We start from the raw sequence: 51,565 nt of genomic DNA on the forward strand, positions 1-51,565 counted from the left end.
CACCGCACATGATTCGCCAACCCCCGGTGCGACACCTGCACACCCTTCGGCCGCCCCGTCGACCCCGACGTGAAAATCACATACGCCAACTCGTCGAGATCCGTGGCGCGGGCCGGCAGCGGTGCGTCCGTCTCGGCGATCTCCTCGACGCGCACCACCTGCACCCCGACCGGGGCGAACCGGTCGGCGTACCGCTGCGAGGTGACCGCGACCCGGGCACCCGCGTCGGCGAGCATCGCCGCGATGCGACCCGGCGGATACGACGGATCCACCGGCACGAACGCCGCCCCCGCCTTCCACACCCCCAACATCGACGCCACCAACTCCACACCCCGGTCCAACAGCACACCCACCACCGCACCGGCACCCACACCCCGGGCGGCCAGCCAGCGGGCGACCTGCCCGGCCCGGGCGTCCAGGCCCACGAAGTCGATCCCCGCGCCGCCCGGCACCGACACCGCCTCCGCCGACGGCACCTCCGCCACCCGCGCCTCGAACTCGTCCAGCACCGAACGCGACACCGGCGCCACCACCGACACCCCGTCGGCCAGCAGCACCGACACCTCACCCGCCGGCAGACACACCACCGACGCGTCACCATCCACATCGGCCACCATCGCCTCCAACACCGCCCGGTACATGCCACCGAGGCGGGCGACCTGCGGCACGCCGAGGTGGCGAAGGTTGGCCTCCAGCGTGAGGAAGCCGAGCCGGCTGATCACGCCGAGCGGGAACTCGTTGGGGCTGTCGTCGATCGAGTCGGCGTAGTCGATCTCATCGGTGTCGATCTGGTGGAAGTCGTGGAAGCTGAACCGGACGTCGAGCATCCGGCCGCCGTCGCCGACCTCGCGCTGGAGCACCGGGAGCGGGTACCGGCGGTGCGGCCACGCCTCCAGTTCCCCGGCGAACGTCCGTGCGATCAGCTCCCGCCAGGTCCGCGCGCCCGTGTCGTGCACGAACGGCACCGTGTTCAGGTGCATGCCGTAGACGCGGTCGGCCCCGGCGACCTCGGGGCGGATGTTGCACACCAGTCCGGTGAAGAACGACTCCGCGTCGGTCAGCTGGCTCATCACCTTCAGGTGCGCGGCCAGCATCACCGACTTGAACGGCACGCCGGTCTGGCGGGCCAGCGCCCGCAGGCCCGGCTCCAGGTCGTGCAGCGGCACCCAGTGGTCGTACTGGGCGCCCGCCTCGGCGGTCGGATCGCCCCAGCCCTCGGGCAGCACGAACCGGTCCCGGCCGGCGACCCGGTCGTGCCAGAAGGCGCGGTCCGTCCCCTCGGCGGTGGAGCGCAGCTCGGCGGCGACCGCGTCGGCGAAGCGCACCGGCGGCTCCGGGCGCGGCTCGACCGGCAGCCCGTCGCGGATCCGGTGGTACGCGCCGACCAGCTCCATCATGAGCGAGTGGTAGCTCCAGCCGTCCATGATGGGGTGGCACTCGGTGAGGGTGAGCCACCAGCTGCCGTCCGCGCAGACCCGCGCGTGCAGCCGGAACAGCGCCGGCCGGGCGAGGTCGAACATCTCGGCCCTTTCGGCGGCGATGAAGTCGCGCAGCTCCCGCTCCAGGCCGGCCCGGTCGGTGGCGCGCGCCCGGTCCATGCCGACGGGCATCTCGGCGGTGGCGTGCACGAGCTGCATCGGCACCGAGTAGCCGGTCAGGTCGAACGACGTACGCAGCACCTCGTGCCGGCGCACCAGCAGCGCGGCGGCCTCCCGGAACGCGTCGAGGGAGAACTCGCCGGCGTCGGGGATGCGGTAGGTGGTGGCGTTGAGGTAGTGGTTGTGCTCGTCGGCGAGCATCTCCGCGAGCATGCCGAGCTGCACCTGGGTGCAGGGGTACGCGTCGACGACGCCGTCGGGCAGCGCGGCGCGGTCGGCCTCGCCGATCAGGGCGAACGGCGCGACGGCCGGCTCCTGGGCGGCCGGGGCGGGGCGGCCGGTGAGGAACTCCGCCAGCTCGGCGATGGTGCGCCGCTCGAAGAGGTCGCGCACCTGCACGTCGAGGCCGGCGGCCCGGATGGCCCCGGCGAGCGCGACGGCGCGGATCGAGTCGCCGCCGACGTCGAAGAAGCCGTCCTCGACGCCGACCCGCTCCAGGCCGAGCAGCTCGGCCCAGATCGCGGCGAGCCGCTCCTCCACCTCGGTACGCGGCGCCACGTAGGGCCGGTCGGTGGCGGTCAGCGTACGGTCGGGGGCGGGCAGCGCCCGCTTGTCGAGCTTGCCGTTGACGGTCAGCGGCAGCCGGGCCAGCGGCACGAACGCCGACGGGATCATGTACTCGGGCAGGGTGCGGGCCAGCGCGGCGCGCACCTGCCCCGGCCGGGGCAGTTCCGCCTGCTCGTCGACGACCGAGTACGCCACCAGCCGCCGGTCGCCGGGGGTGTCCTCGCGGACGACGACCACGGCCTCGCGTACCCCGGGCAGGGCCGCGATGGCGGCCTCGATCTCGCCCAGCTCGACCCGGTAGCCCCGGATCTTCACCTGGTCGTCGATGCGGCCGACGAACTCCAGGCTGCCGTCGGCGCGCCGGCGGGCCAGGTCGCCGCTGCGGTAGAGCCGGGCGCCGGGCGGCCCGAACGGGTCGGGCACGAACCGCTGGGCGGTCAGCTCGGGCCGGTTCAGGTAGCCCCGGGCCACGCCGGGCCCGCCGACGTGGATCTCGCCGGTGACGCCGACCGGCACCGGGTTGCCGTACGCGTCGAGCAGGTGGATGCTCAGGTCGGCCAGCGGGACGCCGATCGGGTTGGCGGCGCCGGCCAGGTCCTCCGGGCCCACCTCGTAGTAGGTGGCGTGCACCGTGATCTCGGTGATGCCGTAGAGGTTCAGCAGCCGGGGCGCGGCCAGCCCGCGCCGGGCCACCCAGGGGCCGAGGTCGGCGTACTCGAGCTTCTCGCCGGCGAAGACGACCGCGCGCAGCGCGAGCCGGTCGACGCGGGGGTCGCCGTCGCGGGCCAGCCCCACCAGGCCGCGGAACGCCGTCGGGGTCTGGTTGAGCACCGTGACCTGCTCGTCGACCAGCAGGTCGAGCAGGTCGCCCGGGGAACGGGTGACCTCGCGGGGCACCACCACGAGCCGGCCGCCGTACAGCAGGGCGCCCCACAGCTCCCACACCGACACGTCGAAGGCGTAGGAGTGGAACAGCGGCCACACGTCGGCGGGGCCGAAGTTCAGGTCGTCCTGGACCACGGTCATCAGGCGCAGCACGTTGGCGTGGGTCAGGAAGACGCCCTTGGGGCGGCCGGTCGAGCCGGAGGTGTAGATGACGTAGATCAGGTTCTCGGGGTCGACGGCGACGCCCGGGTCGGTGCCGGGCCGCCCGGCGATCCGCCCGGCGTGCTCGGGGTCGTCGAGCACCACCACGGTGCCGTCGAAGTCGGCGAACCGGGCCCGGTGGGTCCCGGTGGTCACCACGATCCGCGCGCCCGCGTCGGCGAGCATGAACTCGAGCCGGTCGGCGGGGACGCCCGGCTCCACCGGCAGGTACGCCGCCCCGGACTTCAGCACGCCCAGCAGGGTGGGCACCAGTTCCGCGCCGCGGTCCAGGCAGACCGCGACCAGCCGTTCCGGGCCCGCGCCGAGGGCCCGCAGGTCGTGCGCCAGCCGGTTCGCGGTGGCGTCCAGTTCGGCGTACGTCAGGCGCGTCGCGCCGGCCACGACGGCGGTCGCGCCCGCGTGGGCGGCGGCGGTGGCGGCGAAGGCGCCGTGCACGGTGCCGGTCACCGGCGCGGCGGGGCGCACCGGCGCGGGCGTCGCCGCGGCCAGCTCGGCGGCGTCGAGGATGCGCAGCGCGGAGATCCGGGCGTGCGGGTCGGCGCCGACGTGCTCCAGCAGCCGGCCGAGGTGTTCGGCCAGCCGCCGCACCGTGGCCTCGTCGAAGAGCGCGGTGGCGTACTCCAGGTGCCCGCGCAGCCGGCCGTCGGCGCCCTCGACGACGTGCAGCTGGAGGTCGACCTTGGCGACCCGGGTGGGCAGCCAGAGCGTCTCGGCGGCGAGGCCGGCCGGCCAGGTGCCGCCGGGAGCGTCGTCGCCGAGGGTGAAGGCGACCTGGTAGAGCGGCGTGCGGGAGAGGTCCCGCTCCGGTTCGAGCTCGTCGACCAGCAGGGCGAACGGCACGTCGGCGTGCGCGAAGGCGTCCCGCACCGTGGCGCGGTTGGCGCGCAGCAGGTCGGCGAAGGACGGGTCCCCCGTCCAGCTGCCCCGCAGGACGAGGTTGTCGATGCCGTACCCGACCAGGTTGCGCAGCTCGGCGCGGTCGCGTACCGACGTCACGCTGCCCACGGGGATGTCGGTGCGGCCGGTGTGGCGCGACAGCAGCGCCTGGAAGGCGGTCAGCAGGGTGACGAAGAGGGTGGTCTCCGCGTCGCGGGCGATCTCCCGCAGCGCGGCGGAGAGGTCGGCGGAGAGCGCGAACGGCACCGAGGCGCCCCGCCAGTCGCGTACGCGAGGCCGGGGCCGGTCGGCGGGCAGCTCCAGCGGGGCGAGGCCGGCGAGCCGGTCGCGCCAGTGCTCCAGGTGCCGCTCCAGCAGCTCGCCGCGCAGCCGGTCGCGCTGCCACGCCGCGAAGTCGGCGAACTGGACCGCCGGCGGCTTCAGCGGCGACCGCTCACCCCGGACGTACGCGCCGTACAGCTCGGCCAGGTCGCCGAGGAGCACCGCCGTGGAGGGCGCGTCGCAGGCGATGTGGTGCAGCACCAGCACCAGCAGGTGCTCGGTGGGGCCGAGCCGCAGCAGCGTCGCCCGTACCGGCCACTCGGTGGCCAGGTCGAAGCCGGTGGCGGCCAGCTCGGTCATCGCCTCGGTGGCCCGGTCCTCCCGTTCGGCCTCGGCCACCCCGGAGAGGTCGACCAGCGGCAGCTCCCGCGGGCGGGGCTCGTCGACGACCTGCACGGGCGTCAGGTCGGCCATGGCGTAGCGGGTGCGCAGGATCTCGTGCCGGGCGATCAGGGCGTCCCACGCCCGGGCCAGCGCGGCCCCGTCCAGCGGCCCGCGCAGCCGCAGCGCCGAGGAGACCAGGTACTCCGGGCTGGTGGGGTCCAGCCGGTTGAGGAACCACATCTGCTGCTGGCCGAAGGAGAGCGGCAGGTCGCCCGAGCGGTCGACGGTCGGGATCCCGGCGCGCCGGCCGGCGGCCCGGCCCGCCAGCCGGCGTTGGACGAACGCCTCGCGCAGGTTCGGCTGGTTCGCGGTCGAGGTCATGCCTGGTACTCCTTGGTCTGCCGCAGGTCTTCGGTCAGGTCGGCGTCGGAAAGCGCGTCCACCTCGGCCCGGATGAGGTCCTCCACCGCGCCCGCCATCGCCTCGACGGTCGGGTGCTCGAAGACGAGCCGGAGCGACACGTCGAGGTCGAACTCCTCCTGGAGGCTGGCGACCAGCCGGCCCGCGAGGACGGAGTGCCCGCCCATGGCGAAGAAGTTGTGCCGTACGCCGACGGGCACGCCCAGCAGGTCGCTCCAGATCTCGCAGAGGCGTTCCTCGACGACGGTGCGCGGCGCGACGAGGGCGTCCTCGGCGCCGGCCGCACCGGTCGACACCGCGCGGGAGAGCAGGGCGAGCAGGGCGGCGCGGTCCACCTTGCCGTTGGCGTTGAGCGGGATCTCGGCCACCGGCACGAGCAGGCTGGGCGTCATGTAGTCGGGCAGCAGCCGGGCGCAGTGCGCGGCCAGGTCGGGCGCCTCGCCCCGGTGGAAGGCGACCAGCCGGTCCTCGTGGACGATGACCACGCACTGGGCCACGCCGGGGTGTTCCTCGACGACCGCGCGGATCTCGCCGAGTTCGATGCGGTAGCCGCGTACCTTGACCTGGTCGTCGACGCGGCCGACGAAGTCCATCACCCCGTCGGGGCGCATCCGGACCAGGTCCCCGCTGCGGTAGAGCCGGCTGCCGGGCGGCCCGTACGGGTCGGGCACGAACTTCTCGGCGGTCAGGTCCGGCCGGCCGGCGTAGCCGGTGGCCAGGCACTCCCCGCCGATGCACAGCTCACCGACCACGCCGACCGGCAGCAGCCGCAGCGCGTCGTCGAGCACCCGGACGGTGGTGTTCGCCATCGCCCGGCCGATCGGCACGATGTCGGTGGTCTGCGGCGTCTCGACCGGGTGGGCCGTCATGATCACGGTGGTCTCGGTCGGCCCGTAGCTGTTGGTGAGGCCGCCCGGCCCGAGCCGGTCCAGCCACCGGTTGGCGATCTCCCCGCGCAGCGCCGCCCCGGCCGTCCAGATCAGACCGGAGAGCTGGCCCGCCTGCTCGTCGTCGAGCTGTTCGGTGAGCAGTTCCAGGTGCGGCGGGGTCATGATGAAGCGGTCGAACGGGCCGGCCTTGACGAGCAGGGCGCCCAGCTCGGCGATGTCGAGGGCGGCGGGCAGCAGGGTCACCGACTGTCCCGAGACCAGCGGGCTGAACAGGTTGGGAATGGACAGGTCGAAGGCGATGGTGGTGAACAGCGGCGCGCCGTCGCCCTGCCCCGCGCGCGTACCCCGGTCGCCGAGTGCCTCGGTCTCGACGGCGCAGGCGAGGAAGTTGGTCACCGCCCGGTGCGGCAGCAGCACGCCCTTGGGGCGGCCGGTCGAGCCGGAGGTGAACAGCACGTACGCCGTCTCGGCCGGGTCGGTGTCGCGCTCCGGCCGGTCGGTGGGGCCGGCGCAGACCATCAGCCGGTGGGTGTCCACGTGCAGGGTCGGCACGGTGAACCGGGGCGCGTACGCCGCCTGGGTGACGCCCAGCCGCACGCCGGCGGTGGCGAGCATGTGCGCGATCCGCCCGGCGGGGTACGACGGGTCGAGCGGCAGGACGGCCGCTCCCGCCTTCCAGGTGCCGAGGATCGCCGCGACCAGGTCGACGCCCCGGTCCAGCAGGACGGCCACCACCGCGCCCCGGGCGACGCCCGCGTGCCGCAGGTGGTGGGCGAACTGGTTGGCCCGGTCGTCCAGCGCCGCGTAGGTGGTGGTGAGGTCGCCGTGCCGCAGCGCCACCGCGTCGGGCGTCCGGCGGCGCTGGGCCTCGAAGAGGTCGCAGACAGTGGCGGCGGTGCGGGGCATGGTGGGCCCGTGCACCTCGTGCAGGAGCAGCTGACGCTCGTCGGGCGTGAGCAGGTCGAGGTCGTCGAGCGGGGTCGCCGGCTCGGCCACGGCCGCGGCGAGCAGCCGGACGAAGTGCTCGGCCATCCGCCGGACGGTGGGCTCGTCGAACAGGGCGGTGGCGTACTCCAGGCTGCCGGCCAGGGTGCCGTCCGGGCGGGGCCAGACGTGCATGGTGAGGTCGGTCTTGGCGACCCGGGCCGCCCGGCGCAGGGCTTCCAGCAGCGTCTCGTCGTCGGTCGACTGGCCGGTGATGCCGCCCTCCTGCACGTTGAGCATCACCTGGTAGAGCGGGGTACGGGAGAGGTCACGCACGTCGACGAGGTCGTCGACGACCCGCTCGAAGGGCAGGTCCTGGTGGGCGAGGGCGGCCAGGGCCTGCGACCGGACGGCCCGCAGGGCCGCCTCGAACGGCGCGGACGGGTCCAGGGTGCAGCGCACCACCACGGGGTTGAGGAACACCCCGGCGACCTGTTCCGCCTCGGCGGGCCGCCGGCCGGAGGTGGGCGCGCCGACGGCGACGTCCCACTGCCCGCTGTAGCGGGCCAGCAGCGTGGCGAAGCCCGCCAGCATGGTCATGAACGGGGTCGCCGAGCAGCTCCGGCCGAGCGTGGTCAGCTGCTGCGCGAGCTCCGCGGGCACCTCGAACTCGACGTGCGCGCCGCGCGGGTCGCGTTCGGACGGCCGGGGCCGGTCCAGCGGGAGGGCCAGCTCGGGCACTCCGGCCAGGTGCTCGCGCCAGAAGCCGAGTTCCCGCTCGACCAGCTCGTCGGTGAGGTACCGGTGCTGCCAGGTCGCGTAGTCGGCGTAGTGCACCGTCAGTTCCGGCAGGTCGGGCTCCCGGCCGGCGGCCCCCGCCGCGCAGAGTTCCCGCAGGTCGCGCTCCAGGAGCGCGGCGGTGCTCGCGTCGGAGGCGATGTGGTGCAGTGCCACGAGCAGCAGGTGGTCCGCGCCGGCCGAGGTGACCAGGGTGGCCCGCCACAGCGGCCCGGTACGCAGGTCGAAGCCCTGGCGCAGCTGCGCGTCCACGAGGTCGACGAGCGGGGCCTCGGCCGCGTCGACGACCGTGAGCTCGACGGGGCCGGGCGGGTCGACGCGCTGCTGCGGCTCGCCGTCGCGGGTCAGGTAGCGGGTGCGCAGCGCCTCGTGCCGGGCCTCGAGCGCGGCCAGCGCCGCCCGTACGGTGTCGGGCGCCAGCGAGCCGGGCAGGCGCAGGTAGAGCGGCACCACCCACTCGGGGCTGCCCGGGTGCAGCTGGTCCAGCAGCCACAGCCGCCGCTGGGCCGGGGAGAGCGGCAGCGCGCCCGTACGGGGCACGGGGACCACCGCCGACGTCGCGGGGGCGTCGTCGGTCAGCAGGGCGGCCTGCGCCTCGACGGTGCTCGCCGCCAGCAGGTCCCGCAGCCCGATCCGTACGCCCGACTCGGCGGCGAGCCGGCTGGCGAGGCGGACGGTCACCAGCGACGACCCGCCGAGCTGGAAGAGGTCGTCGTGCACGCCGACGCGCTCGACGCCGAGCAGCTCCTGCCAGAGCCGGGCGACCAGTCGCTCGGCGTCGGTACGCGGGGCCAGGTAGGCCGTGCGGTCGGCGGTCTCCACCGGCGGCAGCGCCGCCCGGTCCACCTTGCCGCCGGTGGTGAGCGGAAACTCCGCCACCGGCACGAACACGGCCGGCACCAGGGGCTCGGGCAGCCGGTCGGTCAGGAAGGAGCGCAGCTGCGCGGCGGTCAGTGGGCGGCGGCTGGCGACGTACGCGGCCAGCCGGGGGCTGCCGCCGGGTTCGGCGAAGCCGACGACCACCGCCCGCCGGACGTCGGGGTGGGCGGCCAGCGCGGCCTCCACCTCGCCCGGCTCGATCCGCACCCCATTGATCTTGAGTTGGTCGTCGGTGCGGCCGACGAACTCCAGGCTGCGGTCCGAGCGCCACCGGACCTGGTCGCCGGTGCGGTAGAGCCGCGCGCCGGGCGGCCCGTACTCGTCGGGGACGAACCGCTCGGCGGTCAGGTCGGGGCGGCCGAGGTAGCCGCGGCCGAGCCCGGCCCCGCCGACGTAGAGGTCGCCGACCACGCCGATCGGCACCGGCCGCCGGTTGGCGTCCAGCACCTGCAGGCGCAGGTTGTCCAGCGGCCGGCCGATCGGCACCGGGCCGGTGCGCTGGGCCAGGTCGACCTGCTGGGCGGTGACGTCGATGGCGCACTCGGTCGGGCCGTAGGTGTTCCAGACCCGCACCCCGGGCACCGCCGCGAGCCGCTGGCACAGCTCGGCGTGCAGCGGCTCGCCGGCGGAGAAGACCAGCCGCAGCGAGGTGCACCTCGGCCAGTCCGGCTCCTCCGTCACCAGGTTCAGCACCGACGGCACGCCCTGGAGCACGGTGGCCCCGGTCCGGATGACCGCCGCCACCAGGGCGGCCGGGTCGCGTTCGGCGCCGTCCGGGGCGAGCGCCACCGTCGCCCCGCAGATCAGCGGGGCGAAGAACTCCCAACCGGCCGCGTCGAAGCTCACCGCGGTCTTCTGCAACACCCGGTCCGCCGGCGACAGGCCGTGCTGGCGGACCGTCCAGGCCACCCGGTTGCCGATGGCCCCGTGGGTGACGACCACGCCCTTGGGGCGGCCGGTCGAGCCGGAGGTGTAGATGACGTACGCGGCGTTGTCGGGATCGATCCGTACCGGCGGCGCGGTGTCCGGCCCGGCCTCGATCCGGGACCGGTCGGCGTCCAGGCAGACCACGTGCGACGGCCCGGCCAGCCCGTCGTCGCGCAGGTCGGCCTGGGTGAGCACGACGTTCACCCCGGTGTCGGCGACGATCCACCGCCGCCGGTCCACCGGGTGCGCCGGGTCCAGCGGCAGGTACGCGCCGCCGGCCCGCCACACCCCGAGCAGGGCGACCACGAGGTCGACGCCCCGGCGCAGGTGCACGCCGACCGTCGACTCGGGACCGACGCCCAGCCCGACGAGGTGCCGGGCGAGCTGGTTGGCGCGCCGGTCCAGCTCGGCGTAGCCGACCCGGACGTCGCCGGCGAGCACCGCGGTCGCGTCGGGCGTCGCCGCGGCCTGGCGGGCGATCAGGTCCGGCAGGACGACGGGGTCGGCCGTGCCCGCTCCGGCGGCCGGCAGGGTGGACGAAGGGGTGCTCATCGGGGTGCTCCTCCGGGGTGGGGGTCGATCGCGGACGGCCGGGGGTCACGCCTGCCGGGGGTCCGTCAGACGGACGCGCCGTCCATCCGCAGGCGCAGGCTCTTCGGCCGCATGTCGGTCCAGAGCTCGTTGATCCGGCTGAGGCACTGCTCACGGGTGCCCTCGGTGCCCTCGGCACGCCAGCCGGCCGGCAGCGCCCGGTCGCTCCACCAGATCGAGTACTGCTCCTCGTCGTTGAGCACCACCAGGTAGCTGCGGTCGTCGTCGCTCATGTCGTCTCCCTCGTGGGTTCGGCGGCCGCCACGGCGGCGGCCGCTACGGGTGTGAAGTCGTCGATCCGCACGCCGAGGCCGCGCTCGGCCGCCGCGCGGCGGACGTGTTCGGCCAGCGCGATGTCCAGCACGCCCAGCCCGAACGGCGAGACCACCACCGGCCCGGGCACGTCAGCGGGGGGCAGTGCCGCACCGCCGGCCAGCCGGCCGATGGTGGTGTGGATGAAGTCCCGGCCGCCGGTGAGCTGCTCGGCGAGGTGCAGCGAGGTGCGCTCGCGGCACACGTGGTCGGGGTCGTCGACGACGTTGCGGGCCGCCAGCACCGACCGGGGGTGCAGGTCGCGCAGCGACAGGTGCAGCACCACGCTCTCCGGCTGGCAGGCCGTCAGCTCCAGGTGCGGTTCGCTGGCGGTGGTGGCGATCGAGACCAGTCGGTGGGCGGCCAGCGCCCGCTCGGCGCTCGCCGCCACGCTGATCGTCGTGGCCGGCAGCAGGGCCGCCGCGCGGGCGGCGAACGCCTCGGCCCGGCGCGGGTCGGCGTCGTGGAGCACCAGGGAGGCCGGCGGCGCCAGGGCCACGGTCAGGAAACGCAGCACCTGCTCGTTGATCAGCCCGCAGCCGATCAGCGCCAGGCCGTCCGGGGGACGCTCGGCGGTCAGCAGCTGCGCGGCGAGGGCCGCGCCGGCCGCGGTCCGCCGGGCGGAGACGACCGATCCCTCGATGACCGCCTCGGGCCGGCCGGTCTCGAGCGAGTTGAGCACGATGGCGGCGCTGGCCCGGTCCAGGCCCCGTTCGATGTTGGCCGGGAACGAGGAGATCCACTTCATGCCGGCGGCCGGCGGGTCGGCGCCCAGGTACGCGGGCAGGCCGATGATGCGGTTGCGGGCGTCGTCGGGGAAGCGCAGGAAGACCGAGTGCGGCAGGCTCGTGCGGCCCTGCTCGTGCAGCAGGTACGCCTGCCGGACGAGGTCGATGACCCGGACCTCGTCGCCGTCGAGCACGTCCCGGACCACGGCATGGCCGATGATCAGCATTTGTCGCCCTTCCACAGGTGGCTGACCTCGCCGAACTGTTCGGTCACCCAGCGATCGGAGTAGATGGTGTCGAGGTAGCGGTCGCCGTTGTCCGGGAAGATCAGGACGCTGGTGCTGCCCGCGGGCAGGTCCGCGATCCGGCGCCGCAGCGCGGCCACCGTCGCGCCGGAGGAGCCGCCGGCGAGGATGGCCTCCCGCACGGCCAGCAGCCGGCAGCCGACCACGCAGTCGAGGTCGGAGACGTGCAGCACCTCGTCCGGGCGGGCGTTGGCGGCCAGCGGGGGCACCACGGACGCGCCGTGCCCGGGGATCAGCCGGGGCGCGGGCGGGTGGCCGAAGATCGCGCTGCCGACGGCGTCGACGGCGACGATGCGGGTGGAGTGGCCGTTCTCGCGCAGGTAGTCCGCGCAGCCGACCAGGGTGCCGCAGGTGCCGGTGGAGCAGAACAGGTAGTCGACCCGCCCGTCCAGCTCGGTCATGATCTCGGCCATGGTCTGCCGCTGCGCCCCGGCGTTGAGCGGGTTGGTGTACTGGTCCGGACGGTAGGCGCCGGGCACGGTCTCCACCAGCTCGCGCACCCGGCGTCGCCGGACCGCCAGGTACTCGCCGGTCACCGGGTCGGGGTGCTCGATCATGTCGATCTCGGCCCGGTACGCGGCCAGCACCGCCAGGTTCTGCCGGGTGGTCTTCGGGTCCACCACGCAGATGAAGCGGATGCCGAAGTACGCGCAGATCTGGGCCAGGCCGATGGCGAGGTTGCCGGAGCTGGACTCCACCACCACGGACCGTCCCGGCACCAGTTCACCGGACTCGATCTTCCCGCGCAGCATGTTCAGCGCCGCCCGGTCCTTGATGCTCCCGCCCGGATTGAACTGTTCGAGTTTCGCGTACGCCCGGGCGGGAAACTCGGGAAACAACCGGTCCAGGCGCACCAGGGGCGTGTTGCCGACCGTGGAGAGAATTCCCTGATCCATTTCAACCCCCTCTCCGGGCTGACGGAAGGTCGCCCGCAACCACCGTGCGGGCGCAGTGCGGCACCGCGTCGACGACGGGCGCCGGGTGAGCGGTCCGCTCAGCTCATGCCGAGTTCGAGCAGCAGCCGCTCGTCGGCGTCGCCGGCGAGACTGGCGTCGGCCACCGACGCGGCCGGGTCGGCGCACGCCGCGCCGAGCAGGGCCAGGTACTGGTCGAAGAGCCGCTCGACGGTGGCGCGGTCGAGCAGGTCCCTGTCGTAGTTGAACTCGGTACGCAGGGACAGGTCGGGCATCTGGTGGATCGTCACGGCGAGGTCGAACTGCCCCTCGTCGTACGGCACCACCAGCTGGCGGACCCGGTGCCCGACGAATCCGTTGCTGGTGTCGGACAGGGTGTCGCCGTGCTGCCGGGTGAGCAGCGTGATGGTGACCCGCACCAGCGGGTCCCGGTCCCGGCGGGCCGCCTGGACCAGGGGGAACGGGTAGGCGGCGCGCGCCACCCCGTCCGAGAGCTGCCGTCCCGCGCCGGAGATCGCCGCCGCGAACGTGGTGTCCGGGGCGAACGACGAGCGCAGCACGACCGGATTCACCAGCATCCCGACCACCTCCCGCAGTGCCCGTCCCCGCCGCAACGAGACCGGGCAGCCGATGGTGAACTCGCGCTGCCCGGTGCACCGGTGCAGCAGCGCCTCGAAGACGCCGAGCAGGACGCTGAACGGGGTGACCGCCAGGGCGGCGGCCGTGGCGCGTACCTGCCGGGCGACGTCGTCCGGCAGCATCCGCGCCACGGCCGCACCCCGGTACGAGCGGGTGGCGGAGCGGGGCCGGTCGGTGGGCAGGGTGGCGGCGGTGGCCCCGGCGCAGGTGCGGGCCCAGTGCTCGGCCAGTTCGGCGCGCCGGGGGCCGGCCAGCATGGCCTGCTCCCGCGCGACGAACTCGTCGTAGCTCGGTCGCGTCGGCCAGTCGACCGTGCCCCCACCCCGCAGCACCCGGTACGCGTCGCCGAGGTCCCGCCAGATCAGGTACTGCGAGAGCCCGTCGGTGGCGATGTGGTGGATGACCAGGACCAGCGCGCAGTCCGTGCCCCGCCGCAGCAGCACCGCCCGCAGGGGGCCGTCGTCTTCGAGCCGCAGCGGCCGCTCGCCGACGGCGTGGATCAGCGTACGCAGCGTCGCGTCGTCCACATCGCCGACGTCGCGGATCTCGACCACCCCCGGACCGCGGGGGTCCACCAGCCGCACCGGCCCCGCGTCGGTCTCGGTGAACCGGGACCGGAGCAGGTCGTGCCGTTCCTGCACGGCGACGAGGGCGGCCCGCAGCGCGTCGATGTCGAGGACCGGCTCGGCGAGCACGGCCGTCACCACGTTGCTGGTCGAGCTCTCGGGCGCGAGTCGGTACAGCGCCCACTGCGCGGCCTGACCGACGGACAGCTCCCGGGCGTCCCCGTCGCCGGCGTTCACTTGGCCGCGAGCACGAAGTCGGTCAGGTCCCGGACGCGGACGAAGTTGCCGACCTCCTCGTCCGGCACCTCGATGTCGAAGTGCACCTCGGCGGCGCCTAGCAGGTCGACCAGCTTGAGCGAGTCGAGGCCCAGGTCCACGAAGGTGTCGTCGGCGGAGATCGGCCGGTCCGGCTGCTCGGTCATCAGCTTTCGGGTCAGCTGCTCGACGTCGGCAGCCACCTGGTCAACGGTCATGTCAGTGTCCTTTCCAGAGGGTGTTCAGGGCATCCGGACGATCTGGCCGGCGTAGGCGAGGCCGGCGCCGAAGCCGAGCAGCAGCGCCTTGTCGCCGGGCTTGGTCCGGCCGCTCTCGTGCAGCCGGCTCAGGGCGAGCGGCACCGAGGCCGCCGAGGTGTTCCCGGTGTCGATGACGTCCCGGGCGACCTTCTCCTCCGGGATCTCCAGGATCTCGGCGAGCTGCTCGATGATCCGCAGGTTCGCCTGGTGCGGCACGAACCAGTCGATCTCCGACAGGTCGATCCCGGCGCGGGCGCAGGCCTCCCGCGCGACCGGGGGGATGTTCTTGGTGGACCACCGGTAGACCAGCGGCCCGTTCATCGAGGCGTACTCCTTGCCGTCCCTGGCCCACTTCGTGCCGAGGATCGGGGCCCGGCGGCCGTCGCTGCCCCAGACCACGGGGCCGATGCCCTCGGTTCCGGAGCGGGAGATCACCGCGGCGCCCGCGCCGTCGCCGAAGATGACGTACGTCGCCGGGTCCTCGGGGTCGATGAACTCGGTGAGGTGCTCGGCGCCGATGACCAGCACGTTGCGCGCCTCGCCGAGGCGCACCGCGTTGGAGGCGACCGACACCGAGTAGGCGAAGCCCGCGCAGGCGGCGTTCAGGTCGAACGCGCCGGTGGCCGGGATGCCAATGCGGTGCGCGACCTCCGGCGCACCACCCGGGATCCGGTCCCGCTTGGTGGCGGTCGCCAGGATGAGCAGGTCGACCTCGGACGGGTCGACGTTCGCCATCGCCAGCGCCTTCGCGCCGGCCTCGGCCGACATCACCGGCACGGTCTCGCCCGGGCCGGCGCTGTGCCGGGTCTTGATCCCGGTGCGCTCCTCGATCCACTCCGTCGTCACGTTCGTACGCAGTGCGATGTCCGGGTTGGTGACCACGCGGGTGGGCCGATAGGCGCCGAGCCCGGTGATCGCCGAACCGAAGATGCTCGACATCGTTCTCCCTTCGTCAACCCGGCCGGCAGCCGTGTCGAGGACTGCCGGGAGAAAGGCTCGGGCTGCCGCCTCATAGCTTCTCTACATATCGACGCGGCATAGGAATGCCATAGCCGGCGGAGGAATCCTGCGTCGGGCGCGGACCGCCGAGGCCCGAAGACCGATCGGAAGGGCCAGGATGAGAGAGTTCACTGACCGGGTGGCGGTGGTCACCGGCGCCGGCTCCGGCATCGGCCGCGCGCTCGCCGTCGAGCTGGCCGCCCGGGGCGCCGGACTCGCCGTCTCCGACGTGGACGACGAGGGGCTGCGGGAGACCGTACGCCGCTGCGCGGCGTTCGAGGGCCAGGTGCACGGTTACCGGTTGGACGTGACGGACCGGGCCGCGGTGCTGGCCCACGCCGAGCGGGTCGAGGCCGACTTCGGCCGGGCCGACCTGGTCGTCAACAACGCCGGGGTGACCCTGCTCGCCTCGGTCACCGACGCGACCTGGGAAGACCTCGAATGGGTGATGGACGTCGACTTCTGGGGGGTCGTGCACGGCACCCGGGCGTTCCTGCCGCTGCTGACCGCCTCGCGTGGCCGTCTGGTCAACGTCTCCAGCGTGCTGGGGCTGGCCGGCGCACCCATGCAGAGCGGGTACAACGCCGCCAAGTTCGCCGTCCGGGGCTTCACGGAGGCGGTGGCGCGGGAACTGCGGGCCGACGGGGTGCCGGTCGGGGTGAGCTGCGTGTACCCGGGCCGGATCAGGACGAACATCATGCGCAACGCCCGCAACGACGGGCTGCGCGACTACCAGGCGGTCCGGGAGCACTTCGAGCGCTCGGTGGCCGTCACGCCGGAGCACGCCGCCCGCGCCATCCTGCGCGGGGTGGCCCGCAACCGGGCCAGGATCCTGATCGGAGCGGACGCCTACCGCACCGACTTCCTGACCCGGCTGCTCGGCCCCTGGTACTCCGGGGTCACCGGCGACGGCCGGCGGCCGGTCACATCGCGAGGCCGCCGTCCACGGTGATCACCTGGCCGGTCAGGTACGAGGCGCGCGACGAGAGCAGGAACGAGACCACCTCGGCGATCTCCTCGCTGCGCCCGACCCGGCCCAGGGCCACCCGGTCCCGGGCGACGGTCTCCAGCTCGTCGGAGAGCGCGGCGATCATGTCGGTGTCGATGTAGCCCGGCGCGACCACGTTGGCCCGGATGTTGTACCGGCCGACCTCCTTCGCCAGCGCCTTCGTGAAACCGATGACCCCGGCCTTCGAGGCGGAGTAGTTGGTCTGCATCGGGTTGCCGGCCACCCCGGACACCGAGGAGACCGTGACGATCGACCCGGCGCGCCGGCGCATCATCCGGCGGATCACCGCGCGGCACAGGTGGTAGGTGCCGTCCAGGTTCACCCCCATGACCGCGCGCCAGTCGGCGTCGGCCATCAGGGCCAGCGGTCTGTCCCGGATGATGCCGGCGACGCTGACCACCGCGTCGGGGTCGCCCAGTTCCCGCTCGGTGGTCGACACGAAGTCCCGGACCGCCGCGGCGTCGGAAACGTCGACCATCATCGCCAGGACGCGCCCACCGTCCCGGGTCGCCTCCGCGACGACCTCGTCGGCGGCGTCCTTGCTGGACTGGTAGCACATGGCGACGTCGTAGCCGTCGCGAACCAGCTGGCGGACCACCGCCCGGCCGATCCCCCGCGAGCCTCCGGTGACCAGGGCGACGGGCCGCCCGCCGGCGCTCACCGCGTCGCCCCGGAGGCTGTCGCCGCCGGCACCGCCCCGGCGGGTTCCTGCGGACCGGTGGTCGCCACCACGGCCGCCTGGCGGTTCGCCGTGTCGAGGGACGCCCGCAGCGACTCCACCGAGCGCATCGCCCCGACGAGCCGGCCGACCCGCAGCACCACGGTGTCCCCGACCACGCTGTCGCCGGTGACGAAGGCGGTGTCGGCGACCAGTCGGTTCATGGTGACCCGGTGTTCCACCGTCTCCCCGGGCAGCACCGGCCGGCCGAACCGGATGTGTTCGAAGACGCCGGCCACCGGCACGCCGTCGGTCAGCACGTCCGGCATCGGCCGGTCGTGTCGGATCAGCACCAGCGCCGCCTGCCCCCAGGACTCCAGCAGCAGCGACATCGGCAGTGGCCGGTCACCGGTGACGGTGAAGGAGCCCACCAGCCGCCGCCGGGACACCAGCTCGGTGACCCGGTCGACCAGCAGCATCGGTGGCCGGTGCGGGACGATCCGTTTGATCTCCTCGATCCCCATCATGGCGGTCACTCCTCGCTCGCGAAGCGCAGCAACACCTCGGCGACGGGCACGGCGGCGACGGCGACCTCGCCCCGCCACAGTTCGCCGTCGCGGTGGATCGTGATGACGAGTTCGTCGTCGCCCCGGAAGGGCAGCAGGAAACGGCAGCTGACGATCTCGGTCAACACCAGCTCGGGGGCCACGGCGCGCACCGCCCGGTACACGAACTCGAAGATGTGCACCCCGGGCAGCAGCGGGAATCCGGGGTAGTGTCCGGCGAAGACCGGATCGTCGAGGTCGGGGCGGATCCGGGCCACGACCGTGTCGTGGGCGACCTGCTCCACGTCGACGGGCACGGCCGTCGCGCAGTCGCTCGTTGTCACGCTTTTCACCCCGTGACCGTGCGGCCACCAGCTATATCTTCTCTACACCGCCACCGGCTCGGTGCCCACCGCCCGCAGCGCCCCGGCGCCGGCCACCAGCATCCGGTCGGCCTGGTCGGCCTTCTCCCGGGCGAAGACGCGGACCAGGTCGTGGAAGCGGAAGCGCTGCCGCCGGCCACCGTCGGACTCGACGATCTCCAGCAGCCGGGCGTCGACCAGGTTCTCCCCCACCTCCTCGCCCGCGTGCCGCGACACGCCCAGCACCTCGGCGGTGCACCAGCTCGGAAAGGCCGGCGTGCGCAGCAGCGCCAACCGGCGCAGGGCGAGCTGGCCCAGGTCGGCGAGCTGGTGGTAGCTGCTGTCCAGCCGTTCCCGGACGTCCATCGTGCCCAGCCGGAGCTCGTCCAGCCGGTACCGCTCGTCGGCGAGCCGGTCCGCCAGGTAGCCGAGCGACCAGTGCGGGCGCGCCAGCAGCCGCGATCCGGCGACGCGAACGCCGAGCGAGAGCCGACCGCACAACTCGACGATCCGCCCGGCCGCGTCGGCCTCCTCGGCGACCCGCCGCTCCCCGACGATCCGCCCGAGCAGCGCGAGCGCCTGTTGCCGGTCCAGGGTGCCGACCTCGATCGACGTGGCGCCGGCCAGCTCGGGCATCCGCAGCCGGCTGGTGACGATGACCTGGCAGCCGGGGTCGCCGGGCAGCAGCGGGCAGACCTGCGCGTAGTCCGCCGTGCCGTCGAGCATCACCAGCAGCCGCCGGCCGGCGAGCTGGCTGCGGTAGAGCCGGACCCGTTCGTCGAGACCCTTCGGGATCGCCGCCTCGGCGTGGCCGAGACTGCGCAGGAACCAGCCGAGCACGTCGTACGGCTCGACGGCGTTGCCCCGGGCGCGGCCGAGGTCGGCGTAGAGCTGGCCGTCGGGGAAGGCGCCGCGGGTGAGGTGGGCCGCGTGCAGGGCCAGCGTGCTCTTGCCGACGCCGGCCATCCCGGTCACCACGGCGACCGCCGGGCGGGCCTTCGGCTCGGCGGTCAGCACCCGCAGCAGCCCGCTCAGCTCCTCCTCGCGGCCGGCGAAGTCACCGACGCCGGGCGGGAGCATCGCGGGCCGTACGCCGTGCCAGCTCCGCTCCGCGACGACCGCCGGGGCGGGCGGGCCGGCCAGGATCGCCCGGTACGCCTCGGTGAGCATCGGCCCCGGATCGACGCCCAGCTCGTCGGCCAGCACCCGGCGGCCCTCGTGGTAGACGGCCAGCGCGTCGGCCTGCCGGTCGCAGTGCAGCAGGGCGGTCATCAGCTGGCCCCGCAGCCCTTCGTGCAGCGGGTGCTCGGCGACGAGCTGGGTGATCTCGGGGACCAGCCGGACGTGCCGGCCCAGCCGCAGGTCGGCTTCGATCCGGCTCTCCAGGACCGCCATCCGCAGCTCCGCCATCCGGTGCGTCTCGGCCGCCGCGAGGTGCTCGGTCACGTTGGACAGCGCGGGACCGCGCCACAGCGACAGGGCGGCGTGCAACCGCTCGGCGGCCTCGGCGTACCGGCCGTCGCGCAGGGCCTCGCGCCCGACCTCGGCCAGGCGCTCGAACTCGTCGAGGTCGAGCCGGGCGGTGCCGATGCGGATCTGGTACCCCGACCACTGCCGGACGATGTCCACCTCGGCGCCGAGGTACTTACGCAGCCGGGAGACGTAGTTGTAGAGCTGGGCGGCGAAGGTGGCCGGCGGGCGCTCCCCCCAGAGCAGCCCGCACAGCCGGGTGTCCGGCACGGTACGCCCCTCGGCGAGCAGGAGCGCCGCGAGCACGGTCCGCTGCTTCGCGCCGTCCAGCGCCACTTCCGCGTCGCCCTTCCACGCCCCCACCGGCCCCAGTACCCGAAACTCCATCCCCAGCTCCGTTCATCGCGCCGCCCCGGGTAGACAGTCGTCCGAAGACTCATCGGCACCGGCAGCGTCCGCATGCGTGAGCGACACTCAATTTCCTGCGGATGTCACGCTGGCCGTTCAATTGATCACTTTTAGTGACTAGGATGGGGCTGTCGCGTACGGAACGGGAATCCCCGGCCGACGCGGCCCGCCCCGCCGTCCCGGGGCCCCGGCAGGTCCGCGCGCACCCCCGCAGCCAGCACCGGGACACGAATGTGGGTAGTTTCCACTCATGAACTCCGCGCCCCGCTCTGGCACCTTGCAACGGTGACTTCGACTCTCCCGGCCGGCGCCACCGAGCACGCCCGTAGCGGCGTACGGCTGGCCCCGCACTGGTGGGCGTCGGGGCTCGCGCTGCACGAACGCGTGCCCGGGCCGGTCGCCGGCACACCGGGCCGGCCTCCCGCCGACGCACCGCCGGAGGCGGGCGGCGCGGCAGGCGGGCCCGGCAGCGACGACGCACGCGGCACGGGCGGCCCTGCCGCAGCCGATCATGCCAGCGGCGCGGACGTCGAGCGGAAGCTGGCCCGGTGGCGGGCCGGGCACGGGCCGGGCCTCGCGGCGCGACTGGCCGAGGTCGGCCTGGACGAGGCGGGGCTACGCGACCTGCTGGCCGAGGATCCGGCCGCGCTCGCCGCCAGGACGACCCGTCCGCAGTGGGCACAGACCGTCGAGGCGGCGCTGGCCGCCGCGGCGACACCCCGGCCGCCGGCCGACCCGGCCGACTGGCGTGCCGCCCTCACCGCGCCCCTGCGACCGTTCGTCGACGTCGCCGCCGACCAGTTCCGCGACGGCGCCCGCCGGCTCGCGACGCGGCAGATGGTCGACCTGGCCGCCCTCACCGACCGGTTCGCCACCGCGCTGGATCACCGGCTGCTCGCCGTCGCGGCCCGCACGCTGGTCTCGGAGCTGCACCGGCGCCGCGCGGCCGGCCTGCTCGCCGGTGCCGACAGCCGGGCCCGCTTCGCTGACTTCGCGGCCCAGCTCCGCGAGCCCGCCGGGCTGGCCGAGCTGGTCGAGCGCCGTCCCGTGCTCGCCCGCCTGCTGGCGCAGGCCGGCACGACGGCCGCCCGGTCCGGGCTGGAACTGCTGACCCGGTTCCTCGCCGACCGCGACGAGCTGGTGGCGACCCTGCTCGGCGGCGACGACCCGGGACCGCTGGTCGCGGTCCGCAGCAACCTGGGCGACGCGCACACCGGCGGCCGTACGACCACGGTGCTGCGTTTCGCCGACGGTCGACGTGTCGTCTACAAGCCGCGCGAACTGGCCTCCCAGGTCCACTTCACCGCGTTCGTCGACTGGCTGGAGCGGCGGACGCCGGGGCTCGGGCTGCGCGGGGTCGCCGCCCTGACCCGACCCGGCTACGGCTGGTCGGAGTACGTCGACGCGACGGCACTGAGCCGCCCGGAGCAGGCGGACGACTTCTACCGCCGGCAGGGCGCCCTGGTCGCGCTGCTGCACGCGTTGCACGCCACGGACATGCACTACGAGAACCTGATCGCCGCCGGTGACACCCCGGTCGTGGTGGACACCGAGACGCTCTTCCACCCCGCGCTGGGCGAGGCGGCGGGCACCGGCGACCCGGCCGCCGACCTGCTGGCCGCCTCGGTGCACCGGACCGGCCTGGTACCGGTGATCGTCGTGGGCGACCAGGGGGCGATGGACCTCTCCGGCGTCGGCGGCGACCACGGCGGGACCGCGCCCGTCAGCGCCCTCGACTGGGCCGACCCGGGTACCGACCGGATGCGGCTGACCCGCCGGGCCGTCGACTTCGTCGGCGGGCGCAACCGGCCCCGCGTCGGCGACGCCGTGGTCGACCCCGGCGCCCACGAGCCGGCCCTGCTGGCGGGGTTCCGGCTGGCGTACGAGACGATCCGGGCCCACCGGGGCGAGTTCACCGAGCTGGTCGCCGCCTGCGCCGACGTCCCCGTACGGCTGGTGGCCCGCCCCACCTCGGCGTACCACGGCCTGCTCACCGAGACCACGCACCCGGACCTGCTCGGCGACGCGCTGGAGCGCGACCGCGCGTTCGGCGTCCTCTGGGCCAGCGCCGCCGGGCACCCGTTCCTCGCCCAGTTCCCACGGCACGAGGCCGTGGCGCTGTGGGCGGGCGACGTACCGCTGTTCGAGGGCACCCCGGGCAGCCGGACCGTCCGGGTCGCCGGGGGCGGTGAGCCGCTGCCCGTGCCGCTGGCCCGCCGGGGGCTCGACACGGCGCTGGAGAAGATCGCCGCGCTGGGCGAGGCCGACCGACGGCACCAGGAGTGGATCGTCGCGGCGACGCTGGCGACCCGCCGACCCGTCGACCGCCGGCACACCGGCACCCCGACGTCCCGGCCGGTCGGCGAACCATCCGCGTCGCCGGAGCGCCTGCTCGCCGCCGCGGTCGCGCTGGCCGACGAGATCGAGGCCCGTGGCGTCACCGGCGCCGACCGGGTCAACTGGCTCGGCCTGGAGCTGGTCGACGACCGGCAGTGGCTCGTCCTGCCGATGGGGGCCGGGCTCGCCAACGGCCACCTCGGGGTCGCGCTCTTCCTCGGCCAGCTCGCCGCGGTGACCGGCACCGCCCGCTACGCCGAGCTGGCCCACCGGGCCGTCGGCGGGGTGCCGGGGCTGTTCCGCCTGCTCGCCGCGCGTCCGGACCTGGTCGCCGCGATCGGCCCCGGCGGGCTGTACGGCCTCGGCGGCATCGCGTACGGGCTCGCCCGACTGTCCACCCTGCTGGCCGACCCCGGGCTCGCCGGGCAGGCCCGCGCGGCGGTCGACCTGGCCGCCGCCGCCAGCACGGGATCGTCGGCCCTCGCGTGGGCCGACGGGGGCGCGGGCTGCCTCGCCGCCATGCACGCGGTGCACGCCGAACTGGACCACGCGCCCGCGGCGTCGCTCGCCCGCGACTGGGCCGACCGGCTCGTCGACGCGGTCGAGCGCGACGACCTGCCGGCGGAGGCCGGCTTCGCCGACGGGGTGGCCGGCATCGGCTGGGCGCTGGGCCGCCACGCCCGCACCGGTGGCGCCCGGTACGCGCGGGCCGCCCGGCGCGCGCTGCGCCGGGCCGGCGCCCCGGACGGCGGCGGGCCGGCGGGGTACGGCTGGTGTCGCGGAGCGGCCGGCCTGGCCCTCGCCCACCACGCCCTCGCCCCCGGCACCGACCCACTCGGCACCGAGCCTCTCGGCACCGACCCATTCGACGCCGGACCACTCGGCACCGAACCTCTCGACGCCGGCGTGCTGCGCCTGCTCACCGACCGGCCGCTGCTCGACGACCTCAGCCTCTGCCACGGCGAGCTGGGCGTCGTCGAGGCGGCGGGCGTCCTCGACGGCGAGGGGTCCGCGACGCGACGGCTGGCCGGCCGGGTCCTCGACGCCGTCGACCGCCACGGGGCGGCCTGCGGAACGCCGGGCACCGTGCCCACCCCCGGTCTGGTCAGCGGCCTCGCCGGCATCGGCTACGGGCTGCTGCGGCTCTGCGGGGTCGGGTCGGTGCCGTCGGCGCTGCTGCTGGAAGCGACCCCTGAACCGCGTGCTGCGGGTTGAGGACGGCCCGGCGAACGACGACGATCTCCAGTGGAGCGGCAAGCTCCGGAAACATCCTACGGATACACGATTTCACACAGGAGGAATGACAGTTGTCCGAGAACCAGCTCCCCTCGTACCGTGCCGACGAGATCGACCCCGCGGCGCCCAACGACGACCCGGCCGGAGCGACGTGGTTGCAGCCCGTCGTGACGTTCGGGATCCGCGCGGCGGCCCTCGCCAGTTTGGTCGTGCCCGTGGGCATGGTGATCGGCGGTCTCGTCGGTGACGGCGGCGCCGCCGTGGCGGACTCTGCGCCCCTGACGACCTGCTGCCCCGAGCGTCCGTTGTGACGATCGGCTAGCCGCCCGGGGGCCGGCGTCGGCGGCACCGCGTTGGGCTGCGGCCCACCTCCTCGGATAGCGTGCGCAGTGTGTACCGCTCCTCGAAGTTCATCGGTCGGGACGTCGAGCTCCGCAGGGTGCACAAAAGCCTTGAACTGGCGCAGTCGGGGCGTGGCGGTGCGGTGTTCGTGGTCGGCGAGAGCGGCGTCGGCAAGTCCCGCCTCGCGTCGCGGATCGCGGAGATGGCCACCGCGGCGGGCATGCGGGTGATGCGGGGCCGGGGCAGCACGATCGGCACCACGGTGCCGCTACGCCCCCTGACCGAGGCGCTGCTGTCGCTGCTGCGCTCCGGCCCGGTCGACCCCAGCGTGCTCGGCCCGTACGGCCCGATCCTCGGCCGGCTCGTGCCCGACTGGGGTCGGCCGCCGGCCGATCAGGAGAACGCGTCCCTGGTGATCCTCGCCGAGGCCGTCCTCCGGCTGACCGGGGTGGCCGGCGCGGGGCGGGGGTGCCTGATGCTGCTCGACGACCTCCAGGACGCCGACACGGAGACGTTGACGGTGCTGGAGTACCTCATCGACAACCTCGCCCTGCAACCCACCCTGTTGCTGGGAGCCATCCGGGCGGAGCCCTGCGCGGCGTCGACCATCGCCCGGTCGGCCGCCCAACGCGGACAGTGCACGCTCATCGAGCTGGGCCGGCTCGACGACGACGAGCTGCGGCAGATGGTCGGCGCGTGCCTCGACGCCGACCCGCAGCGGGTGCCGGCGGCCGCGCACGCCCTCGTCTCGACGGGCAGCGGCGGCAACCCCTTCCTGATCGAGGAACTCGTCGCCGGCATGGTCGACGGCGACCTGCTGATCGAGGGCCCCGACGGCTGGCGGATGTCCGAGAAGCCGGCCGCCGGCCTGCCGAGCACCCTGGCGAGGGGCATGGCGCAGGGGGTCGAGCAGCTCGACAGCCAGGCCCGGGAGCTGCTCTCGATGGGCGCGCTGCTGGGTCACCGCTTCCCGCTGGCCGTGGTGCAGGCGGCCACCGGGTTGAGCGAGCGCGGCGTCCTGGACCACCTGGGCGGTGACGTCGCGGGGCGGCTGGTCACGGTCGACGACCAGCTCACCGACTGGTACGCCTTCCGGCACCGGCTCACCCGGGAGGCGCTGCTCACCCTGCTCGGCCCCGCCGACCGGGCCCGGCTCGCCCGGCGGATGGCCGAGGCGGTGGAGGTGGTGTTCCCCGGGCTACCCGGCGAGTGGTGCCAGGTGTCGGCCACCCTGCACCTGGAGGCCGACAACCCGGAGACGGCCGGCGAGCTGTTCACCGAGGCGGGCCGGCGGGCGATCGCCCAGGGCGGCGCCACCACGGCGGTCGCCCTGCTGGACCGCGCGATCAGCCTGCTCGGCGAGAATCCCGTGGCGCGCGCGGCGGCCCTCGAAGCCCTGCTGCACGCCCTGGCGGAGGCGGGGCTGGTCGAGCGGGCGCTCGCCTCGGTCAGCACCCTGGACCAGATCGGCGGCGTCGATCCGCGCCGGCGGGCGCAGCTGCACACCCGGCTGGCCTGGGCGGCGACGGTCGCCGGCCGGTCGGCCGAGGGGCTGGCCCAGGTGGAGCAGGCGCGCGCCCTGCTCGGCCCGGACGCCGCCGCGGAGGACACCGCCCCGGTCGACGTGGTCGCCGCCCACCTGGTGCTGGACACCGCCGGCCAGGACCAGCTCGCCACCGCCGAGGCGCTGGCCCGCCGGGCCGCCACCGTCGCCGAGACCGTGCCGCTGCCGGTGGTGGCCTGTCAGGCCTGGCAGCTCCTCGGCGCGTTGATCCGGCACCGCGACCCGGCGGAGGCGACCCGCTGCCTGGAGCGGGCCCTGGCGATCGCCGCTCAGCACCGGCTGCCGATCTGGGAGATCCACGCGCTGATCCGGCTCGGCAACGACGACGCGCTGCGCGACGCGCGCCTGGACCGCCTCGAACAGGCCCGGGAGCGGGCCTCCCAGGCCGGTGCGGTGACCGCGCGTCACCAGGCGGAGGCGAGCCTCGCCCTGCACGCGGTGCTGCGGGGCGACTTCGACACGGCGGCCGCTCTCGTCCAGCAGGTGCTGGCCGCCACCACCCGGCTGAAGCTGCTGGAGACCACCCAGTACGTGCTGCTGGTCAGCGCCGTCCTGGCGGCGCACCGGGGACGGCGCCGGGAGATGGAGCAGGCGCTGGCCGAGTTCCGCCGCTGGAGCGGCGACCAGGCCCTGCACGCCACCCGCGTCCACGGTCTGGCCAGGGCCTTCTGCGCGTTGCTGGAGGAGGACCGGCCGCGCGCCCTCGACGAGTTGGCCCGCGCGTTCAACGCCGAGGAGCAGAGCCCGACGGTCTTCCACCTCTCCGGCCGGCACGGCCTGCACCTGTTGCTCCAGGTCATGTCGGGCGAGGCCGGCTGGCCGGCCTACGAGGCGGTGCAGGGCGACTCGGCGAGCAGGTTGCGCTGGGACCTGCAGTTCGCGCTCTTCGCGAAGGCGGTGCTGCTCGGCCGCTCCGGTCGGCCGGAGGCGGCGGCGCAGGCGGCGGCCGAGGCGATGCGCGCCGGGGCGCCGTACGCGATGGGTCGGCACCTCGCCCTGCGGCTGGTCTGCGAGGCCGCCCTCGCCGACGGCTGGGGAACGCCCGTGCAGTGGCTGCGCGCCGCCGAGGAGCACTTCCACTCGAGCGACGTGCCGGCCGTGGCCAGCGCCTGCCGGGCCCTGCTGCGGCGGGCGGGCGTACGCCTGACGCAGCGCCGCTCCGGCGCCGGCGACATCCCCGCCGAGCTGCGGTCGGTGGGCGTGACGGTGCGGGAGTTCGAGGTGCTTCGGCTGCTGGTCGGGCGGCTGAGCAACCGGGAGATCGCCGCCCGGCTGCACCTGTCCCCGCGCACGGTGGAACGGCACGTGTCCAGCCTGTTGGGCAAGACGGGTCTGCCGAACCGGATCGCGCTCAGCGAGTACGCCGCCGAGGTGGAGAGCGCCTGACCGGCCGCGTCGGCGCGCAGGGACGGCCGACACGCGGAGCCGGGGGTCGGCGACCGGCACCGGTGGTCTCCGTCATGGTCGCGTCCCCGTTTCCCCCGCCCGGCTGGGGGTACGGGCCAAGACGCCTGCTCAACGCCACTTTCACGGAGGAACTCGCCAGATGGATGCCAGCAAGCCCGCCAAGGCGGTCAAGGACGTCGTGGAGGCCGCCGCCGGGAAGGTCGCCGACGTGCTGACCCCGGACGTGCCCGGTGCGCCGGGCAGCGCCCCACCGACGGTCGAGGAGCCGACGACGCCACACGGCCCGTTGCCGCCCAAGAAGGAACAGGGCGCCCCCGAGACCCGTACGCCGACCGGCGCGGCGACCGGCGCGCCGACGACGGCCAACGGTCAGCAGGGCGCCCACCTCACGACGTCGCAGGGGACGCGGCTGCGCGACACGGACCACTCGCTGAAGGCCGGGCCGCGCGGTCCGATCCTGCTCCAGGACCACCACCTGCGCGAGAAGATCACCCACTTCGACCACGAGCGCATCCCCGAGCGCGTCGTGCACGCGCGTGGCGCCGGCGCGCACGGCGTCTTCGAGGCCTACGGCACCGCCGAGGGTGTGACGAAGGCCGGCTTCCTCGCGAAGGGCAGGACGACCAACGTCTTCGTACGGTTCTCGACCGTCCTCGGCTCGCGCGGCTCGGCCGACACGGTCCGCGACACCCGCGGCTTCGCGACGAAGTTCTACACCGACGAGGGCACCTTCGACCTGGTCGCCAACAACATGCCGGTCTTCTTCATCCAGGACGCCATCAAGTTCCCGGACATCATCCACGCCGGCAAGCCGCACCCCGACCGGGAGATCCCGCAGGCGCAGAGCGCGCACGACACCTTCTGGGACTTCGTCTCCCTGCACACCGAGGCGCAGCACCACACCATCTGGAACATGTCCGACCGGGGCATCCCGCGCTCGTACCGGACGATGGAGGGCTTCGGCGTCCACACGTTCCGGCTCGTCAACGCCGCCGGCGAGACGGCGTTGGCCAAGTTCCACTGGAAGCCCAAGCTGGGCGTGCACTCCCTGACCTGGGAGGAGGCGCAGCTGCTGGGCGGCATCGACCCGGACTTCCACCGCCGGGACCTGTACGACGCCATCGAGGCCGGCGCCTTCCCCGAGTGGGAGCTGGGCCTGCAGGTCCTGCCCGACACCCCCGAGGAGACCTTCGCCGGGATCGACCTGCTCGACCCGACGAAGCTCGTGCCCGAGGAGTTGGCGCCGGTGCAGCCGGTCGGGAAGCTGACGCTCAACCGGACCCCGACGAACTTCTTCGCCGAGACCGAACAGGTCGCCTTCCACGTCGGCCACCTGCCGCCGGGCATCGACGTCACGAACGACCCGCTGTTGCAGGGGCGGCTGTTCTCGTACGTCGACACGCAGCTCACCCGGCTGGGCGGGCCGAACTTCTCGCAGATCCCGGTCAACCGTCCGCACGCCCCCGTCAACGACATGCTGCGCGACGGCTTCCACCAGCAGGCCGTGCACGCGGGTGTCGCGCCGTACCGGCCGAACTCGCTCGACGGCGGCAACCCCTTCCCGGCCGGGGACGCCGACGGCGCGTTCGTCGACGTGCCGGTGCAGGTGGCGCAGGCACCCAAGGTACGCGCCAACCCGGTCTCGTTCGACGACCACTTCAGCCAGGTGCGCCTGTTCTGGCTGAGCATGTCGCCGGTCGAGAAGGAGCACATCATCCGCGCCTACACCTTCGAGCTCGGCAAGTGCTACCACCAGGCGATCAAGGAACGCCAGCTCCAGTGTCTCGCCAACATCGACCCGGTGCTGTGCGCGGAGGTCGCCACCGGCCTGGGCCTTCCCGCACCGGAGCCCACCGTGCCGCTCGCCGACGTCGCGCCCAGCCCCGCGCTGTCGCAGGTGGGCGGGCGCTGGCCGGCCGACGGCCGTACGGTGGGGATAGTCGTCGACCCCGCCGCCGGGCTCGACGGCGTCGACGAGGTGCGCCGGGCGGTCTTCGCCGCCGGGATGGTGCCGCTCCTGGTCGCCCCGCACGGCGGGATGGTGGGCGACCTGCCCGTGCAGCGGACCTTCGCCACCGGCCGCTCGGTCGAGTTCGACGTGCTCCTGCTGGCCGGGGCACCGGCGCCCGCACCGGACGCGTTGCCGGCGCGCGACGCCAAGGCGGGCGCGGCGGACTCCGCCACCGTGGATCCGCGGGTGCTGCTGCTGGTCGACGAGTGCTGGCGCCACGCCAAGGCGATCGGGGCGTGGGGCGCCGGCGTCGACGTGCTGCGGCAGGCGGGGGTCGCCGGCACGCCCGGCGTCGTCACGGGTGGCTCCGGGGCCGAGGTCCTCACCGCCGTGCAGCCCCTGCTGGCCGCCCACCGGACGTGGGAGAGGTTCCCCGCCTCGGTCGCCTGACCCGTCCGTACGTCGACGAGGGCCGTCCCCGGCAGCATCGGGGGCGGCCCTCGTCGACGCTCCACGGATCCGCCGACCGGCGGCCCGTCCACCGGAGCGGTCAGCCGCCCGGGCAGCGGGTGTCGCCGCCGCTGCGCTCCTGGCAGGTCGTCGGCGCGGGGACGTACAGCCTGGCGGAGCCGGCGCTGCGGGACGTGAGTCCACGTACTCACCGCGCGCCGACCGGAGACCGACGGCCCGCCGGTGCGCGCGCGGGGCGGGCGCACCGGCGGGCCGGGTCACGTCAGCGACGAGCCGGGCGGGGTGGCCCGCTCACCACCCCCGGCACTGGCCGGAGGCCGGGCCGCCGACCGTGTTGGGCACCCCGCCGTCCACCGGCGGCGGCTGGTTGCCCACGCACCGCAGCGGCCCGTCGATCCGGTTGCCGGAGATCACGACGGGCGTGTCGCCGGTGCGGCTGTCGACCACGCTGACAGGGCCGGTCACCCGCGTCCCGGCGATCAGGACCCTGCCGGTGACGCCGGTGACCGAGAGCGGGCCGTCGATCCGGCTGCGCGTCAGCTCCACCACCGAGGCCCCGGTGGCGGTCACCGGCCCGACGACGCCGGCGTCGAGCGCGACCAGCCCCGCGCCCCGGCCGACGCTCACCAGCCCGGAGACCGCGGCGCCGGGCGCGAGGCAGGCCACCCCGGCGTCGACCCGCAGCGGGCCGCGGCGCTCGCCGTCGACCACCTGGGTGCAGGTCTGGTCGGTGACCTCGAGCGTCACCGGCAGCGTCACCAGGGGGGTGCTGGGGTCGTCGCTGGTCACGCAGAGCTGGGCCCGGTACGTGCCGGCGGCCAGCCCGGTGCTGTCCAGCGAGATGGTCACCTCGCTGGACCTGCCGGCGCCGGTGCCGGCGGACGTACGCGACGCCGTCAGCCACGGCACCTCGTCGGGCGTCACGCACGGCTGGAGGTCCGGCAGCCGTACGTGGGTGATGAAGCGGGCCGCCCCCTTGTCGTTCTCGACCTCGACCAGGCGGCCGGAGCGGTCGATCTCGTGGACCCCCTTGGAGCTGGTGGTCAGGATGTTGCCGTTGCCGAGGGGGTGCACGCCCTGGTACCCGGAGCCACCGGGCGGCGCGTAGACGCCGACCAGCTTGCCGGCGCGGTCCATCTCCCAGACCCCGGCGGTGGAGCCACTGCCCCAGCTCGCCGCGAGCACGTTGCCGTTGGGCAGCTCCGCGAGCTGGCCGGGCCAGCTCAGCCCCTCGAAGAAGCGGGCGTTGGCGCGGGAGCCGTCCTTCGTGAAGCTGTGGATGGCGTCGCTGTCGCTGGCGGAGACGAGCATGTCGTCGCCGCGGAACAGGATCCCCCAGGGCCCCTTGAGCCCGTCGGCGCCCGGGGCGACGAACGTGCCCAGGTATCTGCCCTCGGCGTCGAACTCGACAACGGAGTGGGCGTTCGCCTGGGAGGCGACCGTCACCAGCACGGTGCCGCGCGGCGAGAGCGCGATGCCCCGGGTGTTGCCCATGATCGTCGGATCCGCCAGTCCGCCGGCGGGGGCGAAGACACGCCGGAAGCTGCCGTCCAGGCCGTGCTCGGTCACCACCGAGTTGACCTGGTCGGACATGAGGAAGCCGCTGCCGTCCGGCTTGGCGATGACCTGGAACGGCGTGTAGAGGCTGCTGGTCGGGTCGAACTTGACGTGCGGGATGAACTGCGGGTCGATCAGCCTGCCGGTCTGCGGATCGAACGCCATCACCCCGCGGGTGGCGCTGCCCGAGTTCGGGATCAGCAGGACACCGTCACGCAGGAGCCGGATCCGCTCGTCGTCCGGGCCGGCGTCCGGGTCGTCCAGCCGCCAGTCCAGCACGCCGTGCCCCGCGTTGCGTACCGCGACCTTCTGGCTGGTGACCAGCCCGGCCGGCTGCCGCGCGGAGAGCGACGTGGGTGCCACCTCGATCTTCGGCACCGGCACCACCGTCAGTTCCAGCGCGATCGTCGTCGTCGGCTGGTCCTGGTCGTTGCTGGCCAGGCACAGGTTCGCCCGGAACACGCCGCCGTCGTCCAGACCGGTCGAGTCGAGCGTGATCTCGATGTCCTGGCTCTTGAACGCGCCCAGCGTGCCCTGCGCCGGGGTCACCTTCACCCAGGTCGGCCAGGCGCAGTCGTCGCCGTCGCCGGTCGCCCGCCAGGTGAGCTCGGCACCGCCGGCGTTGCCCACCTTGACCGTGTGGCTCTCGTTCCGCGCGACGTCCATGCTGGAGCTGAGCGCGGTCTTGTCGACCGTCAGGTCCGGAGCCGCGGGCAGGACGGCGACCGGGAAGTGCGCCTGGGCGATCGGCTGCCCGTCCGGCGCGTGCCGGGCGTCGGTGGTCAGGTCGATCGCACCGAAGAGCCAGTTCTTGCGGGCGGTCCCGGTGACGTCCAGGGTGATGGTCAGCTCCTGGCTGGCGCCGGGCGCCAGGGTGAACCGCGCCGGCGCGACCGTGATCCGCGCGCCGGCCGGGGCCTGCGGCGTGACCTGGTAGGTCGCGGCCACCCTGGCCACGCTGGACACCGTCCGGGTGAAGGTGCAGACCTTGAGGCAGTGGTGCTCGACCACGGCCGGCAGGTTCAGCGTCTGCGGGTCACCACCGGCGTCGGGGTTGGCCGCGACGAAGTTCGCGGCGGTCTCGTCGAGCACGATGCCGGTCCGGGCGGCCTGGGCCAGGTTGATCCGGCCGGAGCCCATGTCGAACGCGTCGGCCGGCGTGCGGCCGTCCTCCTTGACCACCCCGTCGCGGTCCGCGGTGACCGCCAGCGCGGAGCGGATCCGCGTCGGCGACCAGTCGGGGTGCAGCGCCGCCAGCAGCGCGCCGGCGCCGGCGACGTGCGGCGACGACATCGACGTGCCCTGCATGAAGGCGTACGTGGCCGGGTTGTCCTTCGCCGCCATGGTGGCGGCGAGGATGTTCCGGCCGGGGGCGGCCACGGTGGGCGCGAGCATGTCGAACTTGCTGGGTCCGCGCGAGCTGAAGTCGGCCACGACGTCCGTCCAGTCGCCGTCGCGCAGCACCTCGCTGCCGGGGTCGACGCGCACGGTGACGGGGCTGTCGGTGGCGGCCGCGTGGTCGCGCAGCCGCTGCCCGTCGGCGAGGGAGACCATCACGGCGGGGATGGTGGTCCCGGCGAGCGCGCCCATCGTGATCGGCGGGCCGCTGTACTGGTTGTGCACGACCACGCCGGTCGCGCCGGCGGCGGTGGCGTTCTTGACCTTCACGGAGAAGTCGCAGCCGCCCCGGGGCAGCAGGGCGACCCTGCCGCTGAACGCCGCCGCCGGGAACGGGAGGCATGCCTGCACGTTGTCCGCGTCGACGGCGCCGGAGTACCGGATCGCACCCTCGATGGGCGGGTTCGGCGAGTTCTCCCCGATCACGGCGGCGATGCCGGTGAGGGGCGCCGGAACGGGCGTCGGGCCGGTCACGTCGAGCTGGTGGGCGATGACCCGCTCGTGGCTGACCGCGGCGACGGACATGTTCCACGGCGCGGTCTTCGCGACGGTGCTGGCGCCCGGGCCGCTGTTGCCGGCGGAGGCGGCGACGAAGATTCCGGCCGAGTACGCCTCCAGGAACGCCTGGTCGACGAGGTCCTTCCAGGGGTCGTCGCGACCGGAGATCGAGTAGTTGAGGACGTCCACGCCGTCGGCGATCGCCTGGTCCACGGCGGCGATCGTCGCCGAGGAGAGGCAGCCGAGGACCATGCAGACCTTGTAGGAGATGACGTTGGCCCGCGGCGCGACCCCGGAGACGGTGATCTTGTGCGTGCTGGTGCCGACGGTCATGGTCGCCTCGTGCCGGTTGCCGGCGGCGGTCGAGGCGGTGTGGCTGCCGTGGCCGTTGTCGTCCCGGGCGTCGGTGCCGACCATCGACCAGGCGCCGATCAGCTTGTCGTTGCAGATCGCCTTGTGCTGGGGGTGGCTCGGGGCGCAGACGCCGACGTACGTGCCCGCGCCGTACGGGTTGGTGTGCCGGTAGCCGTCGCCGTCCACCGCCGCGAACGACGGGTGGTCGGGGTTGATACCGGAGTCCAGGATCCCGACGATGGCGCCCTCACCACGGGTGCCGACGTTCTCCGCCGTCCTGCCCTCCCACACCGCGGGCGACTGGATGAGCGCGTTGCTGGTGTCGGTCGTCAGCTCCAGGACCTCGTCAGGCACGACGGTGCTGACCCCCGGCAGGCCGGACAGGTGCGCCGCCTCGTCCGCGCTGACCTCGACCGCCAGGCCGTTGACCACGTTGCGGTAGGTGTGGGCGACCCGCACGGAGCGGCCCAGGACCGCCTCCATCTCGTCCACCAACGTGTCCTGCTGCCGCGCCAGTTCCTGCGCGTAGGAGGTGCTCGCCGCGGACCGCGTGTCGATCCTGCCGGTGCGTGCCGGCCTCGCCTGCGAGGCGGCCACCACCGACGGCTTGTCCAGCTGCACCAGCCAGAGCCCGCTCTTGGGCTGCGCCTTGCTCGACGCCGGGCGGGCTGACCTCTCGGCTGTCGTGTCGCCCGCTGGCAGCGGTGCCGCGACGACCGGGGTGGGGGCCACGGCGAGCAGCACGGTGCCCGCCGCCACGGCCGCGACCAGCCGGACCGGTGTCCGCCAGCGGGAGGGGAACGTTCTTCGACCGGAGGACGGTGCCACGGTGAGCTCCTAAGTCACGTCGGCGGCGCGCTGGGTGCGGTCCCGCTGCCTGCCAGAGCCGGGAGGGAGGTCGCTGGGTGCGATCGGGTGAAACCTAGGTGATCACGAGGACCAAGGCAATGGTGTACGTCCATGCGTACGGTCATCGGCGGGTCAGGCCGGCCAGCCAGCGCTCCAGCTCCGCCGGGGAGCGGAACAGCAGCACGGGCGGCCCGGCGGGATCGGCCTGCCAGGCGCGCATCCGCCGCCGGGCCCGGCCGAACGCGGTGACGTGCCACAGCAGGATCGAGTCGCGGGACAGGACGCTGCCCAGCGACTCGCGGTTGCCGTTGCAGATCTCCTCGCCGCTGACGAGCCGGCCCGTGGTGCGCCGCAGCAGCCGCCAGAAGGAGAGCCAGCGCGGATAGTCCAGGCCGACGACCAGGTCGGCCCGCGCCAGCACCACGTCCCGCCAGCCGTGGTACGCCCCGTCGAGGATCCAGCGGTCCCGCCGGCAGACCGCCTCGATCCGGCTGCGCTGCTCCGCCACCGGCACCTCGACCCAGCCGGGCCGCCACAGCAGGTCGTCGACGGGGTGCCAGGGCAGCCCGAGCCGCTCGGCCAGCCGCGCCGCCAGGGTGGACTTGCCGGCGCCGTACACCCCGTAGACCAGGATGCGGGCCGGTGCGGTCATCGCGGCAGCGTACGCCGTCGTGGCGACCGGGTCCCGGCCCGGTACCGCCGCACGCGGTGGGCGCGGCCGCTCCGGGCGGTGGGCCGACGGCGATCCGGATCGCGGCGGCGTGCGGCGGGCCGCGACGGGGGCGTAGCGCTCGGGCCATACACTCACTGCCTGGCCACACGCGCGCACCGCGACTCGGGTCGGGTAGTTGCACCAGCGTGGGGCGGTCGCGTGCGGCCCTGCCCGGGGTGGCTCACCGGAGCGCGGACCGGCACCGGCCCGCCCGGCGTCCGGCACTGAAGGGACTGCTGGTGAGGCGACGAGGCAACGGGACCCGGCGACTGCGGCTCGCGGCGGGGACGGTGGTGGCCCTCGCCGTCACGGCGGCCCCCGGCGCCGCCGTGGCCGACCCGTCGCCCGCCGCGGCTGCGGGGACTCCGGTGTGCGAGGTGCGCGGCGGCCGGCTGAGCGAGATCTCCGGAATGGCCGTGACGGACAGCGGGTACGTCATGATCAACGACGGCGCGGACGACGAGGCCCGCCGCCGCATCTTCTTCCTCGACGAGCGGTGCTCCGTCGTGCGGAGCGTGTCCTATCCGTCCCGTCCCCGCGACACGGAGGATCTCGCCGTCGGCGCGGACGGCACGATCTGGGTGGCGGACACCGGCGACAACGACCGCTCCCGGCAGACGATCGGGGTGTGGAAGCTCCCGCCGGGAGCCGACCGGCCGGTGTTGCACCGCATGGCGTACCCCGACGGCCCGCACGACGTCGAGGCCCTGCTCGTGACGGGCGACGACCGGCCGCTGGTCGTGACCAAGCACTCCGCCAACCTGTACGCCCCGAGCGCCGGGCTGCGTCCGGGCACGACGACCCCGCTGGTGAAGGTGGGGCGGGTCCGGCTGCCGGCGTCCACGACGAGCAATCCCTTCGGCGCGCTCGGCCGGGCGGTGGTCACGGGCGCCGCCACCGCGCCGGACGGGCGCCGGGTGGTCCTGCGCACCTACGCCGACGCGTACGAGTTCGACGTCCCCGACGGCGACGTGGTCGCCGCGCTGACCGGCGGGACACCACGGGTCATCGGCCTGCCCGACGAGCCGCAGGGCGAGTCGGTCGCCTACAGCCGCGACGGTCGGTCCCTGCTGACCGTGTCCGAGACCGCCAACCAGCCGCCGGGGACGCGGCCCACGATCCTGCGCTACCCGCTGCCGGCGGCCGCCGCGTCCCCCACCCCGCCCGCGACGCCCACCACGCCCGCGTCGACGGCCCGCGCCGCCCGCGACGAGACCGGCCGCTCCGGCGGCGTGGGAACCTACCTCGTGGCGGCCGGAGCGCTCGGGCTGGCGCTGGTCGCCGTGGCGCTCGTCGGCTGGACCCGTACCCGGCGGGCCAGGGCGCGCTGACCCTGGGCGCGACACGTCAGCCGCCGCAGTGGACCGTCCGCCCGGGCGGATGCGGGAGGCCCCGCAGCGCGCGGGCGCCCCGGTCAGGCCCCGTGCCCGCGACCTGCGGTGTCGAGCCCGGTGAGCAGGGCGGCCAGCAGCTCGGTGCGCGCGCCGATGCCGGCGGCCGAGACCCACTCCTGCCGGGCGTGCGCGCCACCGCCGGGCGGGGCCAGCCCGTCGACGGTGGGGCGGCCGAGCGCGCCCGTGGTGTTGGTGTCGGCGGCACCGTCCGCCGGGTGACCGGCGAGGCGTTGGCCGAGGTCGGCGGCGATGCCCACGATCCGGTCGAGCAGGTGGGCGCCCGCCTCGTCGGGCTGCCAGGTGGGCCGGTGCGAGAGCAGCCGGGTGGTGAGCCGGGCGCGCTCGCGTACCGGACGCAGCGCCCTCAGGCCGGCGAGGACGGCGTCCTCGTTGACCGGATCGGTGAAGCGGAGCCCGAGGTCGGCGTGGGCCTCCCCGGCGACCACGTTGGTCCGGCCGCCGCCGGCGACGGTGCCGGTGTTGAGCAGCACCGGCCGGTCCGCGACGAGGGCGCGGACCCGCACGAGCTGGTCGACGAGTTCGTCGATGGCGTTGACCCCGGCGTCGGGGTCGAGCGCGGCGTGCGCCTCGACGCCGGTGACCTCGATGCGGACCCGGGTGCTGCCGCGCCGGCCGGTCTTGAGGTCGCCGCCGGGGTGCGGCGGTTCCAGGCCGAGCACCGCGCGGGCCCGGGCCGCCTCGGCCCGGACCAGCCCGGTGGCGGTGGGTGAGCCGATCTCCTCGTCGGCCACGACGAGGACCCTGACCTCGGGGTGCGGGGCGCCCTGCCGCGTGACGCGTGCCGCCGCCGCGAGCAGTGCCACGATCCCGGCCTTGGTGTCGTAGACGCCCGGGCCGCGCACGGTGTCGCCCTCGACGGACCAGGGCATGGTCGACAGCGTGCCGACGGGCCAGACGGTGTCGTAGTGGGTCAGCAGCAGCACCGGATCGCCCGGGATCCCCCGCGCCGGGAGTGTCCAGACCAGATGGTCGCCGCTCGGGTGCGACTCCCGGGCGGTGTCGAAGCCGGCGCGGGCGGCGTCCGCGTCGAGGACGTCGGCCAGCGCGGCCAGCGCCCGCCGGTCGCCGGTCGGGGACTCGTGCAGCGTGTAGCGGTGCAGCGTGTCGAGCGCGGCATTCGGGCCTGACGATGACGGAGACACATACGGACACTATGTTCGGTCCGACACCTTGTCAACGAGCAGTCACTGGGGCAGTCTGGGCGACATACGATCGCTATCTTTCGGAGGGCGGCCCGATGGTCGATGACACCCACGGCATCGTGGCGCGTGACCTCACCGGGCTGGCCGAGTGGACGGCGGCGTCGGCGCTCTACCGGTCCGTCTTCGGCTACGAGGGCCCCGAGCACGCCGTCAGCCCCCGCCTCCTGGCCGCGCTCGGCGAGAACGCCGGGACCGCCGTCGGCGCGTTCGACGTGGACGGCTCCCTCGTCGGCTTCTGCTACGGCTTCACCGGCATCGAGCACGGCGAGCCCTACCACTACTCCCAGGCCGCCGTTGTCGACGCGCGCGCACAGGGGCGCGGTGTCGGCCGCCTGCTCAAGCACGCCCAGGCCGACGCCGCCCGGCGCGCGGGCGTACGCACGATGCGGTGGACATTCGACCCGTACGCGCTGCGCAACGCGCACTTCAACCTGAACGTGCTGGGCGCCGTCGGGATCCGGTTCCTGCCGGACTTCTACGACGACGGCGGCAGCGACCGCGTCCTGGTGCGGTGGGACCTCGACCGGTCCGGCGACGGCACCCGGGCCTCCGCTGCCGAAGACGGACACGAGGCCGGACACACCACGGTGGACTCGCCCGCCGACGACCGTACCGCCGCTTGCGGCCCCGACGACCGGGCGCGGCTGCGGCAGGCGCTGGTCGACCGGTTCGCCGCCGGCGGGCGGCTCGTCGGCCTCGCGCGGCCGGCGGACGCCCCCGGCCGCGTCAGCTACCTGTTCGCGGAGGATGAGGCATGACCACGACGAGAACGACGCCCGCGGAGCGCTTCGACCGCAACGTGCAGCGCAGGTCGGCGCGGGTGCTCAAGCAGCGGGTCCTGGAACAGCAGCGCACCGAGTTCACCAGGGCGCTGGCGTGGGCCGCCGAGCAGGACGCGATCGAGCGGGCCGCGGCTCTCATCGTGTCTGCCCGGCGCCGTTACCTGATCGGCCACGGCAAGTCGCTCGGCTTCGCGTCCCTGCTCGCCGCCGACCTCAGCGCCGGGCTCTCCGGCGTCCACCTCGTCGACGGCGCGGCGCTGCGGGCGCTCGACGTGCTCGGCGACATCCGCCAGGGCGACCTGCTCGTGGCCGTCTGCATGGCGCGCTACCGGCGCGAGACCATCGACGTCGCCTCCGCCTACGTCCGGCACGGCGGTCAACTGGTCCTCGTCACCGACGCCGAGGACGCGCCGCTGGCCACGAGCGCCGCCGCCCGCATCGTCATCGGCGCCGACAGCGCCTCCTACGCCAACTCCCCCACCTCGGTGGTGCTCGCGCTGCACCTGCTCGCCACCCTGACCATCGCCAGTTCCAAGGGGGCCGGCCGGCGCCTGCGCGAGCGTGACGCCCTCGCCGCCGAACTCGGCCTCTACGCGGAGCGACCGAGTCACCCCGGCCCGGACGGCAACGCCCGAGACCGGGACGGTGTCGCGTGACCGGCCACGGTCGAGGCGGCGCGCCCGTCCACGGGCCGGTCCGGGGCCACCGTCACGGCGGGGTGACGGCATGAGGCGGATCGAGGTCGTCGAGCTGCGGCGGGTCCGCCTGCCGCTCGTGCACCGCTTCCAGACCAGCTCCCACGCCAAGCGCGAACTGGAGCACATCCTGGTCACGCTCACCGGCACCGACGGCGCCGTGGGCTGGGGCGAGATCGCGTCGCCGAGCGGCCCGTTCTACTGCGCCGAGACCGTCGAGAGCTGCTGGGCGGTCGCCCGCGACCACCTCGCGCCGATGGTCCTGCGCACCGGCTGGGAACACCCGGCGGACCTCGCGGCGACGCTCGGCAAGGTCCGGGGCAACCACTTCGCCCGCGCCGGTTTCGACGTCGCCGCCTGGGCGCTCTGGTCCGCCGCCGGCGGCGTCCCCCTCGCGTACGCGCTGGGCGGCCGGCGCGGCCACGTCGAGGCGGGCGTCTCCCTGGGGATCGAACCCACCGTCGACGACCTGCTCGCCCAGGTGCGGCTGCGGGTCGACGAGGGCTACCGCAGGATCAAACTCAAGATCGCGCCCGGCTGGGACGTCGAACCGGTGCGCGCCGTCCGCGCGGCGCATCCGGACGTGCCCCTGCACGTCGACGCCAACGGCGCCTACCAGGACGTACCCGAGCACCGGGCCGTCCTGAGGCAGCTCGACCGCCTGGGCCTGCTGATGATCGAGCAGCCGTTCGCGCCCCGGGACCTCGTCGCACACGCCGCCCTCCAGGAACGCATCGACACCCCCGTCTGCCTCGACGAGTCCGTCGAGGAGGTGGACGACCTCGTCACCGCGCTGCGCCTGAAGGCCGTACGCGTGCTCAACGTCAAGGTCTCGCGGATGGGTGGACTGACCCACGCCGTACGGGCGCACGACCTCGCGCGCGAGCACGGGGTGCCGGTGTGGTGCGGCGGGATGCACGAGTTCGGCATCGGACGGGCCGCCAACGTCGCGCTGAGCGCGCTCGCCGGCTTCACGCTCCCCTCGGACGTCTCCGGCTCCGACAAGTACTACGCCCGCGACGTCACCACCCGCCCGATCGTGAGCACCGACGGGCTCGTCGAGGTGCCCACCGTGGCCGGACTCGGCTGGGACGCCGACCTGGCGTACATCGAGCAGCGCACCACCGAGCGGCTCGTGCTGCGATCTCCCGGGTAGCCTGACCGGCACCATGGACGGTCACCGATTCGCCGCGTCCCGGCTCCTGCCGCCACCCGGGCTGCCCCGGGCGATCGCGTACCAGTCCGCCATGGTCGCCGTCGGCAGCGGCACCTTCCTCACCGGCAGCATCGTGTTCTTCACCGAGGTCCTCGGGCTCAGCCCGGTGCAGATCGGGGTCGGCTTCTCGATCGCGGGTCTCGCCGGGGTGCTCACCTCGCTGCCGTTGGGCGCGCTGGCCGACCGGATCGGCGGGCAGCGGTCCTGGGCCGTCGGCGCGCTCGGGTCGGCGCTGACGTTCGCCGCCTACCCGCTCGTGACGTCCTTCGTGGGCTTCGTGGTGCTGATGGTGGTGGCCGCCGCCACCGACTCGTTCGCCAACGCCGGGCGCACCATCTACACCGCCGACGCCATGCCGGCCGAGGACCGGGTGCGCACGATGGCGTACGCGCGCTCGTACCTCAATGCCGGCTTCACCCTCGGCACCGGGCTCGGCGCGCTGGCGCTGGCGTTCGACTCCGCCGCCGCGCTCGTCGCCATGGTGCTGCTCAACTCGGTGCTGTCGCTGCTCAACGCCGTCCTGGTGACCCGGCTCCCGGCCGCCCCGGTGGTGCGCCGCGACCGGGCGGTGACCGCCTCGCGGTGGGCGGTGCTGCGGGACCTGCCCTACGTCACGACCGCCGTGCTCCTCGCCGTCATGATGTTCCACTCGGTGGTCCTCGTCGAGATCCTGCCGCTCTGGGCGATCACCCACACCGACGCCCCCAAGCCGCTGCTCGGCGCGATGCTGGCCCTCAACACGGGGCTGGTGATCACGTTGCAGGTGCCGGCGTCGCGCGGCGCCGACTCGCTTCCCGGCGCGGCCCGCCTCATCCGCCGGGGCGCCCTGGTCACCGCCCTCGCCTGCCCGCTGGCGGCGCTCGCGGGCCGCACCGGCGGGGGATGGACGGTCGTCGTGCTCCTCGGCGTCGTGGTGCTCGTGACGGCCACCGAGCTGTGGTTCTCGGCGGCGCTCTGGTTCGTCCAGACCAACGTGCCGCCCGCCGCTTCGCGCGGGGTGTACCTCGGCACGGCACAGACCATCAGCTCGGCGGCGGACGTCTTCGCGCCGGTCGGCCTGACCCTCCTCGCGATCCAGACGGGCGGCTGGGGGTGGTGGGTCGTCGCGGCGATCTTCGTAGGCTGCGCGCTCGCCGCCGGGCCGGCCGTCGGCTGGGTCGCCCGGACGCCCCGGACCTGTGGGGACACCGAGGCGCCGCCGTCCGCGCCCGAGCCGGTCGTACGGCCCACCTCCGCCTGACGGCCGAAGATCGACAGATTCCTTGACACGTGATCGACGTGGCTGGAATCCTTCCCGCGAAGGGGGTCCGATGAGCACTGACGACGACACCCGGACGTACGCCGTGGTCGTGAACGACGAGGAACAGTTCTCGATCTGGTGGGACGACCGGGAGCTGCCCGCCGGTTGGCGACGCGAGGGCACCACCGGCTCGCGCGCCGAGTGTCTCGCCCGGATCGACGAGGTGTGGACGGACATGCGACCCGCGTCGTTGCGGCGCTGGATGGACGAGCACGCCGCCACCGGCTGACCCCGCACCGGACGAGGGCACATGAACGACAGCCTCCAGCGGTATCCAGCCCTCGCCGTACAACGCGGGATGGTGCTGCAGACCCTCCGGCAGCCCGCCGGTGGGGTGGACGTCCAACAGGTCACGATCAGCTGGGACGGCCCGCCGGACCGGGAGGCGTTCACCGCCGCCTGGCAGGCCGCGACCCGTCGGCACGCGGCGCTGCGTACGGCCTTCGAGGTCGACGGCGACCACGGCGTGGCGCAGGTCGTCCGGCCGGACGTGGCACCCGACCTGCGGTGGCGGGAGTCCACACTCGACGACTTCCTCCACACCGACCGGTACGAGCCCTTCGACGTCGGCCGGGCGCCCCTGCTGCGGGTCACCACGCTGGGCGACCAACACGTCGTCGTCACCTTCCACCACGCGATCCTCGACGGCCGCTCCACCCGGATGCTGCTCGACGAGATCCTCGCCGACTACGCCGCGCGCCGGGCCGGCCGGGCTCCGGACCCGCCGACCCGGCCGCCGTTCGTGGACTTCGTACGCTGGTGGGGCACGCGCGACCCGGGCAGCGACGACGCGTTCTGGAAGGGACACCTCGCCGGCGCCCCGCTCCCCCGGGCGCTGCCGGGTCGCCTCGACGCGGACCCCGGCGCGCGCGGCGTGCCGGCCTCGGACGAGCTAGCCCTGGCCCGGCCCGACGCCGACCGGATCCGGGCCGCCGCCGCCGAGGTCGGCGTCACCGTCGGCATCCTGGTCCACGCGGCCTGGGCGCTGCTGCGCGGCGGCTACGGCGGGGTCGACGACGTCACCTTCGCGGTCACCAGATCCTGCCGCTACGACAGCGTCCCGGACGCCGGGAGGATCCTCGGGCTGCTGATCAACACGGTGCCGCTGCGGATCCGCCTCGATCCACGGTGGACCGTGCGGCGGTTCCTGACCGACGTGGCGGACCGGATCCGGCAACTGCGCGAGCACCAGCTCACGCCGCTGCACACCATTCTCGACCAGGCGGGCCTGGCGCCCGACACGCCGCTGCTGGACAGCCTCGTGGTGTTCGAACGGCAGCGGCTGGGCACCGCCCTGGCCGAGGGCGGGCCGGAGGCGGCCCGGCGCTCGGCGCGCGTACACCGCATGCCCGGCTACCCGTTGACGGTGCACGCCTTCGACGAGCCCGAACTGCGCCTGGGCGTGACCTGGGACGACAGCAGCCTGCTGGCCGCCTCGGCGCGGCGGATCCTCGCGCAGCTGCACCACACCGTGCGGGAGCTGGCCGACCGGCCCGACGCCCGCCTGGCCGACCTGGATCTCGGCGCCGCCGGGGAGGCACCGCTGCGCGCAGCCTGGAACGCCACCCGACGGCCCTACCCCCGCGACGCGTCGATTCCCGAGGTCTTCGCGGCCCGGGTCGCCGCCGCCCCCGACGCCGCCGCGCTGGTGCTCGGCGACCGCACGGTCTCGTACGCGGAGTTGGACCGGGCGGCCGACCGGCTGGCCGGGACGCTGCGCGGACACGGGGTCACCGGGGAAGCCCCCGTCGCCGTGCTGCTCCCCCGGGGCGAACCGCTGATCCGCGCCCTGCTGGGCGTACTCAAGGCCGGCGGGGCCTACCTCCCCGTCGACCCGGCCGCCCCGCCCGCCCGGATCGCGGACCTCCTCGCCGCCAGCGGCACCCGCCTGCTGCTGACCACCGCCGAGGCCGCCGCCGGGCTGCCCGACCTGGGCCCGGTGCGGGTGCTGGACGTCGAGGCGCCGGACGCGCAACCCACGCCGGCCGGCCCGCCCCCGACCACGGTCCCGGCCTGTGCGGGACCGCCGCCGGAGCCGATCCACCCGGTGCGGCTCGCCTGCGTCCTGCACACCTCCGGCTCGACCGGTGCGCCCAAGCGGGTCGGCATCACCCACCGGGGCGTGGTGCGGCTGGTGACCGACCCGGACTTCGCCACCCTCGGCCCCGGCGAGCGGATCCTCCAGTTCGCCCCGACCGCCTTCGACGCGTCCACCTGGGAGATCTGGGGCGCGCTGCTGACCGGCGCCACGGCGGTGGTCGCACCGCCGGACCCGGTGGACCTCACCCGGCTGTCCGCCCTGCTCCGCGACGGCGGGGTCACGGTCGCCTTCCTCACCGCCGGCCTCTTCCGGCAGCTCGCCGAGGAGGACGTCGCGGCCCTGGCGGGCGTCCGGCAACTGCTCACCGGCGGGGACGTGGCGGACCCGGGCGCGGTCCGCGCCGTCCTCGCCGCGCGCGGCGGGCTGCCGCTGGTCAACGCGTACGGGCCAACCGAGAACACCACGCTGACCAGTTGCCACCTGATGAGCGGCCCCGCCCCGCTGGGCGACCGGGTGCCGATCGGCCGTCCCGTGCCGCAGAGCACCGTCCACGTGCTCGACACGGACGGCCGGCCGGTGCCGGTCGGGGTCGCGGGCGAGCTGTACACCGGCGGCGACGGGTTGGCCCGTGGCTACCTCGGCGACCCGGCGGCGACCGCCCGGGCGTTCGTGCCCGATCCGCAGACGCCGGGTGAGCGCCTCTACCGCACCGGTGACGTCGTGCGCTGGCGCGCGGACGGGGTGCTGGAGTTCCTCGGCCGCCGCGACGACCAGGTGAAGATCCGGGGGTTCCGGGTCGAGCCGGGCGAGGTCGAGGCGGTGCTCCGGGCGCACCCGCGGGTCGCCTCGGCGGCGGTGACCGTACGCGGCGACGGGCCGGAGCGCCACCTGGTCGGCTACGTCACGCCGGCCGGCCCGGCGGCGCCGAGCCCGGCGGGCCTGCGTGAGCACGTCGCCGCCCGGCTGCCCGCCCACCTGGTGCCGGCCGCGTTCGTCGTCCTCGACCGGCTGCCGCTGACCGCCTACGGGAAGGTCGACCGGGCCGCACTGCCGGCGCCCGGGCCCGCCGAGGCGGATCCGGACGTCGCCGGGCCCGCCTCGCCGACCGAGCACCGGCTGGCCGAACTCTGGTCCCGGCTGCTGCCCGGCGGGCGAACGCCCGCGAGCATCGGCCGGGAGACCGGGTTCTTCACCCTCGGCGGCAACTCGCTGACCGTCACCCGGCTGATGTTCCGCATCCGCGAGGCGTTCGGCGTGGAGCTGAGCGTGGGCCCGTTCTACCGGGCGCCCACCCTGGCCGCGACGGCGGCGGCGATCGACGCGGCGACCGGATCGACGACCGGCGGCCGGGGGCGGACCGCGCCGGCGCTGCGCCGCCGCGACCGGGTCCCGCAGCCGAGCGCGCGGGGCCTGCCGGCGCACCTGGCCCGGCTGACCGACGGGTGGGCGCTGTGGCGGACGGTCTGCCTGCGGGGCGCCGGCCTGCCCGTGGACCTGCTGGCCCCGATCGGCGACGCGGAACTCGCCGCCGCCGCCGACCGGGTGGTGGCGGCCACGGCCGACGGGGACCCGGCCGGCATCGCCCGCGCCGAGGCGGCGTACGCGGCCGTGTACCCGCAGGCGGTCGGCCGGCTCGCGGTGGCGCTGCACGCGGTGGCGGCCCACCCCCGGTTCCGCGAGGCGGTGGCGTGGCAGAACCCGCACGCCCTGCGCACCGGCGTCGACGCGCTGCTGCGCCGGGGCCCCGACAACCCGTCCCGCAACACCAAGCACCGCCAGCACGAGGCGCTGGTCACCAGCTACCTCCAGCGTTACTGCGTCAAGAACGACACCATCGGGTTCTTCGGGCCGGTCGGCTGGGCGCGGATCGAGCCGGGCCCCGGCGTACGCGTCGGCCCCGCCGACCCGCCGGCGCTGCTCGCCGCGCGGACGGTCTACCTGGAGGGCTGGGCGGTCGCGGCGGTGCTGGCCCCGTACGCGACGCGGCTGCGTCCGTGGCTCGTACCCCGGCTCATGCCCTTCCTGGAGCTGGCCGGGACGACGCTGCGGGTGCCGCTCGCCGCGCCGGTGCGGCTCAGCGACGCCGAGGCGGCGGTGCTGCGCGCCTGCGACGGGATCCGCGACGCGAACGAGGTCGCCGGGGTTGTGTTGGCCGAGCCGGGGTCGGGACTGCGCTCGATGCGGGAGGTGCACGAGGTGCTGGAGACGTTGGCGACGGCCCACCGGATCGCCTGGCAGCCGGAGGTGGCGCCGCACGACACCCGGCCGGAGGAGACCATGCGGGCCCGGCTGGACCGGGTCACCGACGCGGCCGTACGCGGGCCCGCGCTCGCCGCCCTCGACGAGCTGCGCGCCGCCCGGGACGCGCTCGCCGCGTCCGCCGGCGACCCGGCCGGGTTGACCGCCGCGATGACCGGCCTGGAGGCCACCTTCACGAGGCTGGCCGGCGTCCCGGCGACCCGGCGCGCCGGCACCATGTACGCCGGGCGCACCCCCGTCTACGAGGAGTGCCTGCGCGCCGGCACGGTCGGCATCGGCGAGGCGAGCCTCGACGGGATCCGCGACGCGCTCGGCCTGGTGCTGGACAGCGCGCGCTGGTTCACCGCCGCCGGTGCGACGCTCTACCAGCGCTTCTGCGCCGACATCCATCGGCGCCGGGCCGCCGAGCTGGGCACCGACGTGGTCCCGCTGGCCGACTTCTGGTTGCTGGCCGGCGAGGCGCTGTTCCACCCCCCGCAGCGGCTGACCGACCTGCTGACCGCCGCGCTGCACCGGCGCTGGGCCGACGTGCTGCCGCTGCCGGCGGGCCAGCGGCGGATCCGGTTCACGGCGGCGGAGCTGGCCCCGGCGGTGGCCGCCGCCTTCCCGCCGGGGCGGCCCGGCTGGCCGTCCGCGCGCCAGCACAGCCCCGACCTGATGCGCGCCGGCGACGAGTGGGTCCTCGGCGAGCTGCACCCCGGCGTCAACACCCTGCGGTACGCCACCTGGATCGCCTACCACCCGGAGGCGGACGCCCTGCGCGCCGCGCTGGCCCGGGACGTGGGCGCCGGGGCGGTCTATCCCGCCGAGACCGGTCAGGAGGGCGGCGTGCCGACCAGGCTGAGCCACGCGCTGACCGGGCCCGACGACGTCCGGCTGGTGTTCGCGCACGACTCGTTCGGGCACGACCCGCGCCGCAGCCTGCGCGTCGGCGAGTGCGACCTGGTCGAGGTGGCCGGCGGGTTGCGGGTACGCTCCCGCGACGGGCGGTTCGACCTGGACCTGATGCACGTCCTCGGCGACGTGGTCGGCGCCGGGCTGTCGCAGCTCTTCCGCATCCTGCCCCCGGCGGCGCACCAGCCCCGGATCACCGTCGACTCCCTCGTGGTCAGCCGCGAGTCGTGGACGTTCGCCGCCGCCGACCTCGACTTCGCCGAGACCCGCGACGAGGCGCTGCGCTTCCGGCAGGCCCGGGCCTGGGCGGGCACGCACGGCCTGCCCCGGCACGTGTTCCTGCGCTGCGCGGGCGAGCGGAAACCGGTGCACGCCGACCTGACCAGCCTCGCCTCGGTCGACCTGGTGTCCCGCTCGGTGCGCCGGGCCCGCCGGCACGCCGGGGACACCACCGTCTCGGTGGTGGAGATGCTGCCGGCGCCGGACCAGCTCTGGCTCACCGGACCCGACGGTCGGTACACCGCCGAGCTGCGGGTCGTCGCGGTCGACGGGCGGGTGCGCTGAGATGGACGTCTTCGAGTTCCCGGCGTCGGCCGCGCAGCGGCGGATGTGGCTGCTGGACCAGCTCGACCCGGGCCAGCCGACCTACCACGTCGGCTGGGCCGTGTGGCTGGACGGCCCGCTGGATCCGGCCGCGCTCGACGGGGCCTGGGCGGCGGCGGTCGCGCGGCACGAGATCCTGCGCACCTGCTTCCGGGCCAACGGCGGGCGGCCGATCCAGGTGATCGACGAGGACGTCCCCGCGACCGCCATCGAGGTCGTGGCTCTGGACCAGTTGCCCGAGGCGGACCGGGAGGCGGCGGCCCGGGCCGCGCTGCGGGAACACGTGCGCACCCCGCTGCCGCTGGAGCGGGGTCCGCTGGCCCGGGTCAGGCTGCTGCGGCTCGCCCCGCAGCGGCACGTGCTGGCGCTGGTGGCACACCACGCGATCATCGACGGCTGGTCGTTGCGGCTGCTCTTCGACGAGCTCTCCGCCGACTACGAGGCGCTGCGCGCCGGCCGGCCGACCGTCTCGGTCGAGCCACCCCTGCAGTACGCCGACTTCGCCCTCTGGGAGCGGGAGCACGCCGACGCGGGCGGCCACGACGAGGCGGAACGCTTCTGGCCGGCCGAGCTGGCCGGGGCGCCGCCGGAGGTGCCGCTCCCGGTCGACCACCCGTACCCGGACCGGCTGTCGCCGGCCGCCGCCGAGGTCGCGGTGCCGGTCGACGGGGAGCTGGCCGGGGCGCTGCGCCGCCTGGCCGAGGCGCGGGGCAGCACCCTGTTCACCGTCCTGCTGACCGCGTACGCGGCCCTGCTGTCCCGGCTCAGCGGCGCGGACGAGGTGCTCGTCGGCGTGCCCGTGGCCGGGCGTACCCGGATCGAGACCGAGCCGATCCTCGGCCTCTTCGCCAACACCGTCGCGATCCGGGCGGCGCTGCACGGCGACCCGACGCTCGCCGAGCTGCTGGACCGGCTGCACGCCGCCACCGCACGCGCCCAGGCCCACCAGGACCTGCCGTTCGCGCGGGTGGTCGAGCTGTGCCGGCCGCAGCGGCAGCCGACGCGGGCGCCGCTGGTGCAGGTGATGTGCACGGTCGAGGAGGCCCTGCCGCCCGTGGACCGGGGGGCGCTGCGCTGGCGGCCCGAGCTGGTGCCCACCGGCACCGGCAAGTTCGAGCTGGAGCTGGCCGCCGTCGTCGGCCCCGACGAGCTGTCGGTACGCCTGCGCTACCTCACCGACCTCTTCGCCCCGGGCAGCGCGGGCCGCTTCGCCGACGCCCTGGCCGCGATCCTGGCCGCGCTGGCGACCGCCCCGCAGACCCGCGTCTGCGACGTGGACCTGCTCTCCCCGGCGACGGCGGACCTCGTCACCCGGGTGTGGCCGGCGGCCCGCTCCGGGTCGGTCCTGCCGTCGGGGAGCACCGCGGCGGCGCTCGTGGCCGACGTCGACGCCGGCGAGCGGGTGGTGATCGCGGGCGAGGACGCGACGCTGACCGGCACCGCGCTGCGCGGGCTCACCGCCCGGATCGCCACCGGGCTGCGGGGGCTCGGCGTACGGGCCCAGGAGACCGTGGGCATCGTCCTGCCCCGGGGGGCGCGCCCGCTCCCGGCGCTGCTGGGCGTGTGGCGGATCGGGGCGGCGTACCTGCCGCTCGACCCGACCCACCCGCCGGGACGGCTGCGCGGGATGCTCGCCGACGCCGGGGTGCGGGTGGTCGTCACCGACAGCGGCGCCGTCCCCGCCCCGCTGCTGGCCGAGCTGGGCGCGGCGGCGACCCTGCTCGACCTGGCCCCGACGGAACCGACGGGCGAGGGAACCCCGTCGGCGGTGCCAGCCGGCGCGGGGACACCGCCGGCGGAACCGACGGGCGCGGCGGCGCAGCCGGCTCTGCCGCCGCCGTGTGCGGTGCCGGCGACGGCGGCGGCGTACGTGCTGTTCACCTCGGGGTCCACCGGCCGGCCGAAGGCGGTCACCGTCACCCAGGGCGCGGTGGCGCACCTGCTGCACGCGTTCCGCGAGATGGTCCCGCTGGGGCCGGCCGACCGGGTCCTGTCGGTGAGCCCGTTCGCGTTCGACATCGCCCTGCTCGACCTGCTCCTGCCGCTGCTGTGCGGGGCGCCGGTGGTCGTCGCCGGCGAGGACGACGTGATCGACGGCAACCGGCTGCGACGGCTGCTCGCCACGACCGGGACGACGATGCTCCAGGCGACGCCGACGACCTGGCGGATGCTGGTCGCGGCCGGCGGGGTGCCGGCCGGGGTGCGGCTGCGCCTGAGCGGCGGCGAGGCGCTGCCCCGGGCGCTGGCCGACGCCCTGGCGGAGCCGGGCACCCGCCTGTGGAACTGCTACGGCCCGACGGAGACGACCGTCTACTCGACCGGGGCGGAGGTCGAGGCGGGGTCGGCGCCGCCGGACCTCGGCCCGGCCGTCGCCGGCAGCCGGGTGTACGTGCTGGACCGCTGGCTGCGGCCGGTGCCGCCGGGCGTGGTCGGTGAGGTGTGCATCGGCGGCGCGGGGGTCGGCCGGGGCTACGTCGGGGCGCCCGGCTGGACCGCCGAGCGGTTCGTGCCCGACCCGTTCACCCCCGGCGGTCGGCTCTACCGCAGCGGGGACCTGGGCCGGTGGCTGCCGAGCGGGCGGATCGAACCGCTGGGGCGGGCCGACCGGCAGGTGAAGGTGCGGGGCTTCCGGGTCGAGACGGCGGAGGTGGAGGCGGTGCTGCGCGGCCACCCGCAGGTCCGCGACGCGGTCGTGACGACCGCCTCCGACGTGGACCACGACGGCGTGCGGCTGGTCGGCTACGTCGTCACCGACCCGCCCGCGACGGATCCGCCCGCCGACCTGTCCGGGTACGCGCGCCGGTTCCTGCCCGCGCACATGGTGCCGGCGGTCTTCGTGGCGCTGCCCGAGGTGCCCCGGACCTCCCGCGGCAAGCTCGACCTGCGCGCTCTGCCGGCGCCGGCGAGGGGTGCCGGCTCCGGCGAGGCGCCGGTCGCCCCACGCACCCCGCTGGAGCGGGAGCTGGCGGGGCTGGTGGCCGACCTGCTGGGCCTGCCCGACCCGGTCGGGGTCGCCGACAACTTCTTCGTCCTGGGCGGACATTCGGTCAAGGCCACCCAGCTGATGGCCCGGGTCTGGACGACGTACGGGGTGGACCTTCCGGTGCGCACGCTCTTCGACGACCCGACCGTGGCGGGCCTCGCCGCGGCGGTCACCGCCGCCGGGGCGGGAGCCGACGCGCCGGCCGGGACCGTCCCCGCGACTCGCACCGGCGGCGCGGAGTCCCTCGACACGTTGACCGACGACGACGTCGACGACCTCCTCGCCGGGATGGACCGACCGTCCAGGTGGGACGGGTGATCGACCCACGGCGGCCACCGGACTGGCTGGTGGCGGTGCTCGCCGCGCTCACCGAGGGCCACGACCCGGCCGCGCCCCCGCGCTGGCGGCGGCGGGTGGACGCCGAACTCGACCGGCTCGCCGGCCGGGTGCCGTTCCCGGTGGTGTACGACTGGCACGCGCGCGTACTCGCGTCGGTGCCCGGTGGCGACGCCAGCCGGGTGGGTGGGCTGTTCCGGCGGGCGCTGGCCGGCGACGAGGTCGGGGCGCACGAGTGGCGCGACGCGCTCCGGCCCGCCCTGCGCGAGCTGTACCGGGCCGCCTACCCGTACGCCGAGGCACGGGCGGTCGCACACGCCAACGCCCACGCCTACGCGACCGCCAACGGCTACGGCCCCGACGAGGTGACCGAGTTCGCCGCGCACTACGCCGACCTGAGCACCGGGGCCAACGCGGAGGCGTTCGCCGACGCCAACGCCATCGCGAACGCCGACGCGCTGGCGGGTGCCCTGGCCGGCGCCGACGAGCGGGCGTACGCCGCGGCGCACCCGGCCGCCCTGGTGCGCGCGTACGCCCTGGCGGCGGCGAACCGGTCCGGCGCGGGGGCTGTCCCGCGCGTACTCCGGACGGCGTACACACGGCTCGCCGACACGCTGACCGAAAGTCTGCGCGCCGTGTCGGAATGAGGTCTCCAGGCCCAGCCGTCGGGCCCTGGCACCGGTCTGCCGCATCGTCTAATGTTGATCCACTTCGGCCGATGTCCGGTGTCACGGCAGGCCAGTGGGGATTCGAGGGGGCACACTTGCCGGGCGACAAGACGATCCGTGTTCCGGCCCCCGGCCGCGTCCCGTCGGCACGGGCGTCCGCGGAAGTCGAGCGCCTGTCGGACCGCTCCGGCCTCCTGCCGCTCTCCTTCGCGCAGCGGCGGCTGTGGATCCTGGAGCGGCTCGGTCGGGTCGGTCACGCCTACCACATGCCGCTGGCCCTCCAGCTCGACGGCCAGCTCGACCGCGACGCGCTGCGGGCGGCCCTGGACTCCCTGGTGGACCGGCACGAGGTCCTGCGTACCCGCATCGTCGCCGACGGCGCGGAGGCGGCCCAACACATCGATCCGCCCGGGGCCGGGTTCCCGCTCCGGCACGAGGACCTGACCGGGCACGCCGATCCCGCCGCCGCCCTGGCCGGGCTCCAGCAGGAGGAGAGCACCGCCCCGTTCGACCTGGCGGCCGGGCCGCTGTTCCGGGGCCGCCTGGTCGCGCTCGCCCCGGACCGGCACGTGCTGCTGCTGACGATGCACCACATCGTCAGCGACGGCTGGTCGCTGGGGATCCTGACCCGCGAGTTGGGGGCGTTGTACGCCGCCTACCACGCCGGTCGGCCTGATCCGCTGCCGCCCCTGCCCGTGCAGTACGCCGACTACGCCGCCTGGCAACGCCAATGGCTCACCGACGGCACCCTCCAACGCCAGGAAACCCACTGGCGCCACACCCTCGCCAACGCACCCACCCTGCTCGACCTACCCACCGACC

Annotated in this window: 30 protein-coding genes; 15 read left to right on the forward strand and 15 right to left on the reverse strand. The window is 75.0% G+C overall.

Features of this window, described 5'->3' with window-relative positions:
* The 8 genes from ACGFIG_RS29930 to ACGFIG_RS29965 all read right to left on the reverse strand — a co-directional run.
* Positions 1 to 5,195 (reverse strand): amino acid adenylation domain-containing protein (locus ACGFIG_RS29930; protein WP_393008592.1); only part of this gene is annotated, 5,195 nt, incomplete at its 3' end.
* A complete protein-coding gene (locus ACGFIG_RS29935; protein ID WP_393008594.1) occupies positions 5,192 to 10,204 on the reverse strand; it encodes an amino acid adenylation domain-containing protein in 5,013 nt (1,670 codons plus the stop codon). The genes ACGFIG_RS29935 and ACGFIG_RS29930, both read right to left, overlap by 4 nt.
* 65 nt (positions 10,205 to 10,269) lie before the next feature.
* Positions 10,270 to 10,476: an MbtH family NRPS accessory protein gene (locus ACGFIG_RS29940; RefSeq protein WP_091630399.1), complete on the reverse strand. Its 207-nt coding sequence runs from the start codon at positions 10,474 to 10,476 to the stop codon at positions 10,270 to 10,272.
* A complete protein-coding gene (gene sbnB, locus ACGFIG_RS29945) occupies positions 10,473 to 11,510 on the reverse strand; it encodes a 2,3-diaminopropionate biosynthesis protein SbnB (RefSeq protein WP_393008596.1) in 1,038 nt (345 codons plus the stop codon). The genes ACGFIG_RS29940 and sbnB overlap by 4 nt, the downstream gene beginning before the upstream one ends.
* A complete protein-coding gene (gene sbnA / locus ACGFIG_RS29950; protein WP_393008598.1) occupies positions 11,504 to 12,484 on the reverse strand; it encodes a 2,3-diaminopropionate biosynthesis protein SbnA in 981 nt (326 codons plus the stop codon). Before sbnA ends, sbnB begins: the two co-directional genes overlap by 7 nt.
* A 98-nt stretch (positions 12,485 to 12,582) precedes the next feature.
* Positions 12,583 to 13,944 carry a condensation domain-containing protein gene (locus tag ACGFIG_RS29955; RefSeq protein WP_393008599.1) on the reverse strand — a complete coding sequence of 454 codons (1,362 nt, stop codon included), beginning with the start codon at positions 13,942 to 13,944 and terminating at the stop codon, positions 12,583 to 12,585.
* The gene (locus ACGFIG_RS29960; protein WP_393008601.1) at positions 13,941 to 14,180 is read right to left on the reverse strand and encodes an acyl carrier protein; all 240 of its coding nucleotides are present in this window, start codon (positions 14,178 to 14,180) and stop codon (positions 13,941 to 13,943) included. Before ACGFIG_RS29960 ends, ACGFIG_RS29955 begins: the two co-directional genes overlap by 4 nt.
* A 24-nt stretch (positions 14,181 to 14,204) precedes the next feature.
* Positions 14,205 to 15,152, reverse strand: coding sequence for a beta-ketoacyl-ACP synthase III (locus ACGFIG_RS29965; protein WP_393008647.1), 948 nt, complete (start codon positions 15,150 to 15,152; stop codon positions 14,205 to 14,207).
* 187 nt (positions 15,153 to 15,339) lie between these two features.
* On the opposite strand from ACGFIG_RS29965, the gene ACGFIG_RS29970 reads away from it, so the two are divergent.
* Positions 15,340 to 16,173, forward strand: a complete 834-nt coding sequence (locus tag ACGFIG_RS29970) for an SDR family NAD(P)-dependent oxidoreductase (protein ID WP_393008603.1) — start codon at positions 15,340 to 15,342, stop codon at positions 16,171 to 16,173.
* On the opposite strand, the gene fabG is transcribed toward ACGFIG_RS29970, so the two are convergent.
* From fabG to ACGFIG_RS29990, 4 genes are read right to left on the reverse strand one after another with little or no spacing between them, the layout of a single operon-like run.
* Entirely contained in the window at positions 16,145 to 16,891 is a 747-nt protein-coding gene (fabG, locus tag ACGFIG_RS29975) for a 3-oxoacyl-ACP reductase FabG (protein ID WP_393008605.1), read from the reverse strand. The two genes, ACGFIG_RS29970 and fabG, sit on opposite strands and share 29 nt — an antisense overlap.
* Positions 16,888 to 17,415, reverse strand: coding sequence for a 3-hydroxyacyl-ACP dehydratase FabZ family protein (locus tag ACGFIG_RS29980; RefSeq protein WP_393008607.1), 528 nt, complete (start codon positions 17,413 to 17,415; stop codon positions 16,888 to 16,890). Before ACGFIG_RS29980 ends, fabG begins: the two co-directional genes overlap by 4 nt.
* A gap of 5 nt (positions 17,416 to 17,420) precedes the next feature.
* The gene (locus ACGFIG_RS29985) at positions 17,421 to 17,777 is read right to left on the reverse strand and encodes a hypothetical protein (protein WP_393008609.1); all 357 of its coding nucleotides are present in this window, start codon (positions 17,775 to 17,777) and stop codon (positions 17,421 to 17,423) included.
* Positions 17,778 to 17,819: 42 nt separating this feature from the next.
* Entirely contained in the window at positions 17,820 to 19,652 is a 1,833-nt protein-coding gene (locus tag ACGFIG_RS29990; RefSeq protein WP_393008611.1) for a BTAD domain-containing putative transcriptional regulator, read from the reverse strand.
* A gap of 306 nt (positions 19,653 to 19,958) precedes the next feature.
* On the opposite strand from ACGFIG_RS29990, the gene lanM reads away from it, so the two are divergent.
* The 4 genes from lanM to ACGFIG_RS30010 all read left to right on the forward strand — a co-directional run bounded on the left by lanM (position 19,959) and on the right by ACGFIG_RS30010 (position 28,960).
* Positions 19,959 to 23,225 carry a type 2 lanthipeptide synthetase LanM gene (gene lanM / locus ACGFIG_RS29995; RefSeq protein WP_393008613.1) on the forward strand — a complete coding sequence of 1,089 codons (3,267 nt, stop codon included), beginning with the start codon at positions 19,959 to 19,961 and terminating at the stop codon, positions 23,223 to 23,225.
* A gap of 92 nt (positions 23,226 to 23,317) precedes the next feature.
* Positions 23,318 to 23,557, forward strand: coding sequence for a hypothetical protein (locus tag ACGFIG_RS30000; RefSeq protein ID WP_393008615.1), 240 nt, complete (start codon positions 23,318 to 23,320; stop codon positions 23,555 to 23,557).
* 80 nt (positions 23,558 to 23,637) lie between these two features.
* The gene (locus tag ACGFIG_RS30005; protein WP_393008617.1) at positions 23,638 to 26,538 is read left to right on the forward strand and encodes an ATP-binding protein; all 2,901 of its coding nucleotides are present in this window, start codon (positions 23,638 to 23,640) and stop codon (positions 26,536 to 26,538) included.
* 160 nt (positions 26,539 to 26,698) lie between these two features.
* Positions 26,699 to 28,960, forward strand: a complete 2,262-nt coding sequence (locus tag ACGFIG_RS30010; protein WP_393008619.1) for a catalase — start codon at positions 26,699 to 26,701, stop codon at positions 28,958 to 28,960.
* A 312-nt stretch (positions 28,961 to 29,272) separates the two neighbouring features.
* On the opposite strand, the gene ACGFIG_RS30015 is transcribed toward ACGFIG_RS30010, so the two are convergent.
* Together ACGFIG_RS30015 and ACGFIG_RS30020 are read right to left on the reverse strand one after the other, a co-directional pair.
* Complete coding sequence (locus ACGFIG_RS30015; RefSeq protein ID WP_393008621.1) at positions 29,273 to 33,616, reverse strand: S8 family serine peptidase; 4,344 nt, start codon at positions 33,614 to 33,616, stop codon at positions 29,273 to 29,275.
* 142 nt (positions 33,617 to 33,758) lie between these two features.
* Positions 33,759 to 34,289, reverse strand: coding sequence for an adenylate kinase (locus ACGFIG_RS30020; protein ID WP_393008623.1), 531 nt, complete (start codon positions 34,287 to 34,289; stop codon positions 33,759 to 33,761).
* A 299-nt stretch (positions 34,290 to 34,588) separates the two neighbouring features.
* On the opposite strand from ACGFIG_RS30020, the gene ACGFIG_RS30025 reads away from it, so the two are divergent.
* On the forward strand, positions 34,589 to 35,680 hold the full coding sequence (locus tag ACGFIG_RS30025; RefSeq protein WP_393008625.1) for a hypothetical protein: 1,092 nt from the start codon (positions 34,589 to 34,591) through the stop codon (positions 35,678 to 35,680).
* A gap of 83 nt (positions 35,681 to 35,763) precedes the next feature.
* Here the strand turns inward: ACGFIG_RS30025 and ACGFIG_RS30030 are convergent, their stop codons facing one another.
* Positions 35,764 to 36,906 carry a M20/M25/M40 family metallo-hydrolase gene (locus ACGFIG_RS30030; protein WP_393008627.1) on the reverse strand — a complete coding sequence of 381 codons (1,143 nt, stop codon included), beginning with the start codon at positions 36,904 to 36,906 and terminating at the stop codon, positions 35,764 to 35,766.
* A 95-nt stretch (positions 36,907 to 37,001) separates the two neighbouring features.
* Here ACGFIG_RS30030 and ACGFIG_RS30035 point away from each other — a divergent pair, with 95 nt between their 5' ends.
* The 9 genes from ACGFIG_RS30035 to ACGFIG_RS30075 all read left to right on the forward strand — a co-directional run.
* Positions 37,002 to 37,724, forward strand: coding sequence for a GNAT family N-acetyltransferase (locus ACGFIG_RS30035; RefSeq protein ID WP_393008629.1), 723 nt, complete (start codon positions 37,002 to 37,004; stop codon positions 37,722 to 37,724).
* The gene (locus tag ACGFIG_RS30040) at positions 37,721 to 38,404 is read left to right on the forward strand and encodes a MurR/RpiR family transcriptional regulator (RefSeq protein ID WP_393008631.1); all 684 of its coding nucleotides are present in this window, start codon (positions 37,721 to 37,723) and stop codon (positions 38,402 to 38,404) included. The genes ACGFIG_RS30035 and ACGFIG_RS30040 overlap by 4 nt, the downstream gene beginning before the upstream one ends.
* A gap of 70 nt (positions 38,405 to 38,474) precedes the next feature.
* Entirely contained in the window at positions 38,475 to 39,599 is a 1,125-nt protein-coding gene (gene menC, locus ACGFIG_RS30045; protein WP_393008633.1) for an o-succinylbenzoate synthase, read from the forward strand.
* A 13-nt stretch (positions 39,600 to 39,612) separates the two neighbouring features.
* Positions 39,613 to 40,899 carry an MFS transporter gene (locus tag ACGFIG_RS30050; RefSeq protein WP_393008635.1) on the forward strand — a complete coding sequence of 429 codons (1,287 nt, stop codon included), beginning with the start codon at positions 39,613 to 39,615 and terminating at the stop codon, positions 40,897 to 40,899.
* A gap of 70 nt (positions 40,900 to 40,969) precedes the next feature.
* Positions 40,970 to 41,188 carry an MbtH family protein gene (locus tag ACGFIG_RS30055; RefSeq protein WP_393008637.1) on the forward strand — a complete coding sequence of 73 codons (219 nt, stop codon included), beginning with the start codon at positions 40,970 to 40,972 and terminating at the stop codon, positions 41,186 to 41,188.
* 21 nt (positions 41,189 to 41,209) lie between these two features.
* Complete coding sequence (locus tag ACGFIG_RS30060) at positions 41,210 to 46,717, forward strand: amino acid adenylation domain-containing protein (RefSeq protein ID WP_393008639.1); 5,508 nt, start codon at positions 41,210 to 41,212, stop codon at positions 46,715 to 46,717.
* 1 nt (position 46,718) lies between these two features.
* Entirely contained in the window at positions 46,719 to 50,057 is a 3,339-nt protein-coding gene (locus ACGFIG_RS30065; RefSeq protein WP_393008641.1) for an amino acid adenylation domain-containing protein, read from the forward strand.
* Complete coding sequence (locus tag ACGFIG_RS30070; protein ID WP_393008643.1) at positions 50,054 to 50,722, forward strand: hypothetical protein; 669 nt, start codon at positions 50,054 to 50,056, stop codon at positions 50,720 to 50,722. Before ACGFIG_RS30065 ends, ACGFIG_RS30070 begins: the two co-directional genes overlap by 4 nt.
* 71 nt (positions 50,723 to 50,793) lie before the next feature.
* A partial coding sequence (locus tag ACGFIG_RS30075) for a condensation domain-containing protein (protein WP_393008645.1) occupies positions 50,794 to 51,565 on the forward strand: 772 nt, incomplete at its 3' end.

Origin of the sequence: Micromonospora sp. NPDC049048, assembly GCF_043197615.1 — a bacterium.
Taxonomy (GTDB): Bacteria; Actinomycetota; Actinomycetes; order Mycobacteriales; family Micromonosporaceae; genus Micromonospora.

Bases quoted from the DNA above. Each gene is read 5' to 3' on its own strand.
- ACGFIG_RS29940 (WP_091630399.1), bottom strand. From the start codon at position 10,476: ATGAGCGACGACGACCGCAGCTACCTGGTGGTGCTCAACGACGAGGAG.
- ACGFIG_RS29980 (WP_393008607.1), bottom strand. From the start codon at position 17,415: ATGATGGGGATCGAGGAGATCAAACGGATCGTCCCGCACCGGCCACCG.
- ACGFIG_RS30055 (WP_393008637.1), top strand. From the start codon at position 40,970: ATGAGCACTGACGACGACACCCGGACGTACGCCGTGGTCGTGAACGAC.
- ACGFIG_RS30065 (WP_393008641.1), top strand. From the start codon at position 46,719: ATGGACGTCTTCGAGTTCCCGGCGTCGGCCGCGCAGCGGCGGATGTGG.
- menC (WP_393008633.1), top strand. From the start codon at position 38,475: ATGAGGCGGATCGAGGTCGTCGAGCTGCGGCGGGTCCGCCTGCCGCTC.
- ACGFIG_RS30010 (WP_393008619.1), top strand. From the start codon at position 26,699: ATGGATGCCAGCAAGCCCGCCAAGGCGGTCAAGGACGTCGTGGAGGCC.
- ACGFIG_RS30020 (WP_393008623.1), bottom strand. From the start codon at position 34,289: ATGACCGCACCGGCCCGCATCCTGGTCTACGGGGTGTACGGCGCCGGC.
- ACGFIG_RS30050 (WP_393008635.1), top strand. From the start codon at position 39,613: ATGGACGGTCACCGATTCGCCGCGTCCCGGCTCCTGCCGCCACCCGGG.
- ACGFIG_RS29970 (WP_393008603.1), top strand. From the start codon at position 15,340: ATGAGAGAGTTCACTGACCGGGTGGCGGTGGTCACCGGCGCCGGCTCC.
- ACGFIG_RS30060 (WP_393008639.1), top strand. From the start codon at position 41,210: ATGAACGACAGCCTCCAGCGGTATCCAGCCCTCGCCGTACAACGCGGG.
- ACGFIG_RS30035 (WP_393008629.1), top strand. From the start codon at position 37,002: ATGGTCGATGACACCCACGGCATCGTGGCGCGTGACCTCACCGGGCTG.
- ACGFIG_RS29960 (WP_393008601.1), bottom strand. From the start codon at position 14,180: ATGACCGTTGACCAGGTGGCTGCCGACGTCGAGCAGCTGACCCGAAAG.
- sbnA (WP_393008598.1), bottom strand. From the start codon at position 12,484: ATGGATCAGGGAATTCTCTCCACGGTCGGCAACACGCCCCTGGTGCGC.
- ACGFIG_RS30040 (WP_393008631.1), top strand. From the start codon at position 37,721: ATGACCACGACGAGAACGACGCCCGCGGAGCGCTTCGACCGCAACGTG.
- ACGFIG_RS29990 (WP_393008611.1), bottom strand. From the start codon at position 19,652: ATGGAGTTTCGGGTACTGGGGCCGGTGGGGGCGTGGAAGGGCGACGCG.
- sbnB (WP_393008596.1), bottom strand. From the start codon at position 11,510: ATGCTGATCATCGGCCATGCCGTGGTCCGGGACGTGCTCGACGGCGAC.
- ACGFIG_RS29935 (WP_393008594.1), bottom strand. From the start codon at position 10,204: ATGAGCACCCCTTCGTCCACCCTGCCGGCCGCCGGAGCGGGCACGGCC.